Below are 57671 nucleotides of genomic sequence, written 5' to 3'. Positions count from 1 at the left end.
GGAATCAGCGTGGACAAGGGTGTGGATGCGCTGTGGATCACCTGTGGGCGGGGTGTGGACGGAATCCGCGTCGTCGCTGATGGGAGATCCGTTGGCACTGTGGGCAATCCGCCCACACCATGGGGAAAGGTCCTTGTGTACAAAGAATTTTCACGAGTTTGGCGAAGCACGCGTACGCGTGCTTCGCTGCTTCGCGCGCGTACGCGTCCAAAGACGACAAAGGGGCGTCCACATTGAGCGGACGCCCCGAAGTCGTTGGGAGGTAAGGGATGTGCTACTGGCGGGCGCGCTGCTTGATGCGCGACGTCAGCTCCTGCACCTGGTCGTAGATGCGCCGGCGCTCGGCCATCTCCTTGCGGATCTTCTTGTCCGCGTGCATGACGGTCGTGTGGTCGCGGCCGCCGAACGTCTGCCCGATCTTCGGCAGCGACATGTCGGTGAGCTCGCGGCAGAGGTACATCGCGATCTGGCGGGCGGTGGCGAGCGCCTTCGTCTTGCCGGGGCCGCACAGGTCGTCGAGCGTCACGTCGAAAAACTCGGCCGTGACGCCCATGATGGTCGGCGCGGTGATCTCCGGCGCGTGCGAGTCCGGGATCAGGTCCCGCAGGACGATCTCCGCGAGCCCGACGTCGACCGGCTGCTGGTTCAGGGACGCGAACGCCGTGACGCGGATGAGCGCGCCTTCGAGCTCCCGGATGTTCGCCTCGACGCGCGAGGCGATGAACTCCAGGACTTCGCCCGGCACCGCCAGCCTGTCCTGCGCGGCCTTCTTCCGGAGGATCGCGATGCGCGTCTCCAGTTCGGGCGGCTGGATGTCGGTGATCAGGCCCCACTCGAACCGCGTCCGCAGCCGGTCTTCCAGCGTCTCGAGGCGCTTCGGCGGGCGGTCGGAGCTGACGACGATCTGCTTGTTCGCGTTGTGGAGGGTGTTGAAGGTGTGGAAGAACTCTTCCTGCGTACCTTCTTTGCCTTCCAAGAACTGGATGTCGTCGACGAGCAGGATGTCGATGTCGCGGTAGCGGCGCTGGAACGCGACCTTGCGGTCGTCGCGCAGCGAGTTGATGAAGTCGTTCGTGAACTCTTCGGTCGAGACGTACCGGACGCGCATGCCGGGGAAGAGCCGTTGCGCGTAATGGCCGACCGCGTGCAGCAGGTGCGTCTTGCCGAGCCCGGACTCACCCCAGATGAAGAGCGGGTTGTACGCGCGGGCCGGCGCTTCGGCGACGGCGACCGCGGCCGCGTGCGCGAAGCGGTTGGACGCGCCGATGACGAACGTGTCGAAGGTGTACTTCTCGTTCAGCTTCGTCTTCGACGTCTGCGGCTGCGCCGGCGCGGTGTAGGGCTGGCCGGCGATCGGCTGCCCGGAGAACGTCGGCCAGATCTCGTGGACGGCGGCGAGCGCCTCGCCTTCCTCATCCACCTCTTCATCTGTGTCGTCGCCGTCGTCGGCCTTCGCCGCGACGGACGGGTGCGGCGGCATCGGGGGCGCGGGTTCGGGACGCGGCGGCGGCATCATCGGCGCGCCGTTGCCCGGCAGCGCGGGAGCGGGCTCGGGGCTCGCGCCGTTTTCCACCCGGCCGGGTGACGGCACGTACCGGGGCGCGGGCGACGGCGCGACGGTCTCGGCGCTGTCCACCTTCACCGCGAGCGAGATGGCGCGGCCGAGCCGCCGGGAGAGCGCGTCGGTGATCGCGCCGCGCAGACCGCGTTCGATCGCTTCCTTCGCGAAATCACTGGGGGCCGCCAGCAGGGCGGTGCCGTCGAGCAGACCGATCGGGCGGGTCACGCGCATCCAGGCGCGCTGCTGGGGGGACAGGGTCCCGTCGGACAGTTCGCGTACCACCTGTTCCCAGATGACGCCCAGATTGTGCTGGTGCTCCGACACCGGTCTGGCTCCCCTCCCCTCGTCGGCGTGGACGGCCGAACGCCCCTGGTCACGCGGTCCGGTACGCATCAGCGGACCCGCGTGTGCACCGGCACAGCGAATATCCACATAGTTGTCCACAGCTGTGCACTAATGTACGGCGACCCGCGGCGACGCCACCTGCGGGCTCGTCGTACGCCGGTGGGCACTCCACCACCCGGATACTCGTGCACCTCGACCGGTGACCCGAGAGAGGCACGCTAACAAGCCCCGCCCGCTGCCACAAGGCATCCTGGGCGGCAAGCATTTCACGGTGTACGGCGTGTTGCCATTCGGTGCCCCGGCGTTGACGATCTCGCGCTCGCGAGCCGGTCGCGCACCGTGGCCGAGGGGGTGCTTACCGGCCGCCCGACGGGGGTGCGTACCCTCGTAAGGTCTCCCGTATGCGACGGGTGCTATTCGCGTGCCCACGTTGTCGTCGCTCGTCGTGACGAGGCCACACGTTGGTAGGAGACACCAGAGACTGCCGTGCGCCCGCACGACACGCCAGACGACGGGGCGGAAACCCCGGCGTCCGACGCGACACACAGGAGAAGCAGTGAGCAAGGGTAAGCGCACCTTCCAGCCGAACAACCGCCGCCGCGCGAAGACGCACGGCTTCCGCCTGCGCATGCGGACGCGTGCCGGCCGGGCCATCCTGGCGGGCCGCCGTCGCAAGGGCCGCGCCGCGCTGTCCGCCTGATCCGGCACGTCGGGGCGCGCCGTGCTGCCGGCTGCCGCACGTCTGCGGCGGAGCGAGGATTTCCGCGTGGTTCTCCGTCGCGGGTCCCGGGCAGGCAAGCGCCGCCTCGTCGTCCACGCGCTGACCACGGACCCGTCCGGGGCTGCCGACGCTGTGCAGTTCGATGACACAGTGCCGTCGGTGGCCAGGGCGGGTTTTGTGGTGAGCAAGGCCGTCGGCAACTCGGTGGTCCGCCACCGCGTCACCCGGCGGCTGCGTCACCTCGTTTCGGCGCGGCTCGGAACCCTGCCGCCCGGCAGTGCGTTGGTCGTTAGGGCATTGCCGCCGTCCGCGACCGCGTCCAGCGCCGAGCTCGGAGCCGATCTCGACGCAGCGTTGCGTCGGCTTGGTCTTTCACCGTCGCGCCGTCCGGCCGGGGATGTCCCCCGCCCGACGCGTCCCGCGGACGCGACCCCCGACCACGGATCAGCGGTGTGACCGGCATGCGAGCCACCCCCGAGCACGACCACACGCACGACGTCGAAGCCGAGCCGCTGAAGCCCGGTCCCGTCGCCTGGGTCCTGTTGCTCCCCATCAAGCTCTACCGCAAGGCGATCTCGCCCTTCCTCCCACCGGCTTGCCGGTTCTACCCGAGCTGCAGCGCGTACGCAGTCGAAGCCCTCACCCGGCACGGTGCCGGCCGCGGCTCCTACCTCGCGCTGCGCCGGCTGTTGCGCTGCGGCCCGTGGACACCGCCCGGCCGCGATCCCGTGCCCGAGGAGTTCTCGTGGCGCCACCGACGACCTGAAACACCGATCGAGGAGTAGCAGCAGTGCTCGATTTCATCTACTACCCCGTGTCCTTCATCCTCTGGTGTTGGCACAAGGTCTTCGGGTTCGTCTTCGGGGAAGCCGCGGCGATCTCCTGGATCCTCGGCATCATCTTCCTGACGTTCACGGTCCGCGGCATCATGTTCAAGCCGTTCGTGAACCAGGTCCGGTCGATGAAGAAGATGCAGGACTTCGCGCCGGAGATGAAGAAGCTCCAGAAGAAGTACGCGAACGACAAGCAGCGCCAGGCGCAGGAGATGCAGAAGCTCCAGCGCGAGCACGGCGTCAACCCGCTGGGCAGCTGCCTGCCGATGCTGCTCCAGATCCCGGTCTTCATCGGCCTGAACCACGTCCTGCGCGCGTTCACGATGCCGCCGCCCGGTGGCGGCCCGAAGACCGAGAACTACTTCTTCACCCAGCACGACGTCGAGTCCTACGTCAACGCGAAGCTGTTCGGCGTCAACCTCGGTGAGGCCGTCTACAACGGCGTCGGGGTCGTCAGCGGTGGCGCCACGAACGTCGGCTTCCACTGGAACGTGCTCCCGGTCGCGCTGCCCCTGATGATCGTCGCGTCCATCGCCACGCACCTCACCGCGCGCCACTCGGTGGCCCGGCAGAACGCCGCGTCGGCCACCCCGCAGACCGCGATCATGAACAAGCTGACGATGTACATCTTCCCGCTCGGTGTCCTCGTCTTCGGTGCGCTGTTCCCGCTCGGCCTCCTCTTCTACTGGCTGGCGAACAACGGCTGGACCCTGATGCAGCAGCGGCTCGTCTACACGAAGATCGACAAGGAAGAGGCGGCCCGCAAGGCGGAGGCCGCGGAGAAGCGCGCGACGCTCGGCCCGAAGCCGGGCCAGAAGCCGACCGCGCCGAAGGTCGGTCAGAAGCCGGTTCAGCAGAAGAAGAACCAGCCGGCGCAGGGCGGCTCGCAGAAGAAGGTGACCAAGGCGGGCTCGGCGCACGGCTTCGCGCAGACCGCCTCGGGTGCGTCTGCTGCTTCGGCTGCCTCTGCCGACGGCGACCAGACCCCGGCCGACACGAACGGCCAGAACGGCTCGAAGGACAACGGCACCGGGGTGCCGGGCCTTCTCAAAGACTCGACCAGGAAGTCGGGCCGGAAGCGCCGCTGAGGCGCGACCGGTTCGGAGAGGAGACGAATGATGTCGGAGACGATCGAAACGATCGAAGCCGATGAGGACGACGTGACCCCGGCCGCGACAGCGGACGCGGCGGGCGAGGAGAAGGCGGGCGGTGACGACATCCTCGTCCAGGAGGGCGACATCGCCGGTGACTACCTCGAGCGCCTGCTCGACCTGCTCGACTACGACGGTGACATCGACCTCGACGTGGAAGCCGGCCGCGCGATCGTGAGCATCGACGGCGGCGAGGACCTCGAGAAGCTCGTCGGCCCGCGCGGCACCGTGCTCGAGGCGCTGCAGGAGCTGACCCGCCTGGCGGTCCAGCAGGAGACGGGCTCCCGCAGCCGCCTGATGCTGGACATCGCGGGCTGGCGCGCGGACCGCCGCGAGGAGCTCCGCGAGCTCGGCCGTTCGACGGCGGAGTCGGTCCTGCAGAGCGGCGAGCGGGTGCGGCTGCAGCCGATGAGCCCGTTCGAGCGCAAGGTCGTCCACGACGCCGTGGCGGCGGTCGCGGGCGTCACGAGCGAGAGCGAGGGCGAGGACCCGAAGCGCCGTGTGGTGATCTTCCCGGAGTCCTGAGACTCGGTTCCGCCGAAGCGGCCCCACTTGACTCGGTCAGGTGGGGCCGCTTCTTTTGTGCCATGCGCCCGGCACCCGGTGAGGTCGTCCACTTCTCGGAGGACCCGACGATCACGCGCTTCGAGCCACACGTCGCCGCGACGGCTCAGCAGCCGGAGGCGTACGTGTGGGCGGTCGGCCCGGAGCGGGCACCGGACTACTGGTTTCCTCGCCAGTGTCCCCGCGCGATGGCGTGGGTGACGCCGTCGACTTCCTCGGCGGACCGGACATGGCTCGGGTCGGCTCGGGTGCACGCGATCGAGTACGGGTGGCTCGAGGAGATGCGGACGGTCCGGTTGTACGCGTACCGGTTCGCGGCTTCTTCGTTCCGGCCGTTCGGCGAGCACGCGCATGCGATGGTGGCGTCGTCGGCAGTGTCGCCGCTGGGGCCGCCTTCGGTGGTTGGGGATCTCCTCGGGTTGCACGAGGATGCCGGGATCGAGCTTCGGGTTGTGTCGAACCTGTGGGTGTTCGTCGACGCCGCGGCGGGGAGTTCGCTCGGGTTCAGTGGGATCCGGCTGCGGAACGCGAAGCCGCGGCCGAGCGAATTACAGCGGTGATGTTTCACGTGGAACTCGCGGCTCGCTGGGGGACGGATCCTCTCGCCGGCGGCGACCGCTCCCGCGGCGAGGTAGAGGTGTCCCGTCGGCAATGTGGATGAGGATCACTGCCTCGGCCGGCGATGTCCGCCGAGCTTGGTCGCGTAGCCGGCCTCGGCCCGAGCAAGCCCGGCCCTGCGGCGGTGGCGTCGTCGCGGAACGCGAAGCGGCTGCTGAGCGAATTACAGCGGTGATGTTTCACGTGGAACCGCCTTCGCCGCGCCGCCGGGTGAGTGGAGTTGTCCACATCTGCGGCTCGTCGGCTCGTTTTCGGCTCGGCATCGGGGACAATCGAAGCAGCGCGGTTTCACGTGAAACCGGCGGACGAGGAGTAGACGGAGTGAGCTTGGATCAGGCCGCGGAGACGGTGCGGGCCGCGGCGGAGCGAGTGTTCGGTGCGCGGGTGGACCAAGCCGCTGGGTACGTCGAACTCCTCGAGCGTCACGGTGTCGAGCGTGGGCTGATCGGGCCGCGGGAGGTCGAGCGGCTGTGGGAGCGGCACGTCCTCAACTCCGCCGTCATCGGTGAGCAGATGCCCGAGGGCGCCCGCGTCGTCGATGTCGGGTCGGGCGCCGGCCTTCCGGGAGTACCGCTCGCGATCGCGCGACCGGACCTCGATATCGTCTTGCTCGAACCGATGGCCCGCCGGGTGGACTGGCTGGCCGAGGTGGCCGAGAAGTTGGAACTCCCGATCACCATCGTCCGTGGACGCGCGGAGGAGCGGCCTGTGCGTGAGCAGCTCGGTGGCGCCGACATCGTCACCGCTCGCGCGGTCGCCCCGCTCGCCCGGCTCGCGGACTGGTGCTTGCCGCTCGTTCGCTCCGACGGCTTCCTGGTCGCCCTCAAGGGCGCCAGCGCGGCGGACGAGATCGAGCGGGACGGTGCCGCCATCCGCAAGGCCGGCGGGGCCGCTCCACTGATCGTCGAATGCGGTGCCGCAGTACTAGAGGTCCCCAGCACGGTCGTGAAGATCCGTCGCCTCCCAGCAGCAAGCAAGCCGAAGGCACGGAGCAAGAAGCGTTAACGGGCCGCGATGTTCCACGTGAAACGACGCGACTCGACCACCGACCAGACGTCAACATGGAGGAGGTGTCGAGACCGGTGAATCCCCCGCCGTCCGACTCCACGGAGACCACCCCCGACGTGGGCTGGACCCCGATCGCCGAAGAAGCCGCCCGCGCCGCTCGCCTGCTGAACCCCGAGAGGACGCTTCCCCGCCCCGGCCGTCGTCGCGTGCTGACCGTCGCCAACCAGAAGGGCGGCGTCGGCAAGACCACGAGCACGGTCAACCTCGCCGCCGCGCTGGCCGTCCACGGGCTCAAGACGCTCGTCGTCGACCTCGACCCGCAGGGCAACGCGAGCACCGCGCTCGACGTCGACCACCGGTCCGGGACGCCGTCGATCTACGAGGTGCTCATCGGCGAGGTGACGCTCGCGGACGCCGCGCAGCCCACCGAACAGTCCCCCAACCTCTTCTGCGTCCCCGCGACGATCGACCTCGCCGGCGCCGAGATCGAGCTCGTCTCGATGGCGTCCCGCGAGTCGCGGCTCAAGGAGGCGATCTCCTCGGAGATCCTCGACGAGATCGGCGTCGACTACGTCTTCATCGACTGCCCGCCGTCGCTCGGCCTGCTGACGGTCAACGCGATGGTCGCCGCGCAGGAGGTGCTCATCCCGATCCAGTGCGAGTACTACGCACTCGAAGGGCTCGGGCAGCTGCTGAGCAACATCGAGCTCGTGCAGCAGCACCTCAACCGCGAGCTGCACGTCTCGACGATCCTCCTCACCATGTACGACGGCCGGACCAAGCTGGCCGACCAGGTGACGAACGAGGTGCGCAACCACTTCGGCGACACGGTCCTCAAGACCGTCATCCCGCGCAGCGTAAAGGTCTCGGAGGCGCCCGGGTACGGCCAGACCGTCCTCGCTTACGATCCTGGTTCGCGCGGTGCGATGAGCTACGTCGACGCGGCCAAGGAGATCGCCGAGCGCGGCGCACAGCTGGAGAAGGGTAGTTCGACATGACCGAGCGCCGAGGAGGGCTGGGGCGCGGCCTCGCCGCCCTGATCCCGACCGGACCCGCCACGGGCGGCCCCCTGCCCGCGGCCGGGGATACGGCCGCGGACAAGAAGGCGGCCGAGGACAAGGGCTGGTTCGCGGCCAACGGCCAGGCGAAGACGCACGGCGGCGAGGTCGCCGGCGCCGTCTACCGCGAGATCCCGGTCAGCTCGATCAAGCCGAACCCGAAGCAGCCGCGTCAGGTCTTCGACGAAGACGCGCTCGCCGAGCTCGAGCACTCGATCCGCGAGTTCGGGCTCATGCAGCCCATCGTCGTCCGCGAGCTCGGGAACGACGAGTACGAGCTCGTCATGGGCGAGCGCCGGCTGCGCGCGTCGCAGCAGGCGGAGCTCGAAGCGATCCCGGCGATCGTCCGGCAGACCGCCGACGAGTCCATGCTGCGCGACGCGCTCCTGGAGAACATCCACCGCGTCCAGCTGAACCCGCTCGAAGAGGCGGCGGCGTACCAGCAGCTGCTCGACGAGTTCGCGGTCACGCACGAGGAGCTGGCGAGCCGGATCGGCCGCAGCCGGCCGGTCATCACCAACACGATCCGGCTCCTGAAGCTCCCCCTGCCGGTGCAGCGCCGGGTGGCCGCGGGCGTCCTGTCCGCCGGCCACGCCCGCGCGCTGCTCTCGCTGGAGGACGCCGACAGTCAGGAAGAGCTCGCCGCGCGCATCATCGCGGAGGGCATGTCGGTCCGGGCGACCGAGGAAGCCGTCACGCTCAAGAAGAGTGAGAAGCCGGCCAAGCCGAAGCCCGCGCCGCGCAAGCCGATCCAGGCGCCGGGGCTGCAGGAGCTCGCGAACCGGCTTTCGGACCGGTTCGACACCCGCGTGAAGGTCGACCTCGGCCGCCGCAAGGGGCGGATCACACTCGAGTTCGGCTCGGTCGACGACCTCGAGCGGATCGTCGCGATCATCGATGCGAACGGGACGAATCAGACACCGAAAACCGATTAGGGATCACCCCGGGGTGTTTCGTCACGGTGATGATTGCGGAGGGATCACTCCGCCGCGACGCTGAGCAACGGGGGAAAACGTGTGGGATCCGACCGGTTCGATCGGCCGCGCGCTCTGGATCGGCGGTGCGCAGTGGGCGGGGAAGTCGACCGTCGCCCGGCTGCTCGCCGTCCGGCACGGGCTGACGGCGTACAACTACGACTATCACGACGCGCGCGGCCACAACGATCGGTTGCTCGCCACCGGCGCACCCGCGCGTGATCCCGAACGGACGTGGGTGCGCTCGACGCCGGAAGAGATGGCGGCCGCGTCGCGCGAGATCTTCGCGTTGCGGTTCGAGTGGGCGCTCGACGACTTGCGCGCACTCGTGTGCGGCCGGCCGTTGCTCGCCGAGGGGTGGGGGCTGCGCCCGGAGCTCGTCGCGCCGCTGCTCGACTCGTCCCGCCGGATGGTGGTGATGGTGCCGACCGAGGAGTTCCGGCAGCACCAGCTGAAGTCCCTGCCGCGGGCCGGTGCGGTCACGGCCAAGGTCAGCGATCCCGTACTCGCTCAGCGGAACCGGATCGCGCGGGACCGGCTGCTCGCCGAAGACGCCGTCCGCAGCGCACGCGAACACGGCGTCCGCGTGCTGGAGGTCGACGGCTCCCTGAACGCAGAAGAAGTGGCCGGCCAGGTGGCCGACCACTTCAGTCCGTACCTCTGAATCAGCGGGAGATCGCACGCCCGATCAGTTCACCGAACACCGTGCCGAGGGACTTGCCCGCGGCCTCGATCGCCATCGGGACCGTCGACGTCTCGGTGAGACCCGGCGACGGGTTCACTTCGAGGAAGTACACCGTGCCGTCGGACGCGACGACCGCGTCGGTGCGGGAGATGTCCCGGAGCCCGAGCACGCGGTGCGCGGCGACGGCCAGCTCGGCCACCGCCTTGGCCGCGGCGTCGTCGAGGCGGGCCGGGGTGAAGAAGTCCGTCAGGCCGGCCGTGTAGCGGGCCGTGTAGTCGTACACGCCGCTCTCCGGGACGATCTCGACCGCGGGCAGGGCCTCGGGGCCGTTCTCGCCCTCGATGACCGTCACGGCCACCTCGACGCCGTCCACGAACCGCTCCGCGAGCACCGTGTCGCCGTACGCGAAGCAGCCGACCATCGCCGCCGGCAGCTCCGCCGCCTCGCGGACCACCTGGGTGCCGAGCGCCGAGCCGCCCTGGTCGGGCTTGAGGATCAGCGGCAGGCCGAGGCGCTCCACCATGGCGTCGAGCACCGCTTGGGCGCCGAGCTCGCGGAACGTGCTGTGCGGCAGCACCACCCAGCCCGGCGTCGTGAAGCCGGCGTTCTCGATGAGCGCCTTCGCCGTCGGCTTGTCCCACGCGCGGCGGCAGCCCTGGGAGCCGGTGCCGACGAACGGCACGTCCAGCATCTCCAGCACCGTCTGCACCGAGCCGTTCTCGCCCTCACCGCCGTGCAGGGCGACGACCACCGCGTCCGGCCGCTGGGTGCGCAGGCGTTCCAGCAGGCCCGCGTCGGTGTCCCACTCCTCGATGCCGAGGCCCTCGGACTTGAGCGCCGCGGAGAGCCGTCGCCCGGACCTCAGCGAGACGTCGCGTTCGTGCGAAAGCCCGCCGGCGAGCACGGCAACGGTACGGTCGACCACCGTAGGAACTCCTTAGCTGAAAAGAACTAGACCGTGTCCGGGGACGGGTTCTGCGGTCCCTGGATCTGGCGCGCGCTCACGTTACCGAAGGTGCGGGCCAGGTCCATTTCGGACTCGAGCACCGCGGCCAGCCGCCGCACGCCCTCGCGGATCCGCTCCGGCGTCGGGTAGCAGTAGGACAGCCGCATCTGCCGGCTGCCGAACCCGTCGGCGTAGAAGCCGGTGCCGGACGCGTACGCCACCCGCGCGGTCACCGCGCGCGGCAGCATCGCCTTCGTGTCCACGCCTTCCGGCACCGTCACCCAGACGTAGAACCCGCCGTCCGGCTTGGTCCACGAGCAGCCCGGGGGCAGGTACTGGTCGAGCGCGGACAGGATCGCGTCGCGCCGCTCGCGGTAGTTCTCGCGGAACTTCTTGATCTGGCCCTTCCAGTCGTGCGTGGCCAGGTAGCGCGAGACGATCATCTGGTTGAACGTCGGCGGGCACAGCGTCGCCGACTCCGCGGCCAGCACGAGCTTCTCGCGCACGGCGTGCGGCGCGAGCACCCAGCCGACGCGCAGGCCGGAGGCGAACGTCTTGGAGAACGAGCCGAGGTACACGACGTTGTCGGGGTCGGTCGAGCGCAGCGCCGGGTACGTCTGACCGTCGAACCCGAGCAATCCGTACGGGTTGTCTTCGACGACGAGGACGTTGTGCTCACGGCAGATCTCCAGGATCTCCGCGCGCCGCTCGACGGCCAGCGTCACGCCGGCGGGGTTGTGGAAGTTCGGGATCGTGTAGAGGAACTTGACCCGGCGGCCGGCCTTCTCCGTCCGGTCGAGCGCCTCGCGCAGCAACGACGGCACCAGGCCCTGGTCGTCCATCGCGACGTGCACGACCTGCGCCTGGTACGCGGCGAACGAGCCCAGCGCGCCGACGTACGAGGGGCCTTCGGCGATGACGACGTCACCCGGGTCGCAGAACAGCCGCGTGACCATGTCCAGGCCCATCTGGGAGCCGACGGTCACCACGACGTCGTCCGGGTGGGCCTTGATGCCCTCCAGCGCCATGATTTCGCAGATCTGCTCACGCAGGACCGGGACGCCGTGCGCCGAGCCGTACTGCAGCGCGACGAGGCCGTCTTCGGCGATGATCTCCGCGACCTGCGCCGACAGCGTGTCGAGCGGGAGCGCCGCCAGGTTCGGCATGCCGCCGGCCAGCGAAACCACCTCGGGCCGGCTGGCGACCGCGAACAGCGCCCGGATCTCGGAGGCGGTCATCCCGGCGGTGCGCGCGGCGTACCGCTCGAGGTGCGGGTCGAGGTTCTGACGGCCGCTGTGCGGCTTGCTGGGGCGGTTCTCGGTCATCGACGATTCACCCGGGGCTCGATTGACAGATCCTGTCGAGTGTAACCGTGCACCCATCCGGGACCCCTGGCCTTTCGGCGCTCGTCACATCGGCCTATCCTCGACTGTGGCTCCTGTGTCGTGCCCGCGGTCGAACGCGGCTTGACGGCCGGGCGGCCGGTCGGGAGCAGCAGGTCAGGGGAGGTCGCGGGTGTCGCGTCGCGTCGTGGGCGTCACACTGGACAACCTGGAGCACCTGCCGAAGAGCTGCCGCAGGTGCGTGTACTGGGAGCTGGCCCCGCACCTGAAGAACCAGGCCGAGGAGTTCGGCGCCACCGAGGTCGAGAAGGAAGCCTGGGTCTCCAGCGTTCTGCTCGAGTGGGGTTCCTGCGGCCGCATCGTCTACAGCGACACGCTGCCGGTCGGGTTCGTGCTGTACGCCCCGCCGAACGCCGTCCCGCGCTCGCTGGCCTTCCCGACGTCCCCGCCGAGCGCGGACGCGGTCCTGCTGACGGCGTTCCAGGTCCTCCCCGAGTTCCGCGGCGGCGGCCTCGGCCGGATGCTGGTCCAGGCGGTCGCGAAGGACCTGACCAAACGCGGCGTCCGCGCGATCGAAGCGTTCGGCGACGCCCGCCCCGACGAGACCGACCCGGACGGCGGCCACAGCTGCGTGCTGCCGGCCGCGTTCCTGCAGAGCGTCGGCTTCAAGACGGTCCGCCCGCACCAGAAGTGGCCGCGGCTGCGCCTGGAGCTGCGGTCGGCGATCACCTGGAAGGAAGACGTCGAGGCGGCGCTGGAGCGGCTGCTCGGCCAGGTGACGATCACGACGGCCGAGCCGAGTCTCGGCCGCGCCTGACCCCCCCCCGCAAACGTTTGCGCCCGTGCTCGACCACGGGTCTGACCCGCGTGTGCACACATGTGGAAGAAGTGCCGAGTTATCCACAGAGCGCTGCTAGGCGCGGTGGAAAAGCTGTGGATGACTGCCCGGAAACCTGGGGACGCACCGCGTGCGTCCCCAGGGGTGGTGGGGCAGGTGAAGGTGAGCCGCTAGGGGTTGTGGTCGGCCCTATTCGGCCTTGGCGAGCTCGTGCGCCAGGACGTCGGCGAACGTGAACGTTCCCGTCGGCTGGTCGCCCTCGCCGAGCAGGTACAGGCGCTTGACGGCGATCAGGATGCCCTCCGCGACGATGTCGCGGAACGCCGGGTCGCCGAGCTTGCGGGCGTCGTCCGGGTTCGTCAGGTAGCCGATCTCGATCCGGACCGCCGGGCAGCGCGTGCGGGTGAAGATGTCCCACGACTTGTAGTGCGTGCGGTTGTCCTGCAGGCCGGTGCGGGCCGCGACCTCACGCTGGATGAAGCCGGCCAGCAGCTCGCCCACCGTGGACGTCGTGCCGTTGCCGTTGCCGAAGTGGAAGCTCGCGACACCCTGCGCGCGCGGCGACGAGTTCTTGTCGCTGTGCAGCGAGAGGAACAGGTCCGCGCCCGCGTCGTTGGCGAACTTGGCGCGTTCCAGCTCGGTCGGGCTGTGGTTCGGGCCGCGGGAGATCAGCGCCTCCATGCCCGTGGCCTTCATCCGGCCTTCGAGGCGGCGCGCGAGGTCCCAGGCGATGTCGGCTTCGCGCAGGCCGCCGGCGACCACGCCGAGGTCGTCGCCGCCGTGGCCCGGGTCGATCACGATGCGCTTGCCGCGCAGGCGCGGACCGGCCTGGCGCACCTGCTCCTGCTCGCGCAGGAACACCGGGCGCCCGCCCCTCGCCCGCGGCGAGGACAGGCGGTGCAGCTCGCGGATGGTCGCCGGGCCGCACATGCCGTCCGGCGTCAGGCGCATGTCGCGCTGGAACGTCTTGAGGGCGCGCTCGGTGGCCGGGCCGAAGTAGCCGTCGGGGCGGCCGGCGTCGAAGCCGAGCTCCGTGAGCCGCTCCTGGAGCGTGAAGACGTCATCGCCGTGCACGGGCGACGCGATCATGTAGGACAGCGGACGGCTGCCCAGGTGGTAGCTGGCGCCCTTGAGCGCCTGGAAGGTCGCCGGACCCACGATGCCGTCGGTCATCAGCCCACGGCGCTGCTGGAAGGCACGGACGGCGTGCTCGACGGCGACGTCGAACGTGTCGTAGGCGTCGGTACCGGTGACCGGCGGGAGCAGGTCCATCCCGGCCAGGATGGACCTGATCTCGGCGACGTCCGGACCGGCGTCACCGCGGCGGAGTACCCGCATGCACTCCTCGCTCTTTCCTAGGGCACCGACTCGGGGGCTCGGTGCGGGGTAAGAAAACCTTCGCTGGGACGGGCCCAGGTCCTCTATTGTGCCTTGCCAACTCTCGGTGACAGCGCAGGCCCGGTAGGTCCGTCAAGGGCCCGATCGTGGAGTACCCCCGGTGGCTCCGGTCACGCTCGATTCACCCACACCGGTCACATTCCCCCGAACGAAGACGGACCCGGGGTCCACGAGAGGGTTCTCGCAGGCCCCGGGTCCGCCGGGAGTACTGGAACTCAGAGAACGTCGGCGAGGTCCGACAGCAGCGCGGCCTTCGGCTTGGCGCCCACGATCTGCTTCACCGGCTTGCCGCCCTGGAACAGGATCAGCGTCGGGATCGACATCACCTGGTAGTCACGCGGCGTGTTCGGGTTCTCGTCGATGTCGATCTTGGCGATGGTCAGCTTCTCGCCGTTCTCGGCCGCGATCTCCTCGAGCACCGGGGCGACCATCTTGCACGGGCCGCACCAGGTGGCCCAGAAGTCGACCAGGACGGGCTTCTCGCTGGTCAGGACCTCGTCGACGAACGTCGCGTCGGTCACCTTGACGGTGTTGGCCATGGTTTCTCCTCCAAGGGGGTGGTGTTGCGCCGGAAAGTCAGTTGGTGCCCGCGCCGTAGCCGCCGCCGACGAGCTCGGGCGCCTCGTGCGCGTCCGATTCGCCGTGCTCCGCGAGCCATCGTTCCGCGTCGATCGCGGCGCTGCACCCGGAACCGGCGGCGGTGATCGCCTGCCGGTACGTGCGGTCCACCAGGTCGCCGGCCGCGAACACGCCGTCGAGGTTGGTGTAGGACGTCCGGCCCTGGGTGACGACGTAACCGTCCTCGTCCAGGTCGACCTGCCCGCGCACGAGCTCGCTGCGGGGGTCGTGACCGATCGCCACGAAGAAGCCGGACACGTCCAGCGTCGACTCCGAGCCGTCCTTGGTGTCCTTGAGCTGCAGGCCTTCGACCTTGCCGTCGCCGAGCACCCCGGTGATCTGCGAGTTCAGCTTCCACTTGATCTTCTCGTTCGCGCGGGCGCGCTCGAGCATGATCTTGGACGCGCGGAACTCGTCGCGCCGGTGCACGACCGTGACGGACTTCGCGAACTTCGTCAGGAAGGTCGCCTCCTCCATCGCCGAGTCGCCACCGCCGGCGACCACGATGTCGTGGTCGCGGAAGAAGAAGCCGTCACAGGTCGCACAGGCCGAGACACCGCGGCCGAGCAGCTCCTGCTCGCCCGGCACGTTCAGGTACCGCGCCGCGGCACCCATCGCGAGGATGACCGCGCGGGCGGCGTAGCGCTTGCCGTTCGCGACGACGTACTTGACGTCCCCGGTCAGCTCCAGCGACTCGACGTCCTCCGCGCGCAGCTCGGCGCCGAAGCGCTCGGCCTGCTTGCGCATCTCCTCCATCAGGTCCGGACCCATGATGCCGTCGCGGAACCCGGGGAAGTTCTCGACCTCGGTCGTCGTCATCAGCGCGCCGCCGAACTGCGTGCCCTCGAACACCAGCGGTTCCAGCTGGGCTCGTGCCGCGTAAACGGCAGCGGTGTATCCGGCAGGACCCGACCCGACGACGATCAGGTTCCTGATTTCTTCGGCAGCCACCCGTGACCTCCGCTCGTAGTGACCTGTACCAGGCTCAACACGATCGTAGGTGGCCATGTTCCCCGGGGTGACAGCCGCTACTTCTCCCCGACGACCTTGTCGAACAGGACGGCCGGATTGCCCGGTCCGCAGTCCGCGCCGAAGGCCACGAGCCGGAACTGGGCGAGCTTGCCGGTGGTCAGGATGATCATGACGCCGGCCTTGCCGCCGACGTTCACCGGGCGGATGCCCTCGGGGCGCACCTTCGGGTCGAGCCCGGCGGCCGCGATGCACGCGTCCAGGCGGTCTTCGTTCTGCAGCGGGCCGAAGTCGCGGACGCCGACCGCCTTGCCGATCAGGGCCTGCGCGCCGCTGCCGTCACTGCCGACCGAGGGGCCCGTCGGCGCCGGGGCCGCCACGTTCGGCGTGCCGCTCTGCTGCGGGGTGTTCGGGATCGCGATGGTCACGGCGACGACCGCCGCCGCGGCCGCGGTCAGGACGCCGGCGGCCCAGCCGAGCCGCTTGTTCCGCCGCCTCCGGGCCGCCGCGAGGTCCACCACCTGGGCACCCTGCGGTGCCGGAGCTGCCGGCCGGGCGTCGGGAAACTTGGCCGCTGCTTCGGCGGCCAGCGCCGCGTCCAGCCGGGCCGCGAACTCGGCGGGCATCGGCGGGGCGGGCGCGTCGGCGAGCGAAGCCAGATCGGCTTGCGTCGCGTCGAGGGCGGCCAGGATCTCCCGGGCCTCCGGATCGGCGTTGACCAGCGGCCACAGCTCGGCCGCCTGAGCGTCCTCCAGCACACCGGCGTGGAGGTCGGCGAGCACGTCGACAGACCAGGGCGGACCGATGGTCCCCCCGATCCCCCGGCTTTCGTCCGTCATCGTCCCTCCCCGCTACCCGGCTGACGCCCGGCCCGTTTGCTTTCGTGAGTTGGGACGTTCGCAATCGCATCGGGGTTCCGCAGGTGCCCGAGAACCTTCGCGAGTTTTCCGCGGCCCCGCGCGCATCGGCTCTTCACGGTGCCTTCGGCGATACCCAGCATCTTCGCCGTCTCGGCGACCGAGTAGCCCTCGACGTCGACGAGCACGATCGGCGCGCGCTGGTCCTCCGGCAGCTGGTCGAGGGCCTCGCGCACGAGCAGGCTCGTCTCGCGCTCGGCCATCGAGTCGCGCGGGGTGGCCGGCTCGTTGAAACCGGTCTCCGGCAGCGGCACGGTCGGGCGGGCCTGGCGGCGGCGGATCCGGTCGAGGCAGGCGTTCACCACGATCCGGTGCAGCCACGTCGTGACCTGCGACTCCGCGCGGAACTTGTCGGCGGCCCGGAACGCCGAGATGAACGCGTCCTGCAACGCGTCGGCGGCCTCTTCCGGATCGCGGACCGTGCGCAGGGCGACCGCCCACATGCGGTCGCGATGTCGCTGGACGAGTTCGCTGAACGCATGGGGGTCCCCCGCGGCGTGAGCCGCTATCAGATCCGCATCCGTGGGAGCTGCAGCTGTCACCCGCAAGAGCCTACTGACCCTGTCGGGTGCGTCACCCCGCAGGCAGGAACGCCAGGTCGGCGATCTCCGTCTGGAACTTCCCGTCCTCGCCACCCAGCTGGGTGATCCAGACGATGAAGTACTCGCCCTGCGTCGGCTGGGCCAGCGGGATCGTCGTTTCGCCGTCCTGCAGGTCGCCGTTGCCGACGACCTTCGTGTCGTCGAAGTCCGGGTTCTTCTCGGTCGCCGAGCGGATCTCGACCTTGGTGCCCGGGGTACCGCCTTCGACCTTCACCTGGCTGAGGTTGACCGGGTCCTTGAAGGTGACGACCAGCCCGACGCCCGGCTTGATGGCGGGGAACTGCTGCTTGTACTGCTCGGTCCGCCACTGGGTCTCGGGCTTGCCGTCGGTCGCGTACTTCGCCCGCGCGGTGTTGTCGCCCTTGCCGTCGGGGTTGTAGACCGCGACGGCCTGCGGCTTCACCTCGGCGCCCACGGCCGGTGACGGCGGCGGGGCCGGCGCCGACGACGACGCGGGCGGCTGCCCGGCGGGCTGGCTCGACGCCGGCGGCGCGGCGACGTTGATCGTCGGCCCGCTCGCCTTCGAGTCGCCCTGGAAGACGTTGATCAGCATCAGCCCGCCCCAGGCGAGGATGACGACCGTCGCGACCACCAGCACGGTGACGCCGAGCGCGAGCTTGCGGCGCCGGGCGACGTCCTTGACCGGCTTCTTCGTGGTCCAGACGGTGCCTTCGCCCTCGGCCGGGTCCCCGCCGACGGCCTTGATCAGCTGGGTGCGCTCTTCCTCCTCGGCCACCTGGTCGAGCATGCGGAGGATGGCCGCGCTGGTGCGGATGCCGCCGTTGCCGCCGTCCTCGATCGTGCGGACGGCCAGCGACGACAGGTCGGCCGGGACCGTCGGCACCAGCTGGCGCGGCGGGACGATCCGCCCCTGCGGCGACAGCGGGGCCGGCTGGATCGCGGGCGGGCCGCCGGGCAGCGCCCAGCGCCCGGTCAGGAGCAGGTAGAGGACCGCGCCGAGCGCCTTGACGTCGTCGCGCAGCGTCGCCTCCGGCAGCGGGCCGGGGAACGCGAGCTTCAGCGCGCCGTTCGGCGTCAGCCGCAGCCGCTGCGGGTGGTCGAGGCCGAGGACGAGCCCGTTCTGGTGGGCCTGCTCGACGGCTTCGGCGAGCGCCTGCACCATCCGCGCGGCCGCGGCGGGGGCCACCGGCCGCTGCGCGACGAGGTCGACCAGGTCGCTGCCCTTGGTCCACTCGGCGACGACGACGCCGAGCAGGCCTTCGCTGGAGGTGATGCCGCTGCCGAGCGCGAGCACGTCGAGCACGCGGGCGACGCCGCCGTGGCCGAACTTGGACGCGTGCGTGGCGCGTTCGAGGGTCCGCCGGGCCAGCCGGGCGGCTTCGGGATCGGCCGGGTCACCGACCAGCAGGGTCAGCGCGACGTCCCGCTTCAGCTGCCCGTCCCGGGCGCGCCAGAGGTGCGCGTCGCCCCGCTCGTCCACGCCGAACTGCGCGAGGAGGCGGTAGCGGCCGTCGCCGACCACACGCCCGGGGGCCAGCGATCCGACCTGGGCCTTGCCCACGTGGTTCGCACCCCCCGCCTGTTCGCTCCGCCTCGTGTCCACCCTCACTCGCTCCCGCTCGATCCCCGGTGTCGAGGGTACCCAGAATACGACGCACGAGTCGTCGCCTTCCGTACCGGAATCGTTACCCCCGCTTGATCAACCGGGTGAACCTCGACGTGGCCGGTTTCAGCTCCTCCACCTTCAGTGCCATCAGCACGCCGAACGACACGACGATGCCGACGATGCCCTGCAGGAAGAGTTTGACCCAGGCGCCCAGCTTGGGCCCGAAGGAGTCCGGCACGACCTGGCCCACCAGCCACGCCGCGCCGACGCCGAGGGCGCTCGCGACGACCGTGAAGAGGATCACGCCGATCACCCGCTTGCTGCGCAGGTTGCCCAGCGTCACCCACAGCCAGACCTGGCCGAGGATCGCGCCGACGACGAACGTCAGCGCGTTGACCATCATGACGCCGAGCACGACGTTGTCCGGCGACAGCAGCACCGGGCACAGGTACAGCAGCGGCACCTTGACCAGCGTCATCACGATCATGATGAGCGTCGGCGTGCGGGCGTCCTTCATCGCGTAGAAGACGCGCATCTGGAGCATGACCAGCGCGTACGGCAGCAGCGCGAACGCCGAGATGGCGAGCGCGTCGCCGAGCCGTTCGGCGGTGTCGATCGTGCCCTTGCCGAAGGTGAACAGCGCGATGCCGATCGAGCCGCCGACCACGGTCATCACGGCGGAGATCGGGACGAGCATCACCGTCGACATCCGGGACGCGTACGATAGGTCGCCGATCAGCTTCTTGTGGTCGCCGTCGGCGGCCGCGCGGCTCATCCGCGGCATGATCGCCGTCAGCAGCGAGACGCCGATGACGCCGTACGGCAGCTGGAAGAGCAGCCAGGCGTTGCTGTACGCGGTCACACCACCGGGTGAACCGGTGGTCAGCACGCGCGTGTTGATCGTGTACCCGATCTGGCTGACGGCGACGTAGCCGAGGATCCAGAGCGCGAGGCCGCCGAACTCCTTCATCTGCTTGTCGATGCCCCAGCGCCACTTGAACCGGAAGCCGGACCGCAGCAGCGGCGGCACCAGCAGCAGGGCCTGGGCGACGATGCCGCCGGTGACGCCGATGCCGAGCGTCAGCACCTTCGGGTCGGTGATCGAGACGTTCGCGGTGTCGATGTCGCCGGGCATGACCCAGACGACCAGGATCGTGAAGATGACGACCAGGTTGTTGATCACCGGCGCCCACGCGGTGGGGCCGAAGATCTGCTTGGCGTTCAGCACCGCCGAGAGCAGCGCGAAGACGCCGTAGAAGAAGATCTCGGGCAGCAGCAGGTAGGCGAACGCCGTGGTGAGGTCCGCGCTCGCCTTGCCGGAAGAGTCGACGTAGAGGCTGGTGAACGCCGGTGCCGCGAGCACCGCGACCACCGTGCCGACCAGCAGCAGCGAGAACGCCACCGTGATGAGCCGCTGGGTGTAGGCCGCGCCGCCGTCGGGGTCGTCCTGGGAGCGCACCAGCAGCGGCACGACGACGCTGGCGAGCACGCCACCCATCAGCAGCTCGAAGATGATGTTCGGCATCGTGTTGGCGACGTTGAACGAGTCGTTCGCGATGCCCTGCCCGATCGCGGCGACCAGCAGCAGCTTCCACAGGAAGCCGGTGATCCGGCTGATCAGCGACGCGATCGCCATCCGGCCGGACGCCTTCGCCAGCGACGGCGCCTTGGCCGGTGCCTCTTCGTCGGGCCTCGGCTTGACGAGCGGGCCCTTGAGCGCCGGCATGACCTGGGTGGCCAGCGCGTCGTACGGGCGCATGACGTCCGGGTCGGCGACCGGCCAGCGCGAGTTCATCGGGACGCCGGCGGTGCGCGGGATGAACCGCGTCGCCTCCGGGTCGGGTGGGCGCTGGGCCTCCTCCTGCCACGGCCGGACCGGCGCGGGCCGCCGGGAGCCGCGCCCGCGCGGGGGCACCGGGATGCCGGGCGGCGGGGTGCCGGGGGCCGGGGTGCCCGGCGGCGGGGTCACCGGCGGGGCGGGCTGCGGGAGCCGGCCCTGGGCCGACGGCGGGCCGGGCGGTCCTGGAGGCGGCGGCACGGGCTGGACGCGCGTGGGTGCCGGACCGCCGGCGCGGGGAGGCTGCCCGCCGCGCTGCGGCGGCGAGCCTTGCGGAGGCGGCCCTTGCGGGGGTGGGCCTTGCGGAGGCGGCGGGACGCGCCGGGCGGGGCGCTGCGGCTCGCGGGGCGGGGCCTCGTCGTGGACAGGCCAGGCGTCGTTCGGGGGCACGTCGTCGCGGACGGGCTGGCCGTCACGAGGCGGCCGCTGGTCGCGGACCACTGCCTCGTCGCGGACGGGTCGCCCGTCACGAGGGGGGCCGTCGCCGCGGACCGGCCGGCCGTCGCGCGGGGGTGCGTCGTCGCGGGCCGGGCGGCGGGGCGGCGGGCCGTCCTCACGAGACGGTCGCCGGGGTGGTGCCTCGTCGCGAGCGGGCCGCCGCGGGCCGCCGTCCTCGCGGGCGGGACGGGGAGGGCCGTCCTCGCGGACGGGGCGGCGGTCACGGACCGTCGCGTCGTCCGGTGGAGGCATCTGGCGCGTCTGCCCGTTGCGGGGCGGCTGCCTGCGGCCGCGCTCCGGTGGTGGCGGAGGCGGCTGCTGGCGGCGGACCGGACGCGGGGGGCCGTCACCCCGTTGCGGGGGCTGAGCGCCTTCGCGCCGAGGACGACCCGCACGCTCGGGTGGTAAGCCCGGCTCTCTCTCCAACGCGTGCCCAATCCTCGGTGCTGTTCTCCGGTGCCGCGGCCCGGTGCCGCGCACGTGCGGACCAAGGGTAATCGGGAACCGCCCGGAACACTCAAACGCCGACGGATCAGTCCACGACGTCGCGACCCGTCCGGGCGTCCTTGACCCGCCGGTAGATGCGCCGGGAGGCGAGCAGAAGCAGGGCCACACCTGCGGCGACGGTCGCGATGATGGTGATCGCGCCGTACTCCGTGGACGTCAGCTCGAACCGCGCGGATGACCCGAGCGGGGTACCGGTGGGCGTGCTCAACGACACATCGACGCTGAACCGGCCGGCCCGCAGCGCCTCCACGGGGAGGAAGTACTGCCGTCCGCCGCCCGCGGGGAACGACACCTCTTTGCGGTCGTCCGCACGCAGGCCGATGTTGTTGTCGAGGGTGAACCGGGCGTTGATCCCGACCGGCAGGTCGTTCACCACGTACACCGGCAGCGGGGAGTTGCCGGACGCGAGGGCGATCGTCTGCCGCGGCTGCTGGACGCTCACGCGGTCGCTGATGGCCCCGATCTCGGCCCGCGCGTTCGCGGTCGCCGCGTCGGCGGGCAGGCCCCGCCAGCCGGCGGAGGCGCCGCGCAGCTCGGCCAGCCGGACCGGCGCGACGACGTCTTCCGGTTTCACCCGTTTGGTGGGGTCCGGCTGCATCGCCGACGCCATCCCGGTGGCCTGCTCGTCGAGCTTCGACAGCGTCGAGACGAGCGCCGGGTCGGCGACCGAGCCGGGGTCCTGGCCGCCGTCGCCGACCGCGCCGGTGGTCTGCGGATCGGCGTCCAGCAGCGACGGGAGCGACGACGCCGTGACGACGCCCGCGTTGAGGAAGTCGCCGACCTGCTGCAGGTACGCCGTGAGCTCGGCGGCCGGGGCGTCCCACCGCCGCGGCGGGGCGACCAGCAGGTGGTCCGGGCGCTCCTGCCCGGACGGGACGCCGAGGCCCGCGCGGAAGGCGAGCGCCCCGAGCCCGTTCTGGCTCGAGATCGCGCGCTCGGTGTTCACGGCGACGGTGACCGAGCCGGGCACGCTCGGCACGCCGGACATGGCGGCGGAGATCAGCGAGTCGGTCGGCTGGGCGCGCACGGTGCTGCCCTGCACGGTGACGCCGCCGCCGGAGCCGGCCGGGGCCAGCTTCGCCGCGTCGGTCAGCACGGTCTTGACGCCGGCCTGGGTCAGCGCGGCGAGCACGGACTCGCTGAGCGTGCCGTCCGGCCAGAGCACGCCGGTCTGCGGCGTGACGCCCGCCACCTGCTGGATGGCCGACGCCGCCGCGGCCGCCTGCGCGACCAGGATCGGGTCGCCGGGGCGGATCCGGGAGACGGTGTTGAGGTCGGCGTCGGCGAAGGGCAGCGCCACCACGCACCGGCCGGTCAGCAGGGTGCGCAGCGAGGCGAGCCACGTCTTCGCCGTCTGGACGCCCTTGCCGTCGACGTTGCCGCCGTCGGTGTGCACCTGGTAGCCGCGGGTCATCGAATCGACCGTCGTCAGCAGGTCCGGGTCGAGCGCGAAGCACATCGACTTGGCGAGGTCCGCGTCGCCGTGCACGGCCGTCGACGCGGCGGTGACCAGCGCGTTCAGCCGGCCGTCGGGGCCGATCTCGTCGGCCAGCCGGTCGTCGCGCAGCACCAGCGGCTGGCCGTACGGCGCCGCGTAGACCTGCGGGACGCTGCTGGTCAGCGGCCACAGCAGGGTCATGCTCGGCGCGCCCGCCGACGAGTGGCCGGCCGCCTTGCCCGGCCGGCCCAGCACCGGCATCAGCATGCTGACCGCGCCCAGCCGGGCCGGCCCGCCGAACTCCGGGGTGCCGTTGACGTTCACCAGCAGCGGGTAGACGCCGGGGCTGCCGAACTGCGCGGCCTTCGTCCCGGTCAGGTTCACCGTGATGTTCAGCGGCGCGCTCTGTCCCGGCTCCAGGACGTCCGCGACCGAGGTGAACTCGGTCAGCGGGGTGTCCTTGATGACGGCGCCGGACAGCACGTCGTTGATCCCGCGCGACGACGTCGCCCGCTCCCCGACCTGCAGCCGGACCTGCGGCCGGGTGACCTTGCGGTCGCCGGTGTTGGTCACCGTCCCGGCGACGGTCAGGGTCGTCGACGAGGTCGTGATCACGCGCGGGTTCAGCTGCGTCAGGTCGACCCGCAGGCGGGCGCCCTCCTCCGCCTGGGCCACCGTGGCTCCGGTGAGGGCGGGGACGGCCAGGAAGAGGACGGAAAGGAAGGCTGCGGCGAACCGCTTCACTCGGGGGCTCCCTCAGGGGCGTGCTCGTCTCGTCCGTGGACGTCCGGGCGCGCGAAAAGTTCCTTGAGCATCGGACCGGCCTTCCGGACGAGCTTGCGCTCGTCGGAGTAGGCCAGCCTGGTCTCCAGCTCGGCCAGCGGGACCCAGGCCACCTCGGTGACCTCGACGTCCTCGTCGGACAGCTCGCCGCCGAGCGCTTCGAGCAGGAAGTGGTGGACGGTCTTGTGGATGCGCCGCCGCTCGGCCACGAACCAGTAGTCGATGGTGCCCAGTGGCCGCAGCACGCGCGCGGAGATGCCGGTTTCCTCCTTGACCTCGCGCACGGCCGTCTGTTCCACCGTCTCACCGTCCTCGATGTGGCCCTTGGGCAGCGACCACAGCAGTCTGCCGTGCCGGTCGAGCCGGCCGATCAGCACCGCCTGTTCGCGCTCGGCGTCCACCACGAGACCGCCGGCCGACGTCTCGTCGACCGTGGTCAGGCGCCTGCCGCGCTGACGCCTGCGCCGCCTCCGCGGCTTCGAGGCGCCGGGGCGGCCGGCTGATCCAGACATGCTGCGATGCTAGAGCAAACGGTTGCCCCGGTAGGCTGGCTCTCCGTGTCCTGTCCGGCGGTGCCTGTAGTAATCGCACCCGAACCCAGTGGGATTTTCGTGAACGACGTGGTCGCCAAGGAGAACGCGGTGGTGGAGCTGATGCGGCTCTCCCCCCTGGCGGACGAGCTGGCCGAGAGGTTCGCCCGGGCCGGGCACCGCCTGTACCTCGTCGGCGGGAGCGTGCGCGACGCGCTGCTCGGCCGGCGCTCCGGTGACCTCGACTTCACCACCGACGCCCGGCCGGACCGGGTGCTGAAGATCGTCAGCGACTGGGGCGACGCGGTCTGGGACGTCGGGATCGCGTTCGGCACGGTCGGCGTGACGAAGAAGGGCATGCAGCTCGAGATCACGACGTTCCGCGCCGACAGCTACGACCGCGTCGGCCGCAACCCCGAGGTCACCTTCGGCGACAGCATCGAGGGCGACCTGCTCCGGCGCGACTTCACGGTCAACGCGATGGCCGTCGAGCTGGCGTCCAAGACGTTCATCGACCCGCACGACGGGCTGAGTGCGCTGCGGGAGAAGGTGCTGGACACGCCGGCGACGCCGCAGGAGTCGTTCGCCGACGACCCGCTGCGGATGCTGCGCGCCGCCCGTTTTGCCGCGCAACTCGGCTTCACCGCCGCGCCGCGCGTGGTCGACGCGATGACGTCGATGGCGGGCGAGATCGACCGGATCACCGCCGAGCGCGTCCAGGCCGAGCTGTCGAAGCTGCTGCTCGCGGACGACCCGCGGCCGGGGCTGGAGCTGCTCGTGGACACCGGGCTGGCCGACCGGGTGCTGCCCGAAGTGCCCGGGATGCGGCTGGCGATCGACGAGCACCACCAGCACAAGGACGTCTACCAGCACTCGCTGACCGTGCTCGCCCAGGCGATCGAGCTGGAGAAGACGCACGAGCCGACGTCGGAGCCGGACCTGATCCTGCGGCTCGCGGCGCTGCTGCACGACGCCGGGAAGCCGGCGACGCGGGAGTTCCAGCCCGGCGGCGGGGTGAGCTTCCACCACCACGAGGTGGTCGGGGCCCGGATGGCCCGCAAGCGTTTGCGGGCGCTGAAGTTCTCCAAGGAGATCGTCGACGACGTCTCCCAGCTCGTGTTCCTCCACCTGCGGTTCCACGGCTACGGCAAGGGTGAGTGGACGGACTCGGCGGTCCGCCGGTACGTCACCGACGCCGGCCCCCTGCTGACCCGGCTGCACAAGCTGGTCCGCGCCGACTGCACCACGCGCAACCGCCGGAAGGCGGCCGCGCTGCAGGCGACCTACGACGACCTCGAGGCCCGCATCGCCGCGCTCAAGGCCAAGGAGGACCTCGACCGCGTGCGGCCGGACCTCAACGGCGAGCAGATCATGGAGCTGCTGGGCATCAAGCCGGGGCCGGACGTCGGCAAGGCGTGGAAGTTCCTCAAGGAGCTGCGCCTCGACCGCGGCCCGCTGGAGCACGACGACGCCGTGGCGGAGCTGAAGAAGTGGGCCGCCGAGCAGGGAATCGGAAATTCCTGACCGGTTTGCTGTGAATTCCGTGGATCGCTGGACCACACCCCCGCGGATCGGTGATACTCCCTAACCTCGGTTCACCGACGTGACCAGGGGGTTGTCCGGCCGATGTCCACGGAAGCGCCCGGCCCGCCCAAACCGGGCAGCTTCTTCGTGGCGCTCCTGCGGCAGGGCGCACCCGCGATCGCGACGGCCACCAGCGAGCTTTCGGACGAAATCGGCGACCCCACCCCGATCCACGCGCTGAAGCGGATCTCGAAGATGGCCGGGCCGATCGACCCGAGCCGGCGCGACGGCCTGCTGCTGCGCGCCACCCGGTACGTCGTGCTCATCCCGCTCGCCTTCCGGCTGCTCGCGGTGCCCGGCCAGTTCGGCGTCTACGCCTTCCGCCACGGCTCGACCGGCCTGCTGCCGGTCGGGCTGTTCACGCTGCTCTCGGTCGCGGTGAACCTGATCGGCTTCCGCTGGATGTTCCGCTCGGCGCCGTACCGCGGCCGGGACGCGGGGAAGCTGCTGGCCGCCGACCTCGTCTTCACCGTGCTTTCGCCGCTGGTCCTCGCGCTGACCGTGCCGGCCGAGGCGTACTTCGACGCGCTGGCGGTCAGCAGCATCCACCTCTTCGGCGAAGCCGGGCTGCTGACGCTCGCCCTCGGCGTGCCCAGCGGGCTGGTGTTCGGGCTGCTCAGCTTTCCGCTGCGGATGCTGGCCAACTGGCTCAACAGCGGCCAGTTCCACGTCGGTGCCGCGTTCTCGACGTACTCCGCGCTGCTCGCCGAGCTGTTCCTGGCCACCGCCGCGCTGGTGCTGACCGGCCTCGGCACCCGGCTGGCGCTGGCCTACGGCACCCGCAACGGCCGGCTCGCCGAGCGCGCCCAACAGCACCGGATGCTGCACGACACCGTGCTGCAGACCCTCGAAGCCATGGCGCTGTCCGACACGTCGAACCCCGAAGAACGGCTGGTCGAGATCCAGCGCCTCGCCCGCGCGCAGGCGATGGAGATCCGGCACATGATCGAGACGGCGAAGTCCGAGCAGGCCGAGGCCGGGGCCCGGCCACTGGGCGAGAAGCTCGCCGCGCTCGCCGCCGAGATGGCGCGGGACGGGCTGCGCGCCCAGCTCGTGGTAGCCGAACTCGATGACGACACGCTCTCGGAGGTCCGGCAGATCGCCATCCGCGACGCCGTGCGCGAGGCGATGCGGAACACGATGAAGCACTCCGGCACCGACCGGGTCGTGGTGCGCGTCGAGGAGCGTGACGGCGGGATCGCGGTGATCACCCGCGACCACGGCAGCGGCTTCAGCGCGGCCGACCACCCGGCGGGGTTCGGCATCAGCGAGTCGATCACCGCGCGGCTGGCCGAGGTCGGCGGGACCTCGCGGGTCGAGTCGGGACTCGCCGGGGGCGGCACGCGGGTGACGTTGTGGGTGCCGTTCTGATATCTCGTGGACATGACCTCGATCGAGCTGCTCGCCGACGCCCTCGCCGCCTATCGCTCCGGTGACCGCGACCGCGCCGCCGAACTCGCCCGCCGCGCCGGCTCCCCGCTGGCCGATGAACTACGGATCCACCTGGCCGGCGACGGCGGTGCGGCGGTGTACGACCAGCCCGAGGCGTTCACGGCGTTCATCCGCGGCGGCGGCAACGTCGAGCTCTACCGGCGGCTGAGCGAGGAGCTGGCCGCGCGCTACGACAGCGCGAAGCCGGAATCGCTGCTCGACCTGGGCTGCGGCGACGGCCTCGCAGTCGTTCCCGCCCTCGCGCAAGCCGCGCACGTGCCGAGCCGGATCGACCTCGTCGAACCGTCGGCCGCGCTGCTCGACGGCGTCCGCGAGCGGGTGCCGTCGGCGAGCTGCTGGCAGGCCACCGCGCAGGAGTTCCTGGCCCGCGACGACCTCGGCTGGGACTTCACGCAGTCGACGTTCGCGCTGCAGTCGATCGAGCCGGAACAACGCGCTGAGGTCCTGCGGGCGCTGCAGCCGCGTACCGGGACGCTGGTGCTCGCCGAGTTCGACGTCCCCGAGTACGTCGAAGGTTCGCCGGAGCACCTGCGCTCGCTCGTCGCGCGCTACGAGCGTGGCGTCGCCGAGTACGGCGCGGACGCGTCGCTGGTCGCACAGGGTTTCCTGCTGCCCGTCCTGCTCGGGATCGTCTCCGGGGACGAGCGGACGAACTGGGAGCACCCGGCCGCGGGCTGGGCCGAGCAGCTGAGGACGGCGGGCTTCACGGACGTCGACGTCGAACCGCTCGCCGACTACTGGTGGTCGCCCGCCGTCCTGATCACTGCCTGCTGAGCGCGCCCGTCTCGAGGTGCTGGGCGAGCGGCCGCGGCAGCAGGTAGGCGACCGCGCCTCCCGGCATCCCGCTCCACGGCGCCGTCACGCCGGTCAGCACCCGCAGCGAGCGCTGCACGCGGTAGAGCCGCTTCTCGCGTTCGCGTTCGAACGCCAGCGACGTCTCGACGAACCGCGAGCCGTCGGCGTGCACCAGGTTGCCGGTCTCGTTGCCGTACCGGACGATCGTCGTGCCCGGCGTGAGCACGATCAGGCGCTTGCCGCGGTAGAAGTTCAGCGGCGGCTCACCGCGCATCGGCAGGATCGGCCAGTCGGCGGGCTGGTCGGACTCCTCCGCCGGCCGCGGCGGCTGCATCAGCAGCACGCCGAGGAGGAACCGGGCCGCGTCGGCGAGCGAGCCGAACGCCACCGGCTCGTCGGCCGGCGGCCGGGAGACCTCCCAGCCGTTTTCCGCGCGCCGCAGCGTCCAGACGTCGTCGGCCGGGACCTCGTTGGCGCCGATCCGGTAGGCCGAGGACGGCACGCCGTGCTCGGCGAGCCGCTGCTGGAGCAGCTCCAGCGTCTCCGCGCCCTTCAGCGTCCGCACCTGCTCGCCGCGCGCGACGCGGGTGAGCGCGCGCTCGTCCGGCAGGTCCGCGTCCGTCTGCGGCGGCCGCGGCTGGCCGAGGACCTCCGCCTCCGCCGTCGCCCGGACCAGCTCGCCGACGAACGGCGGCCGGAAGCTCATCGCACGCGCGTGCTCGACCAGCTCCGGCTCGGGCGGCACGCCGTACTTGCGCAGGTAGTGCGGCACGGCGGCGGGCCAGATCCAGGTGCCGTCGGTGTGGAACGCGTTCGGCACGTCCGGCTTCGCGCCCGGCGCGCCGAAGATGTCCGGCAGCGGGGCCGGCCGGTGCAGCGCGACCGGCGCCCGGAACAGGTAGTCGAGCAGGCCGCGGACCTGGTCCGGTGGCACCGGCGGCCGGTTGACCACCGGGCGCTCGCCCTCGGCGTGCGAGTCGGCGGTCCGGGCCAGCCGGAACGTGACGTCCAGCGGCAGGCCGGCCTTCGCGGTCAGCCACGCCGGCACGTGCTTCGGCGTCCGCGGGAAGGTCGCCAGCTCCAGCTCGTAGGCCGCGGTCGACGGGCGGCCGCCGTCGTTGGGCGGCACCCGCCAGTCCGGCTCGCGGTCGGCGTCGAAGTCGAAGTCGAACTGCGATTCCGCGTCGAGCGTGAAGGTGCCCTGGAACCACGTGCCGGTCTCGGGCTGGAACATCGCCGCGCGCAGCCGCGCGAAGAGCCCGCCGAGCTTCGGCACCGCCGGCAGCGAGACCGACACCGGGCCGTCCTCGTCGCCGACCGCCCGGACCTCGATCTCCGAGTAGTCCCCGACCTGCCGGAACTGCGCGCCGACGCGGGCCCAGCCACCCGGCACCGTGTGCAGCAGCGTCCGGCCGATCGCCCGCAGCAGCGCGTTCTGGTCGCCGGTGCCCGGCTGCGGCCGCGCCTCCGGTGTCTCGGTGAAGTCCAGCCGCGTCTGCCACAGCGCGGTGACCTGCTTGGCGGGCACCGTGACCGAGAAGTCGGTCAGGCCCAGCTGCGCCGCGCGGGCGGCGTCGTCGCGGACCCAGCGCAGCGTCAGCTCCGGCCGCGCGCCCGGCGCGACCTCGAAGACCTCGTCGTCGTACGCGGCGAAGGTGCGCAGCGTGAACGTCGACGGCACCTCGCTTGCCGGGACGACCTTGGCCGGCCGGCCCTCGAACTCCTTGTCGAAGCCCTCCGGCGCCTCTTCCTCCGGCAGCACCGACAGCAGCACGGTGCCGTCGGTCGTCGAACGCTGCGCGCGGAACGTCCCCTCGCCCCACGTCGCGTACAGGCCGTCCGGGCGTTCGGCCACCTCTACCCGGTAACGCACGTTTCGTCCTCCCCTGACCCCAGTGACAACCGAAACTTAGTCGACCGGGTAGCGCGCGAACCACCGGTCGTCACCCGGGGCGTCCGGGCCGAACTCGGTGAGCGCGTCGTCCGCCAGGCCGACGATGACGTCGCGGAGCTCCAGCTGCTCCAGCCAGCTCCGCCGCAGGGCTTCTTCGCCGTACATCGCGCCGACGAGGTTGCCGCAGACCGAGCCGGTCGAGTCGCTGTCCCCGCTGTGGTTGACCGCCGCGAGCAACGCCGTGTCGGCGTCCGCGGTGGTCAGCGCGACGTACACGGACATCGACAGCGCGGTCTCGCCGACGTTGCCCTGCCCGAGCGTCTCGAGCTTCTCCGGCGTCGGCGGACCCTGCTCCGCCAGCGCCAAAGCCGCGTCGAGCGCCGCGCTCTGCTCCTCGTGCCCCGGGTGCTTGACGAGCTCGTCGCGCGCGGCCGCGAGGGCGTCGAGCAGTGGTTTCCCGTGCAACAGCCCGTGGACGAGCACCGCGAAGCAGCCCGAGGACAAATACCCGCTCGGGTGACCGTGGGTCAGCGCCGCGCTCTCGGCGCCCAGCCGGAACACCTCGGCGAGGTCGTCGGACCAGAGCGCGATCGGCGCCGCGCGCATCACGCCGCCGCAGCCCTTCGAGTTGTTCACCGGCCGTTCGATGCTGCCCCGGACGCCCGCGCGGCCGTACGCCTCAAGCTCGCCGAAGCAGGTCAGCCCCGGCGCGCGGCGGCTGAACAGCTCCTGGTGCGTGATCAGCCAGCCGTCCGGCGCCTCGACGGCCGACTGCGGCCCGCGCGCCCGGTCCCACGCGACGCCCTGCGTGTGCAGCCAGCGCTGGTAGGCCAGCTGCAGCGAGTGGACGACGTCCGCGGACCCGGTCCTGCGCTGCTGGGCGTGGGCCCGGATCAGCGCTTCGAGCGTGAAGAGCGTCATCTGCGTGTCGTCGGTGATCCGGCCGACGCCGCCGTACGCGGGGATGAAGTCGGTGATCCCGGCCGGCCCGGCGATCTCGCGGATGCGGTCGATCGAGTCGAACTCGGTCTTCGCGCCCAGCGCGTCGCCGATCGCCCCGGCCAGCAGGCTTCCGCGCAGTCGCGATCGCAAGTCGGGTCCCTTCGGTTTCGGGGTGAACCGGCCGCTCGGGTACCGGCGCTCCCAGCGTGCGTGTTCCGCGGTCTCCGTCTGGAGGCCGTTGCGGTTGAAGTACCAGAAGACGTCGCTGGCGACGTCCTCAAGGAGCCCGAGGTCGGGCAGCGCCGTGACCCAGGGCAGGCCCGGCACGCCGACCCGGGCCCCGACGAGCGCGCCCGCGATGGCACCGGCGACCGGGCCGGACCGCGCGGCGAGCGTGATAGCGACTTCGGGGTCGTGACCGCGCTTGGCCGCGGCGAACAGCGCGCGTCCGAGCACCGAGCGCACGCTCCGGCCGTCGCCGATGCTCTCCAGCTGCGTCACGTCATCGGCGTCGCGGTCCTCGCGCAACGCCAGCACCTGCCCCGCGAGGTCGCCGCCGATCTCCCGCAGCCGCAGGTGCACCGGCAGCGCGAACGCGTCCCGCGTCAGCAGGGCCTGGAACAGCGCGATGAGCAGGTCGACGCCCTCGGTGACGGCACCACCGGCCAGCTCGCGGGCCACGTCATTCGCGTACCGCTCGGCGTCGACGCCGTCGATGGCGACCGCGCCCGCCGCGGTGGCGGCCAGCGCGGTGGCGAGCAATGCCGAAGAGTCGTCGGGGGCGAACCCGGCGTGCCGCGTCGCGACCGCCAGCCAGCCGACCGGGTCGGGAAAAGGCAGCGGGGAAGGCACCTCGCCGGTCGGCACCGGTGGCAATCCGCGCAACACGATGTCGGTGTGGAACAGCAGGTGCCGGGTCAGCCCGCCCATCGGCAGCGGGCCGGTGGCGCCGCCGCCCAGCGCGTCTCCGATGGCGAATCCGACGTACGCGCCGACGATCCGGTGCCACGCGAAGCGCGCGGCCGGCGTGCCGAAGGCGGAGAACTTCCCGAACGTCCACGGCACCGGCCGTGGCTGCGCGTCCTCGCCGACGTGCGCGATCAGGCCGTTCGCACCCAGGTCGGCGGGCCATTCCGGGGCGTGGCCCGCGCGCCGCCGGACGCCGTTGCGGTACTGCCAGGCGAACCCGCGCAGGTACCGGACGCACTCCTCCGGCGTCAGCTCGAAGTGGTGGTCGCGGGCGTGGTCCACGGCGTACCGCAGGTGCCGTTCCAGCAGATCAGGGGGCTCGACGCCGAATTCCGCGACCAGCCCGGGCAGCGCCTCGGCGACTTCGGGACCGGCTTCCGGCGCGGGCTCGTCGGCCTTGGGCCGCCGCTCACCGGGACCGGCGGCCAGCTCGGCCGCGGTGAGGCTGCGGACCATGCCGGTGCCGGGGTCGAGCGTCAGGCCGGTCGACGGCAGGTCCGCCAGCAGCTCGCGGACGGTCACTCGCCACCGCTTCGGGTACCGGCCGGGCACCTTCGCCGACGAGCTGTAGGCGATGACCTCCCGGCCGTCGGGCACCGGGCGGACCAGCGGTTCGCCGTCCGGCACGGGCACCAGCACTTCGCAGTCCAGCAGCGCGCGGGCGAACTCGGCGCGGCTGATCCAGTTCGCGCCCAGGTAGTTCAGCAGCTTCCCGGCGTCGGTCGACGGCACCGGGAAGCCCCGCCAGACCGGGCCGGGCGTGTACTGCTCGTTGGCGCGGCGCGGACCGGTCGGCTCCCCGAACAGCGTGTACTGCGCCCAGCCGCGGATGGCGCGCACCGGGATGCCGAGATCCGGGAACGCCTTCTCGTCGAACTCCGGGTCGACGTCGGGCCGCCACTCGACGAAGCCGTCGTCGCTTTCTGCCATGCTCCCCATCCTCGGGCTAATGCCGCGGGTACCGCTCGATCCACTGGTCGCCGAGCGCGCTCAGCGCCGAGTGGCGGTCGAAGTGCCAGTAGGCGTCCGAAGCGACGTTCTCCACCACGTACCGCAGCTCCAGCTGGTCGACCCACTTCTGCGGCAGCCCCGGGATCCCGGTGCGCGCGCCGAGCAGGGCACCCGCGATCGCGCCGGTGAGCGCGCTGCGGCCGGAGTGGTTGACGGCGCGAAGCAGCGCCTGCTCCGGGTAGTTCTCGAAGCCCGACAAAGCCGCGAAGGCGCGTCCGAGCACCGAGAGCGTCGACTTGCCGTCGCCGATCAGCTCGGGCATCCGCAGGTCGGGCAGCCCGTGCTCGCCGAAGAACGGCACCGACTCGGCCACCATCTCCGCGATCGCCGTCCACTCCGGGCCCTGCTGGAACTGGTTGTCCGGGTTGAGCACCTCGCGGCTGGTGTTCCAGATCGGGAAGCTGAACGCGTCCTTGGTCAGCGCGTGCTCGAACAGCCAGGTCAGGTAGGTCGCGGCGGCCAGGTCGGGCTCGGTCGGGTGGGTGACGCCGGCCAGGTCGCGCACCGCCTGGCGCGCGCCCCCGGAGAGGCCGCTGCCGGGCCCGGCCATGGTCAACGCGGCGGGCAGCGCCGGGATCAGCGCGGCCGGACCCGTCATCGGTGGCGCGCCCTCGGCCTCGGTCGCGAGCTGGTGGTAGGCGTTTAGCTCGACGTCGTCGGCGTCGCGGCGGGCGTGCAGGTCCGCGACCTGCACGAGCCAGCCGTCGGCGTTCTCCATCGGCGCGCCCTGCGTGCGCAGCCAGCGCTGCAGCGCCCCGCGGACGACGCCGGGGAAGAGCTGCTCGGCCTCCCGCGACTCCGGCTGCTCGCGGTGCGGGCTGCGGATGGCGGCCTCGGTGTAGAAGAGCAGCCGCTGTGTCAGCGAGCCGATCCGGCCCGGCTGGTCGAACGCCGGCACCAGGTCGGTGACGCCTTCGATGCCGTACTTGGCGTGGATGTCGTGCAGCATCATCCGGTCGACGGCCGCGCCGAGGGCCTCCCCGAGCGCGAAGCCGACGTACGCGCCCGTGACGCGCTGCCAGCCGTAGCGGAAACCGTCGAGGTCACGCTCGAAGTACTTGCCGAACGTGTCCAGCCGCGGAGTCGCGCGGCCGGCGTTGTCGTACGTCGGGGCCAGGCCGTTCGCGCGCAGGTCGTTCGGCTTGCTGCGCGGCGGCTCCGGCATCTGCAGCCGCTTCAGCCACGACTCCCCGAGCACGGTCTTCGCGCACTCCTCGGCGGTCAGCTCGAAGCCGCGTCGCCGCGCCTTCTCGGCCGCGAGCAGCGGCGGCTTGACCGGGTCCGGCAGGCCCATCCGCGCCGCGGTGTCGGCGGCGACGCGGATCAGGTCCTCCTCGGCCTCCGGGCAGCGGCCGTGGACGTCGATGCGCGGCTCGTGCCGCGGGAACCGCTGGACGATCTCGGCGAGCTCGCCGCTGGAGACGTCCTCGATGGTCGTCGGGCCGCCGTTGATCACCAGGTTCGGCGGGTGCTCGAACTCGGCGAGCGTCGCGACGTCGACCTTCCACCAGCCGTGCTCGCGCGAGGGCAGGTGCCGGGTCGAGCTGAACACCTTGAGCTCGTTGCGCTCCTCGGCGAAGTAGAACCGGTCGGTCTTGCCGGTCTCCAGGTCGAGCGGGACGTACACCTCGCACCGGATCAGCCCGATGAGCAGCAGCTCCCGGGTCAGCCAGCCGACGCTGCCGAACGACAGCAGCGTCTCCAGGGTGTTGTCCGGCTTCGGGTAGCCGCGGCGGATCGGGCCCGCCTTGTACTCGGGGTTCTCGCGCTCTTCGCCGGTCTGGTTGCCCTCGGCGTCGACCTTCACCCAGCCCGCGACCGCCTGCAGCGGCACGCCCAGCTCACCGAGCCCGGCCTTCACGTACTCGGGGTCGACGACCTCGCGCCAGTTCTCCTGGCCGGGGAACGCCACCGGCACCGACAGCCCGCCGGGGTGCGGGTGCGCCTGGCGCAGCTCGCCGTCCGGCTCGCGGACGACGACCGACGGCGGCGGGAAGATCTCCCTCTCCGGCCGTCCCTCGTCGAGGAACGCGATGGTGTTGTAGGGCACCGACCAGCCCTCGGGGATGCGCAGCACCTTCTCGGTGTCCACCCGGAGCCCGGCGGGACCGGAGACGTCCGGGCCGTGCACCGCGCGCAGCCACTGGCCGACCTTGGCAATCGCTTCCGCCGCTTCCACCTACTCGATCCTCTCCAGGCTTCCGTCGGACTCGTGCTCGGCGATCGTCTTCGGCAGCACGAAGGCCACCGCGCCACCCGGCAGGTTCGCCCACGGAACCGTGATGCCGGTGATCACGTGCAGAGGGCGTCTGAGCCGGTAGCTCCGCCGCACCCGCTCCCGTTCGAGCGGCAGCGACGTCGTGGCGAACCGTACCTCCCCGTGGTGGACGAGGTTGCCGGGTTCCTCGCCGAAGCGCAGGACGACCGTACCCGCCACCAGCCGCGTGATGCGCTTGTTGCGGAGCAGGGTGAGGGGAGGCTCACCCGGCGCCGGGTGGACCGGCCAGTCGTCGAGCTCCTTGGCCGTCTCCAGCGGGGTTTCGTGGCCGGCGGTCATCCGGGCGGGGTGCAGCAGCAACGCGCCGAGCAGCTGCTGGGCGGCGTCTTCGAGCCGGTCGAAGTACTTCGGTGCGCGCGGCTTCCCGCCGGCGTACGCGGCGACTTCCCAGCCGTCGGCGGTGAAGTTGAGGCACCACGTGCCGTCGGCCCGCTCGCCGACGCGGTACGCCTCCGGCCAGACACCGTGCTCACCGAGCCGCTGCACCAGCACGATCAGCAGTTCTTCGTCGGCGAGCTTCGGGTTGGGCGCCGTCTCCAGCTCCGCGGCGACGTCCCCGCTCGTCGTCTTGACGTCGGCACGGCTCGGCTTCGGCCGCGGCTCGCCGAGCAGGTCGGCCGCGGCGGTCCGGCGCACCAGCGGCTCGACGTACGGCGGCTGGAAGTGGTGGCGCCGGATGTGGGCGACGAGGTCCGGTTCCGGCGGAATGCCGTCTTCGGCCAGCGCGTCGGCCACCGACGACGGCCAGATCCAGGCGCCGTCGGTGTGGAAGCGGACGTCGCCGTCTTCGTGCACGACGGCTTCCCGCTCGAGGTACTGCAGCACGAGCGGCACCTCGGTGTCGGTCAGCGGCGGGCGCTCGACGTCCTCTTCGGTCTTGGCGTGCCGGAACACCACCCCGAGCGGCAGCTGCGCGCGCAGCCGCCACCAGTCCGGGATGTGCTCGTCGGCGCGCGGGAACGCCACCAGCTCTTCGGGGTAGGCAGCCGCGGGCGGCGGGTCCGTCCACACCGGATCGTCGTCGAGCGCGAAGTCGAAGTCGAACGTGCCGTCCGGGTTGAGCGTGAACCGCGCCTGCAGCCACGTGCCGCGGCCGTCGGCGGCCATCCCCGTGCGCAGCTCGGAGAACAGCTCGGCGACGGCGTCGGACGTCGTCGCGTTGTGGCCCTGGAGTTCGCGGTGCGTCCCGACCTGCCGGAAGTCGACGGCGGCCGGTCCCGCGGCGTCGATCCGGAGCTCGCGGACGAGCTTTCCCAGCTGCACCAAGAGGGTGCGCTGGTCTTCGGGCGAAAGCCGATGTTCCACGTGAATCATCGCTCGAACACCGACGTGAAGGTGAAGGTCGGGGCTTCGCCGGCGTCGCGGCGGGCGAACTCGTCCTCCCACATCTTGAAGGTGCGCCGGTACAGCGATTCGATCAAGGCGCGTTCCTCCTTGGTGATCTTGCGGTGCTCCTCTTCCGCGCCGGCCCAGATCGCGTCGATGGTCTGGTAGAGCGCGAAGATCGGCCCGTCGCCGCGGAGGTAGCGCTGCCGTTGCTCTTCGGTCCGGCGGATGAACCGCTCGCGGTCGAGGCTCCGGATGTCCGGGCTGTGGTCGAAGAGCACGTCGAGGACGTGGTCCGGGTTTTCCTCGAACGCTCCCGTCTTCCAGTTCAGGATGCGACCGGTCAGCCCGCCGTCAGGCGTGCTGTCCACCACGTAGCTGTGGGCGAAGTACTCGAAGTACGACGGCGTCTGGACCATTAGAGACTCCCCTGCAGCGCGTTCCAGAACAGCTCGCGTTCGCGCTTGACCAGCCCGTCGATCAAAGCCTGTTCTTCGTCGGTGTGGTTCCGGCCTTCGGCCTTCTTGAGCGCCTTGAGGTCACGTCTCACCTCGTAGAGGGAGTGCTCGTAGGCCGAGACGTCGTCCAGCGCCTTGAGGTGGAGGCGCAGCTCGGCGACGTGCCCGTCGATGCGCACACTCATCTGCAAGTCGCGGTACCCCGCCGGCGCCGGGTTCGCGAACCGGTCGTCGAAGTCGACGATCTCCAGGTCCGGGTGCTCGGCGATCCGCGCCAACGCGGCGTACGCGTCCTGCACGCGCTCGAACTGGATCATCGCGCCCGCGAGGTCGACCAGGAGCGAAGCGTCGCCGTTGTAGTTCGTGTTGATCTTGTCCATCGCCCGGCCTTCGGACTTCGGTCCCGGCCGGAACCCCGCGTGGCCGCCGGTTTCCTCCGCGAGGGGCGGCAGGATTTCCTTCAGCTTGAGATCGGCTCGAGCCGCTTCCCGGTAGCGCTCGGCGAGGTACTCCCGCGTGTAGGCCTCGTCGCCGAGCTTGCGCGGGTCGAAGGGTGCTTGCGTGCGGTGTGCGTCCGGGTGGTCCTTGGCCTCGTCGAGGACTTCCCGCGACGTCTCGGCCTGCTCCGGCGTGAGCGGCGTCGGGTCGGGGTGCGGTGCCACCGGCTCGGCGTCGGGGGCGGGGTGGTGCACCTCGTGCACGGCGTCGGCCAGGATCGGGATGGCCTCGTCGTGCACCAGGAGGCTGGCGATCGTCTCCGGTTTGCGCAGCAGCGATCGCGTGAGGAACTCGTTGGCCGGGTCGTGGAGGAGTTCGACCAGCTCCGGGTGCTCGGCCAGCCGCGTCCGGACGAACTCGCCGACCGGCCCGAGGTTCTGCGGGTTCCCCTCGTGGTCCTTGACGACGAGGTCGGTGGTGGCGCCGTCGAGCGCTTCGGCGACCCGGGGCTGGGCGAGGAGCTCGTCGAGCCGGCTTTGCGGGGCGTGGCCGTAGCCGCCGTGGTCGCCTTGAACGTGCTCGGTCTGGACGTGTTCGGTGCCCGGGGTGCCGACGTGCAGCAGCTTGATGTCCTTCGGCGGCTGCGGCAGGTGCATGAGGTCGCCGGACTGCGGGTCGATGAACGCGACGCCCTCGCGGGTGTGCACGACCATCGCGACGTGCCCGTACTCGGCGCCGTTCGGGCCCTCGTACTTGACCGCGACGACGGCGTGGTGGTCGACCGGCATGCCGCGCATCTCGCGGATGACGTCGTCGTAGCTGCCGCGCGCGGAGAACGTCTCGCCGAACCGGCCCTCGATGTGCTCGAGCGTGCCCCGCGTGCCCATCTCGTGGAAGGGGATCGGCTCGGCCGTCGCGGTGCCGCCGTGCAGCCGGTCCCAGTACGCGCCGGGCCCGCGGGTGCAGTTGGACAGGTAGCCGTTCTCGAGCGCGCCCGGCTCGTGGAAGCCCGGGTTGACCTCGCGCAGGTGCGGGTGCCGGTCCTGGACGTAGGCCGCGCGCTCGCTCGGCGTCGTCCCGACGGCGTGGATGGCCGGCTCGGCGGGCGGGTTCGTCGAGCGCGCCAGCCGTGAATAGTCCGGCCCCGGCTCGGGGACGGGCAGTGGTTCGGCCGGGGTGTCGACGGCGTCGTGCACCGTCGGGTGCTCGGGCGGCGGTGCGACGTGGTCGGGCTCGTTGAGGCCGCCGAGGCGTTCCATCAGCGCGGCCTGCCGGCGCCGTTCGAACTCGGCGGCGTTGTGGTCGTTCTCGGCGCGCCGCTCGGCCATCTTCTGCTGCGCGGCCTCGGGGTCGAGGTAGCGCGGGTGGCCGGGGCCGATCTCCTCGGCCTCGATGACCCACTTGCGGCGGCCCTCGGGCGTGATCTCGAGCCGCCGTTCGTGCACCAGCAGCTGCGTACCGGGCGGCGACAGCGACTCGCGCTCGGACGGGTTTTCGGCGAGCTTCGAGATGTCGCGGAGGTTGTCCGACCGGACGTGCAGCTCGACGTCGTCGCCGAACTTGCTGGTCGAGAACTCGTCGGTCTTGATCGACGCGCTGGAGAACGCGGGCTCGACGACCACGTCCCCCGGGTTGTAGGGCCCGGCGACGAGCTCGGCGAGCCGCGGGTCGCCGCCGACGTCGTAGGCGCGGATGGTCTCGCCGGAGGTGCGCGGGACCTGGTTGAGGCCGTCGGTGATGGCGCGGGCGTTCGCCTGCGCGAGGTCGAAGCCGGGGTGGCCGGGCCCGCGGCGGAGGGCCTCGTTGACGTCGTAGGCGTACTCGCCGCGGGTGTAGCCGTGCACCGCGACGGCGGCGTCGTCGGTCAGCGGCAGCCCGGCGGCGTCCCGGCGGGCCAGCGCGCGGTCGTGGATGTCCTGGTAGATGCCCTCGTCGCCGACCGCACGGCGGATGCTCTCGTGGTCGGCCGGGGTCCCGCGGTGCTCGCCGTCGAAGAGGTAACCCTCGTCGTGCGGCAGGCGTTCCGTCGCCGGGCCGAGGCGGTCGGCGATGCTTTCCTGGTGGCCGAGTGGTAGTTCGCGGATGCCGATGGCATCGTGTGGCAGCTCGGCGAGCCGTCCGGTGACGGGATCGGCGAAGACGATGCCGTGCTCGGTGTGCACGGCGGCGACCAGCTGTTCGTGCCCACCGTGTTCGAAGGCGACGGCGGACCGCGCGCCGACGGGACGTTCTCGGAGGTCGCCGGCGACGTCGTCGAAGCTGTTTCGAGTGCTCCACGGCCCATCGAGGGGTGCGCCGCGAGCCGGCCCGGCGACGACGTCCTCACCGTTCATCCGCCGGTCGAAGGCGGTCATCGACTCGGCGGCATTGGTCCGGAAGCCGTGTTCGCCTGGGCTGTAGTGGTTCCGGGTGTTGACGGCGGCGAGCTCGGGAACGGCGTCGCGGATCAGGCGTGCGTGCTGCTGCGGCGTCTCGACGGACCCGGCGTGCAGCACGGGCGTCCCACCCGGCGTGAGCGGTTCGGCGAGCTGTGCCCAGCCGCCCTCAGGTGCGTTGGTGGCCGGCGGGGGCTTCACGGCGGGTGGAGGCGGCGCGTCTTCGTCCCCGCCGAGCAGCTTGAAGAGGTCGTTGGCCGGCTTGAGGTGCGGGTGTTCGGCGTAGAACTGCTCGAGCTCGGCGTCGGCTTCGCGCTGGAACCGTTCCTCGTCGGCGCGTTCCTGGGCCCGCCGGTGCTCGATGGCGTCTTTCTGGTCGTTCCGGTACCGCGGATCGCCAGGCGCAACCTCTTCGGCGTGCACGATCCAGTGCGGCTTGTCCCGCGCCCCGGGCTCGTTCTTGAAGTCGGGGTGCTCGGGATGCCCCGGCCCCATCTCGACGCGGGTGATCTCGAACTGCGATCCGGCCTTGAAGAGGACCTCGCGCTCGCGTCCGATGCTGGCCATGGACTCGACGTCCCGCCCGGTCTTGGACTCGATCCGCATCTCGACCTCACCGGCGAAGGTGCTGCGCGGATGCTCCGCGTCGACCTTCGACGAGCTGAGGAAGGAGGGCTCGGTGATGTGCGCGCCTTCGTGGAAGCGCCCGAGGAAGGCCTGAAGCCGCGAGGGATCCCCGTGGAAGTCGACGCGCCTGGATACGGTCCCGACGTGCGGCGGAAGCTCGTTGAGCCCGGAGACGAGCGCGCCGGCTTGAGGAGCGAGATCGATCAGTTCGGGGCCGCCGAGCCTCAGGGCGCGATTGAGCGGCCCGACCATTTCGTGCCGGGTGTAGGCGTGCACGGCGAAGGCGCCGTCGTCGGACATGCCGGGGTGGAATTCGTCCCGCTTGGCGAGCGCCTCGCGCCGGACCTGCTCGTGGCGCCACTCGCCGGTTTCCGGGCTTTGCCGCCCGGAGTCCAGGAAGGTGTCCTCGATCCGCCTGACCCCGGCGGGGTCGTCGGTGTGGAAGGCGGGGTCGTCGAGGTAGGGCTCGTCGGGGGTTTGGCCGGGTTGGCCGTACTGGTCGTCGTGAGCTTCGTGCTCGGCCGCGGGCTGCTCGTCGGCGTGGTGCTCGGCGGTTTGCTCGGCCGCGGGTGGCTGAGCGGTTTGCTCGGTGCCTGGTTGCTGTTCCGCGTGTCGTTCGGGGTGTTGCTCGTCGCCGTGGTGCTGAGCGGCCGGCTCGGCCTCGGACTGCGGTTTCGCGGATCGCTCGTGCTCAGCGGTTTGTTCGGTGCCGTGCGGCCGTTCGCCAGGCCGCCCGTGAGCCGGTTCAGCGGACGGCTCACCCGTGGCAGGGCGATCCGGCGTGGGCCGCCCCGGCGCAGGCGCTTGCCCACCAGCGCCCGGCTCGGCAAGCGACCGGTCGCGCGCACCGGTTTGCGGCTCAGCCGGCTGATCGTGAACACCGGCGTGCTCGCCGGCCGGCGCGACCGTCCGCGGCGGATCAAAGGGACTCTGCGGCCCCCGACCCGAGTGCTCAGAGGGCGGCCCGAACCGCGGAGGCGGAACCTGAGACGGCCGCGCGAACCCCAACCGCGGATCAACAGGCGGCCGCCCACCCGGCGGCAGGGGCGGACGCCCACCAGGATGCGGACCCGGTCCCCGAGTCTGGTTCGGATACCCGGCCGGCCGCTGCCCACCGTTCATCCCAGCCTGCTGAGGCCCCCCAACAGCCGGCCGCTGCGACGGCATCCGCCGCGGATCCGGAGGCCCCCCACCCTGAGCGGGCGGCCCCCCATGCGCCGAATACCCACCAGGCCCCGACGGCCTCTGCCCACCCTGCCCCGGCTGCCCGCCTGGCGCAGGCCGCCCAGCTGGCGCTTGCCCGGCCTGGGGAGCTTGCCCACCGTGCGGAGCTTGGCCATCCTGTGGCTGCCCGCCTGGCGCAGGCCGCCCGCCTGGCGCTTGCCCGGCTGGGGGAGCTTGGCCACCGTGCGGAGCTTGGCCATCCTGCGGCTGCCCGCCGGGCGCAGGTCGCCCACTTGGCGCTTGCCCGGCTGGGGGAGCTTGGCCACCGTGCGGAGCTTGGCCACCCTGCGGCTGCCCGCCGTGCGATGGCAGGCCACCCTGGGGCTGCCCACCTCGCGGCGCTTGTCCTCCGTGTGGCAGCCCGCCGACCGGTGCTTGACCCCCCTGAGAAAGCCCGCCATGAGGAGGCTGACCACCCGGCACTTGCCCGCCATCCAGCGGCCGGCCACCCCGCGCGGGCGCGCCATGCAATGGCTGGCTGCCCTGAGCTGGCGCGCCTTGCAGTGGCTGGCTGCCCTGCGGCAGCCCACCGTGCGGCGGGTGGCCGACCTGCGCTTGAGCGCCGTGCGGCACGTTCCCACTCTGCGGCTGCCCACTCTGCGACTGCGCGCTGTGCAGGAGGCCATTGTTCGGTGGCTGGCCACCGTGCGCTTGTCCGCCCGGAGGAGTTCCGCCGTGCGGCGCCTGGCCGCCCTGGGGTAGCCCGCTGTGCGGGAGGCTGGTGTGCGGGGGCTGGCCGACGTGCGCTTGTCCGCTCGGGGGCATTCCGCCATGTGGCGCTGGGCCACTCTGGGGTAGCCCGGTGTGCGGTTGCCCGCTGTGCGGGAGGCTGGTGTGCGGGGGCTGGCTGACCTGCGCTTGTCCGCCCGGGGGCGGTCCCCCGTGCGGTGCTTGGCCACCCTGAGGGAGACCGCTCTGCGGCAGCCCGCCGTGCGATCGCCCACCGTTCGGCTGCTCACCAACCCGCGCTTGCCCGCCATGCGGCGGCTGCCCACCCGTGGCCGGGCCGCCATGCGGTGACTGCCCACTCGTAGCCGGGCCGCCATGCGGTGACTGCCCACCCGTGGCCGGGCCGCCATGCGGGGGCTGGCCACCGGTAGTCGGGCCGCTATGCGGCGGCTGCCCACCCGTGACCGGGCCACCATGCGGTGACTGCCCACTCGTGGCCGGGCCGCCATGCGGGGGCTGGCCAGCCTGCGGTGCCAACCCGCCGTGCGGCTGGCCGCCGCGGAACGGTTGCCCGCCCTGCTGCTGGCCACCCTGCTGCTGGCCGGGCGGCATTCGGCGCGGGTTTTGCGGGGGCACCCGTCGCTGCTGCTCGAGCGGTGGCTGCCCGCTACGCGTCGGGTTCTGGGAAGCCGGGCCACCACCGGCGGCGGGCATTCCAGCTGGTGGGGGCGACGCGAATCCGCCGGGCGGCGGGGCCTGCTGCCCCGACGGTCCGTTTTGGAACGGCGTCGGCCCTCCGTCCGCCGCGAACGGCTGGCTCGTACCCCCGGTGAAGCCCGCCGCTCCGACATTGTCCGCGGAGCGGCCGCCCATCTGGCGGCCTGCTTCCGGGCCGGAGCCCGGCGGCGCCATGCCGTAGCCGCCGTTCGAGGGTGCGGGCGACGGACCGCCGCCTGACGAGCTGCCCATCGACCCGCCCATCGGAGGCGCGGATCCGCCCACCGGCTGGCTCGGTGCCGGCGCCTGGGCCTGTTGCTGAGCTGCCGGAGCTTCGCCGAACCTTGTCTCGGGCTGCTGCGATGGCGCCGGACTGTCGCCCGCCGCTCGTACCTCGGGCTGCTGCTGGACGTGGTCGGCACTCGGGCGCGGCCCGTCGGACTCGGCCGCCGGGGACCGCGGCTCGACCGCCTGACGCTCCGGCGCGCTCTCCGCCCGTGGCACGGAGGCCTCGCCCCGGGATTCCGACGACGGCTCTCGCCGGGGATCTTCCCCACGCGACTCAGGCTCAGCCGACGACTCCCGCCGCGGCCCCTCGCCCCACGAATCCGGTTCCGAAGATGCTTCCCGCCGCGGTTGCTCGCCGCGCGACTCGGGCTCGGAAGACGGCTCGCGCCTCGACTCCGGTTCGGAAGAAGCTTCGCCCCGCGGCTCTTCCCCGCGAGATTCCGGCTCGGAGGACGGCTCCCGCCTCGACTCCGGTTCAGAAGACGACTCGCTCCGCGCCTCGGGTTCGGAGGGCGGCTCGCGCCGTGACTCGGGTCCAGAGGACGGCTCGCTCCGTGACTCGGGTTCGGACGACGACTCCCGCCGTGACTCGGGCTCGGAGGACGGCTCGCTCCGTGACTCGGGTTCGGACGACGACTCCCGCCGCGCCTCGGGCTCGGAGGACGGCTCGCTCCGTGACTCGGGTTCGGACGACGACTCCCGCCGTGACTCAGGTTCGGAAGAAGCCTCGCCCCGTGGCTCAGGCTCGGACGACGACGACTCCCGCCGTGACTCGGGCTCAGAAGCCCCCTCACCCCGCGACTCGGATTCCGAAGACGAACCCCCCTCATCCCCCGACCCACCAGCATCCCGCGGAACGTTCGCCTCATGAACGGCATGCATCTGCTCCTTGGCGCCCCCAACAGCCCCACCCACAGCCCCACTGGAAGCCCCGGTCAGCAACTGCTCCGCCGTCAAAGACCCCAAATCCCCGGTAACCGCCGCCTGCCCGACGGTCTGCGCAACCCCCTCCACCGCCCCCCGAGCCCCCGCCCGCAAAGCCGCGTCCGCCACCTGCCCCCCGGCAGAATGCGAAAGTCCCTCAGTAGCCCCCCGCCCGATCGACCCGGACGCCGCCCCGACCACCCCACCGACAGCGCCCGAAATCGCCGCGTCCGACGTCTTCGACCAGTCCCAGCTCTGGCGATCCCCCTTCGCCTTCTGCAAACCCTGGATCCCCGCGTCCATCCCCAGGTTGATGGCCTCGTTCTTGAGAACCTCCATGCCGATCTTCTTGAGACCCTGCTTGAGCAGCTTCTCCAGCAGCTCCTTCGCGACCTGCTTGAACCCCTGCTGCGCCAGCTTCTCGAGCAGCTGCCGGAACAGCATCTGCACGGTCATCCGCGTCGCGATCTGGGCCGGCGCGATGCCCGCCGTCGAGCCGCCGAACGTCACCGCTGCCGCCGCGATCATCGCCGCGATCTGGGCCGCCAGCACGATCAGCGAAATGATGATCATGTACTTCGTGTACTCGACGTCCAACGCCGTCTGATCACACGAATCGCCCAGTGCCTTGGCCGCGTCCGCCAGTTGCTTGAAGTACGCCTCGTCGCCCTCGACGAACTTCTTCCACTGCTCGACGAACGCGTCCGCGCCGTCGCCGGTCCAGTTGTCGCGGACTCCCGATGCCGCCTGGTTACCCGTCTCCGAGACCGGCGCGACCGCCGCCGACGCCGTGTGCCACGCGTCGCGCAACGCACGAAGCTTGGTCTCGTCGCCCTCCGGCCAGCTCTCGCCGACGACGATCGGCAGCAGCCACTTGACCGCGTCGGGCATCTCCATACCCACGGGTCATTGCCCCTTGCCGAGCTGCGAAGTCACGTCTTCGTCGGCGCCCGACAGCGCCTTCATCGACTTGGCGACGTTCTGCTGCATCCCCCGCAGCCCCTGCACGAGGTTCGTGAACCCCTCGACGGCCCCCTGCGAACCCGGCACGTAGTCCTTCGCGAACTCCTTGCCCGAGTCGTCGCCGCCCCAGCACTCGCCCTGCGCGTCGAGGGCACCCTGCAACGTCTTCAGCGCGCTCTCCAGCGCGTCCGCCGCCGTGGTGAAACCGTTCGACGCACGCAGGACGGCGTCGGGTTCCGCCGTGAACCCGGAGCCCCCTTCGGGCATCAGTCGCCCCTCGTCATCCAGGACGACGGCGGCTCCTCGTCCTCGTCACGCGGCGGGCGGACGCGCTTCGGGGCCGGCTTGGGTGCGGGCACGGGCGGTGGCACGGCCTCGTTGCGGAGGATCGAGCCACCCTCTTCGAAAGGCGCGGGCTGCGGCGCCGGCGTCTCGACGAACTCGGGGATCTGCGGCACCAGCCCGGCCAGCGACGGCGCGCCCTCGACGAGGTCCGCGAGGTCGGGCAGGCCTTCGGTGATCGGTGCCATCAGGTCGGCGATCTTCTGCTTGACCTGCAGCGTTCCCTGGCTCACCACCGTCTGGACGGTGTTCGCGAGCTGGGCGGGCGTCGTGCGGTCGAACGCGTTCGGCGCGATCTCGAGCTTCGCGAGGTTGCCGCCGGCGTCGATCGTGGCGCGGACCAGGCCGTCGGGGGAACTCACTTGCGCGGTGGTCTGGGCCGCCGCGGACTGGGCGTCACGCAGCTGCGCCGTCTGCCGCTCGAAGTTCTCCAGGAGGGTGTCCACCTGGTCCTTCATCGCGGCATTGCGTGCTTCGAGCCGTGCACGGTCGTCGCCCGCGGTGGTCACAGGTGCCCCCGGTGTCCCTCGAACCTACTAATGACTTGCCGTCACCCTAATGCCAATGGAGCAGTCACCGTGACCGGTTCGGGTGTTTGCCTCAGCGAATCGCGCGGCGCCGCGCCAGCACGTAGCCGGTTCCGCCGACCAGGTAGCAGACGGTCGCCGCGATCAACAGGCCCGGTGAACGGCCGTCGTCCGGCACGACGAGCGCGCCCAGCGATACCGCCGCCACCTGGGTGATGTTGAACAGCGTGTCGTACAGCGCGAAGACGCGGCCGCGGGCTTCGTCGGCGACGTCGAGCTGGATCGACGAATCGACGCAGAGCTTCAGCACCTGCCCCGCACCGGTGATGACGAACGACGCGAGCAGCGCCAGCGGCAGCAGCATCGGCAGGCCCAGCGCCGACTGCGCGATCGCGGCGAGCAGCAGCGATCCGAGCACCGCGCGTAGCCGGCCGAACTTCCGCAGCAGCCGCGCGGTCAGCAGCCCGGCGATCAGGATGCCGGCGCCGGCGAGCGCGGCCATCTGCCCGAGCCCGGGCAGGCCGGCGCGGAACACGCCGTGGTCGGTGAAGTAGTTCCGCATCAGCAGCACGGTGACCAGCAGCGACGCCCCGAACGACGCCCGGTGCGCGAAGAGCGCGATGAACCCGGCCGTGACGCTGGGGGCGCGCCACGCGTGCCGTGCGCCGTCCGCCAGTCCGCGCGCGACGGCCAGCACGGGGTTCGGCGGCTCGTCGACCACCGACGGCCCGAGCACGCCACGCGCGAAACCCCGCGCGATGAAGGCCGACACCAGCGTGCCGAGCACGGCGAACACCGTGGTCTCGGCCGATCCGAGGTCGTTGCTGCCGAAGAGCGCGCGAAGGCCGATTGCGCAGCCGCCACCGACGACGGCGACCGCCGACCCGAGCGTCGTCGCGAACGCGTTCGCCGTCACGACGCTCTCTTCTTCGACGACGTGCGGCAGCGACGCCGAAAGCCCGGAGCCGATGAAGCGCGAAATCCCCTCCGCGGCCAGGGCCAGCGTGAACAGGCCGAGCCCGCCCAGCCCGAAGCCGACGGCGGCCGCCGCGGCGACGATCGCCAGCCCGCGCAGGAGGTTCGCGAAGATCAGCACGCGACGCCGGTCCCAGCGGTCCAGCAGGGCACCGGCGAACGGCCCGACGATGGAGTACGGCAAGAGCAGCGCGGCGAACCCACCCGCGATGGCCAGCGGATCGGCGGCGCGCTCGGGGTTGAACAGGACGGCTCCGGCGAGGCCGGCGCGGAAGACGCCGTCGCCCCAGCTCGCCGCGAAGCGGGTGAAGAGCAGACGGCGGAAGTCGGGGTCCTTGAGCAGCTCGCGCGGCCCTCTTCGCGGTGTCGCCGTCCGAGCGCTGATCGTCACGAAGCCCAGGGTAAAGGGTGGCCGACGCACTCGAGGGGGGTCCGGGGGGCTTGCCCCCTGGTCAAACACCCTTAGGGCGAGCGCGCGAAGGTGGCAGAGCCACCGAGTAGAAGGTGGCCGACGCACTAAGGTCGCCTCTCGGCGGCTATGCGCAGTGTGGCTCCAGCCGGACGGTATTCCACAAAGGCGGTTCTTCAGTGAGCCCGGGGGACACGGAGTGCGCCGGCCACATGTTTCAAACGAGGCTGCTGGGGCGATTGTTCCCGAGCCGAAGTAATTCGCCGGGTCGGGGGTGGGATCATGGGTCGCGTGCCAGCGGACGCCGAGGTTGAACCGGGAACGCTCCTGGTCGCCGCCCCCACGATGGTCGACCCCAACTTCAAGCGGACCGTCGTGTTCGTCATCGATCACCGCGACGAGGGCACCCTCGGCGTCGTCCTGAACCGCCCGAGCGACGTCGCCGTGCACGACGTCCTGCCGAACTGGGGCGGGCACGTCGCCGAGCCGCAGGCGGTGTTCGTCGGCGGGCCGGTCGAGAAGAAAACGGCGCTGTGCCTGGCCGCGCTGCGCACCGGCGAGACGGCGGCGAGCGTCCCGGGCGTGATCGCGGTCCGCGGGCCGGTCGCCCTGGTCGACCTGGACACCGACCCCGAAGTGCTGGTGCCGAAGGTCCGCGGCGTGCGCGTCTTCGCCGGGTACGCGGGCTGGGACTCCGGTCAGCTGGCCGGCGAGATCGAACGCGAAGACTGGGTCATCGTGCCCGCGCTGCCGAGCGACATCCTGGCTTCGCCGGGCGGCGACCTGTGGAGCCAGGTGCTGCGCCGCCAGGGCATCCCGCTCGCGTTACTGGCCACCCACCCGGGCGACCTCCAGCGGAATTAGGCTTCTTCCTTCTTGAAGACGCCGCAGCCGCCGGCGCCGCACGCGCAGCCGCTGCAGGCTGCTTGTTGCTGCGCCGGAGCCGGCGCGGGCACGGTCAGCGCGGCGCGGTTGCCGAGCACCCCGCCGCCCATGACCAGCACCAGCATCGCGAGCACGCCCGCGAGCGCGGCCGAGACGAGACCACCGGTCGTCGGCATGGCCAGCCCGGCGAGCCCGGTGAGCACGGCGATCGCGCCCCCGGCCATGGTCGGCAGGCCCGCGACGCGGTTGGCCAGCTTGAAGGCTTCCTCGCTGCGCAACGCCGCTTCCGTGCGCACCCCGGTGCCGCCCTCGCGCGTCAAGCGCTCGCGGAACCCGAGGAACCCACCAAAACCGACGAGCAGACCCAGCACGACCGGAACCAGCGCGATAGCGAACACGGGTCAAGGATAAGCGTGACGTCCCGGCAACCTGCCGGATACCCTGATCGACTGTGCTACAGGCCATGTCACCGCGTGTACTGCCCACCGTCCTGACCGCTGCCCTGATCGGGGGAATCCTCGCCGCGACACCGGCGAGTGCCACCGAGAGTCACCAGCGGCCCGTCCGGCTGCTCGGCGAGCAGATCGTCCCGAACTCCCTGCAGTTCCAGGGCACGACGGTCGGCGGCCTGTCCAGCATCGACTACGACCCCCGGACCGGCGGCTACGCGCTGATCTGCGACGACCGGTCGGCGATCAACCCGGCCCGCTTCTACACGGCGACCTTCCCGGTCTCCGTGAACGGCGTCGGTCCGGTCACCCTCACCGGCACGAAGCCGCTCCTGCGCCCCGACGGCACGCCGTACCCGCCGCTGGCGCAGAACGACCCGGCGAAGCCGCAGAACGAGCAGACGATCGACCCCGAAGAGCTGCGCGTCGACCCGTGGACCGGCGGCTACTACTGGTCGCAGGAGGGCGAGCGGACGGCGACGACGTTGATCGACCCGTCGATCCGCGAGGCGCGCCGCGACGGCGAATACGTCCGCGACCTGCCGATTCCCGCGAACGAGAAGATGACGCCGACGGCCGGGCCGCGGCAGAACCTCGTCCTCGAGGGCCTCACGTTCGCCGGCTTCGGCGCGCTGATCGCCAGTGACGTCGAGGGCCCGCTGCTGCAGGACGGCCCGGAGTCGACCCGCACGACCGGCGGCGTCTCCCGGATCACGCTGCAGGGCCGCTACGGCCCGGTGCTGGCGCAGTACGCCTACCCGCAGGAGCCGATTTTCGCGTCACCGGTGCCCGCCGGCGCGTTCGCGACCACCGGCGTCTCCTCGATGCTGGCCGTCGACCAGGCCGACCCGACGAAGTTCCTGATGATGGAGCGCTCGTTCGTGACCGGCGTCGGCAACAAGGTGCGCGTCTACGAGATCGACACGAAGGGCGCGACGAACGTCCTGAATGTCAAATCCCTGGCCGACGCCAAGAACGTGAAGCCGGTGAAGAAGCGGTTCCTCTTCGACGCGGCCGACCTCGGCTTGTCCACAGTGGACAACCTCGAGGGCATGACGTGGGGGCCGAAGCTGCCGAACGGCGAGCGCAGCTTGATCTTGGTCAGCGACAACAACTTCTCCGCGACCCAGGTCACCCAGTTCGTCGCACTGGCGGTCCCCTCGGAACGGCTTTGACCAGCAAGTTACGATGAAGGTATGAACACGGCTCGGCTGCTCCTTAGCCTGCCGCGCTGACCGGGCCCGGCCCGGCCGGCGCGGCGACCCCTCATGCCCTGGTGGCTGAGGGGTCGAGTTGTTTCTGGAGTAGGTCGAAACGCGAAGGATGACGGCGATGACTGAGGCGACAGGGACCGACGTCCCGGCGCACCGCTACACGGCCGCGCTGGCGGGTCAGATCGAGCAGCGCTGGCAGGACCACTGGGCCGACCAGGGGACCTTCCACGCGCCGAACCCCGTCGGGCCGCTCGCCGTCGAGGGGCAGCCGGTGCCCAGCGACAAGCTGTTCGTCCAGGACATGTTCCCGTACCCGTCGGGCTCCGGCCTGCACGTCGGGCACCCGCTGGGCTTCATCAGCACCGACGTCTTCGCCCGGTACCACCGGATGATCGGGCGCAACGTGCTACACACGATGGGCTTCGACGCGTTCGGCCTGCCGGCCGAGCAGTACGCGGTCCAGACCGGGCAGCACCCGCGCAAGACGACCGAGGAGAACATCCGGACCTACCTGCGCCAGATCCGGCGCCTGGGCCTGGGCCACGACGAACGCCGGCGCATCTCCACGATCGACCCCGAGTACTACCGCTGGACGCAGTGGATCTTCCTGCAGATCTTCAACAGCTGGTACGACACGGAGGCGGGCAAGGCCCGCCCGATCGCCGAGCTGGAGGCCGCCTTCGCGGACGGCTCCCGGCCGACGCCGGACGGCCGTGACTGGGCGTCGCTGAGCGCGTCCGAGCGGAAGAAGGTGATCGACGACCACCGGCTGGTGTACATCTCCGAAGCGCCGGTCAACTGGTGCCCGGGCCTGGGCACGGTCCTGTCGAACGAAGAGGTCACCGCCGACGGCCGCAGCGAGCGCGGCAACTTCCCCGTCTTCCGCCGCAACCTGCGGCAGTGGATGATGCGGATCACCGCGTACGCCGATCGCCTGGTCGACGACCTGGACCTGCTGGACTGGCCGGAGAAGGTCAAGTCCATGCAGCGGAACTGGATCGGCCGCTCGCACGGCGCCCGCGTCACGTTCAAGACCGGCGAAGACGCGATCGAGGTCTTCACGACCCGGCCGGACACGCTGTTCGGCGCGACCTACATGGTGCTGGCGCCGGAGCACCCGCTGGTCGACAAGCTGGTCACTTCGGCCTGGCCCGAGGACGTCGACTCTCGCTGGACCGGTGGCGCGGCGACGCCCGCCGAGGCCATCAAGGAGTACCGCGTCGCCGCGTCGCGGAAGTCCGAGCTGGACCGGCAGGAGAACAAGGAGAAGACCGGCGTCTTCACCGGCGCGTACGCGACGAACCCGGTCAACGACCAGCAGATCCCGATCTTCGTCGCCGACTACGTGCTGATGGGCTACGGCACCGGCGCGATCATGGCCGTCCCCGGCCAGGACGTCCGCGACTGGGAGTTCGCCGAGAAGTTCGGGCTGGACATCGTCCGGACCGTGCAGCCGTCGGAGGGCTTCGACGGCAAGGCGTTCACCGGTGACGGCCCGGCGATCAACTCGGGCTTCCTGGACGGCATGGACGTCGCCGAAGCCAAGAAGACGATCATCGACTGGCTGTCGGAGAAGGGCGCCGGCACCGGGACCGTGCAGTACAAGCTGCGCGACTGGCTGTTCTCGCGCCAGCGCTACTGGGGCGAGCCGTTCCCGGTGGTCTACGACGAGGACGGCGAAGTCCACGCCGTGCCCGAGTCGATGCTGCCCATCGAGCTGCCCGAGGTCGCCGACTACTCGCCGGTGACGTTCGACCCCGAGGACCGCGACTCGATGCCGTCGTCGCCGCTGGCGCGCGCGACGGACTGGGTCGAGGTCGAGCTGGACCTGGGCGACGGCGTCAAGAAGTACCGCCGCGACATCAACACGATGCCGAACTGGGCGGGTTCCTGCTGGTACCAGCTGCGCTACCTGGACCCGACGAACAGCGAGACGTTCTGCGCGCCGGAGAACGAGCAGTACTGGATGGGCCCGCGGCCGGGCGAGTACGGCGCGGACGACACCGGCGGCGTGGACCTGTACGTCGGCGGCGTCGAGCACGCGGTGCTGCACCTGCTGTACTCGCGGTTCTGGCACAAGGTGCTGTTCGACCTGGGGCACGTCACTTCGAAGGAGCCGTACCGGAAGCTGTTCAACCAGGGCTACATCGAGGCGTACGCGTACACCGACTCGCGCGGCGTCTACGTCCCGGCCGAGCAGGTCGAGGAGCGCGACGGGAAGTACTTCTTCAACGGCGAAGAGGTCACCCAGGAGTACGGCAAGATGGGCAAGAGCCTGAAGAACGTCGTCACGCCGGACGAGATGGCCGAGAACTACGGCGCCGACACGTTCCGGTTCTACGAGATGGCGATGGGCCCGCTGGCCATGTCGCGCCCGTGGGCGACGAAGGACGTCGTCGGTGCGCACCGGTTCCTGCAGCGGCTGTGGCGCCTGGTCGTCGACGAGGCGACCGGCGAGCTGCGAGTGTCCACTGAGGACGCTTCGGAGGCGGATCGCAAGGCGCTGCACCGCACGATTTCCGGCGTCCGCGAGGACTACGCGGAGATGCGGTTCAACACGGCCGGCGCGAAGCTGATCGAGCTGAACAACCACGTCACCAAGGTGTACGGCGCGGCCGCGTCGACGCCGCGTGAGCTGGCCGAGCCGCTGGTGCTGATGCTGGCGCCGCTGGCCCCGCACCTGGCGGAGGAGCTGTGGCACCGGCTGGGCCACGCGGATTCGCTGGTGCAGGGCCCGTTCCCGGTGGTGGACGAGAAGTACCTGGTCGAGGACTCCGTCGAGTACCCGATCCAGGTCAACGGCAAGGTCCGGTCCCGGGTGACGGTCGCGGCTTCCGCGTCACAGGACGAGGTCCAGGCGGCGGCGCTGGCGGACGAGAAGGTCGCGGCCATGGTCGGCGACGGCTCGCCGCGCAAGGTGATCGTGGTGCCGGGGCGGCTGGTCAACATCGTCCTGTAGCGCGCTGTCGGAAAGCCGCCGGTGCTTGTCTTGTGTTCTCGATTTGATTGAGCAGTCAACGAAAACGGCTCGATCAAAGGAGAACCGGGGATGACCCTCGACGGCAAGGTGGCGCTGGTGACGGGCGGCAGCCGGGGCATCGGCGCGGCCACGGCACTGCGGCTCGCCGAGGACGGCGCGGACGTCGCGCTGACGTACGTGCACAACGCCGCGCGGGCGGCCGAGGTGGTCGAGCAGATCAAGAACCTCGGCCGCCGCGCGCTGGCGGTCCAGGCCGATTCGGCGGACGCCGCGGCGGTTTCGGCCGCCGTTTCGGCCGCGGTGGCGGAGTTCGGCCGGCTGGACGTGCTGGTGAACAACGCGGGCGTCGGGTTCGTGGGCGCGTTCGACGAGACTTCGCTGGAGGACGTCGACCGCGTGCTGGCGGTGAACGTCCGTGGCGTGTTCGCGGCGACCCAGGCCGCGGCCGGCGTGCTGGGCGACGGCGGCCGCGTCATCACGATCGGCAGCTGCGTCACGGACCGCGTGCCCGGCCCGGGCATGGCGCTGTACGCGACGAGCAAGGCGGCGATGGTGGGTCTGACCAAGGCGCTGGCGCGCGAACTGGGGCCGCGCGGCATCACGGTCAACCTGGTCCACCCGGGCCCGACGGACACGGACATGAACCCGGCCGACGGCCCTTACGCGGCCGACCAGCGCGCGCTGACGGCGTTCGACCGCTACGGGGCGCCGTCGGAGGTGGCCGCGGCGGTCGCCTACCTGGCTTCACCTGGCGCTGAGTACGTGACGGCGGCGGTGCTGTCGGTGGACGGCGGCCACGCGGCCTAGCCGGAGTAGAGCCCGATCTCCCGGGCGAGGTCGATGAGCATGGCCTCGAACAGGACGTCCGGCTTGGACATCGGGATCGGGTAGTTGCCGAAGACCTCGAGCGTGACGTGCCCGTAGAGCCGGGCCCAGAACTGGATCATCAGGTACGTCACGCCGAGGTCGAGCTTCTCCACCGGAACGTCGTGATCGGCCTCGGCGAGCACGGCGCTCAGCGACTCCTGGAAGGTCTTGAAGTCGTCCCGCAGCTCGTCGGGCACCCCGCTGGCGGACGGCAGCACGATGTCGGTCCGCGCGAGCACCCGCCCGGCGGCGGCGAGGAAGATCCGCCCGAACGGCTCGTCGACCCGGCTCAGCGCACTCCCGGCCGCCGAGCCCACACCGCCGGTCGGGGACGCGAAGACGAGCGTGAATTCCTTCGTGTGGGTGAGCGCCCAGCGCCGGAAGCCCTTGCAGATGGCGAACAGCTGCAGCATGCCGTCATCGGGCAGCTCGGCGATCTCTTCGGCGAGCTCGTCGGCCAGGTCGGCGCAGACGTCCAGCCGCAGGTTCTCGACGAGGTCATCCCGCGATTCGTAGTACCGGTAGAGCGCGGGCGCGGTGATCCCCAGCTCCCGCGCGATGGCGCGCAGCGTGACCGCCTCCGGCCCCTGCTCGACGAGCAGCTTCCGGGCGGTCCGCCGGATGTCCTGTTCGGTAGCCGCACGCGCGCGACCCCTGCGGGTGGGGTGGCTCATCCGAACAGTCTAGGTGCTTACTACGACAAGTCTTGCATTAACGCGATGTCGGCCGTAACGAAAAGGCCCAGCTCAGGCGCGCGCCTTGAGGTTGGTCAGCACGGTGTCGGCCACCCCGCGCCCGAGCTGGCAGGCGTCCTTGCCGGCCTGGACCGCCGAGTCGCCGATGCTGAGCGAGACGGAGTACGACAGGTCATCCGCGATGCCGACGACGATCACACACGTTCGGTCGTCGGTGGTTCCGACACCGACATAACCCACGGCCGGGTAGCCCTGCACCGGATCCAGGTTGTCGACCCACCGCTTTGCCTTGGGCTTCACGTTCTTGTAAGCGAGACTGATTCCCTGGCCGGGCTTGGTGTCGTAGCCGACCAGGATTCCGGCGGCCGATCCCGATGCGCTGGTCCAGTCGCAGGTCGGACCCAATTCCGTGTCCTGCGAATCGGGTGCGTTCGTCTGCCCGAGATAGCCCTGGACCTGTTCGGCGGTCAGTGCCGAATCGCACGGACTGCCGTCCAGCACCTTGGCGGGTAGCGGGTTGTCGACCTTGGGAGCACCGCTGTTGGGCAGGTTCGAGCTGCTCGTCGGTGCGGGCGTCGGCGTGCCGGCCACCGTGTCCTTGCCTGTGCAGGCGGTCAGCACAGTCACTCCAGCCGTGACCAGCGCGACGGTGGTGAGAATCCGATGCCTCATTCGAGTGACCCCTTGATCGTCTTGGTCGAGTCTGCAGCCTGCTGGTCCGCTGCCTCGGTAATGCCAAGGGCTTGCTGCAATCTCCGGATCAACTCCGTCAGGTAGTTGAACTGGTACTGCAGGTGTCCTTTGTAGTACGAGCCGGACTCATTGATTCCATTCGGCCCGTTCACCGCGGCTTGGCTGACCGGTTCCTCCGCTGGCGGCATCGCCAGGAACAAGTGATCGGCTGCTCGTATCTGCTGAACGAGGGTTTCGCGTTGGTCCTTGGCCTTCTTGAGCATCGCGCGCATCTCGTCCGAGCTCATCGCGAACCCCTGCCCACCAGCAGGTGGCGCCCCCGCGCTCGGCATGTCCGTCGCCCAGAAGCCGATCCCGCTGAAGAAGTCCGTCATCGCCCTCCCCCTAACCCGTTCAGGGTCGCGTACAGCGCATCGGTCAGCGCAACCCGGGTCCCCGGCTGGAAGCTGACCATCCGCTCGCGCCCCGGATACACGTACGTCAGCACCCGCCCGGTCCCAGCGACATCCACGGCCGTGATCGGCGCACTCCGAGAACCCCGGTTAACGGCGTAGCACTGGTGCAGCCCCGTCCGCCGAGCAGCCATCAGCCGACGAGCCCACGGCAACGGATCCCGCCCCCGGTCAACAGTCGGGTCGTCGAGGTCGTACGACTCCTCCACCGCCCGGCCCGAGAACCGCGCCTCCGGAATCGACACCGCCGAAATCCGCGCCGGCGGGACCGGCGGCAGCACGTCCACCAGCGACTCCGCCAGCCGCGACGGTTCCACGACGTCGATCCGGACCGTCTCGTCCTTCCGGATCAGCCGCAGCGCGTCCGGCCCGGACGCGGACACGAGCACCGCGCCCGACTCGTCCGCTTCGATGTCGCCCAGCCACGCCGTGAACTGGTGGGCGCCCTTCGCCAGGACACGCAGGACGTCGCGGAACTCGCGCGTCAACGTGCCGCCCGCGGCGAGGCGGAGCGAGGCCAGGACGTCGAGGACCTGCTCCTCGAGCCGCTTGCGGGTCTCCTCGCCGAGCCAGAGGTTGTCGGCGCCGAGGACCGCCGGTGGTGGGCCGTGGCGTTCCCACTCCCACGCCGTGAGCAGGGCGGCCTTGGGCAGGAAGATCACAGCCCGATCACCGGCGGGACCGTCCGCTCGTCGGAGCCGCCGAAGATGCTCTCCGGGTCCGCCTCCACCAGGTACGACGCGCGCTGGTGCTCCGCGTCCTCCTCGCCCTTGCCGCCCTTGGCGCCTTGGCCCATGCCGCCCATCCCCGGCGAGCCCGGCTTGCCCGCCGCGCCGCCGCGGACCCCGCCGGCCGCGCCGGGACGTCCTTCGCCGGGGACGCCGGCTCCGGTCGCCGCGCCTGGACCGCGGGTTCCCGCGCCGGTGCCGCCTGCCCCGGAGGATGAGCCCGGCCCGAAGCCGCCGCCAGGGCCGAAACCAGGCCCGAAGCCGGGACCGGACCCACCTCCAGGACCCGAGCCGGGGCCGAACCCCGTCCCCGGTGGCTGGTAGCCCGGCGGGTACTGCGTCGACGGCGGCACGTAACTCTGCGCGCGAACGCTGTCATCCACACCGGACGGGTGAGAGCCCGGCGGTGGCGTCACCTGCCCGGGCGGCGTGACGTGACCCGGCGGCGGTGGCTGGACGACCGGTGGGTGGACCGCCGGCGGCGGCTGCACCTGGGCGCCGATCGACCGGTCGTCGTCGCCACCGGTCGGCGTCCGCTTCCGAGGCGGCGGCGGCTCGACGGGCTTCTTCGGGTCCTGCACCGTGAAGTCGCCGCCGGTGTACTCGCGGAGCTGGCCGTAGTCGATCGTCCGGGCCGCGGTGTTCGAGCTGGACTGCTGCGAGTACGCGTTGTACCGCTCGACGTTCTCCTGGGCCTTCTGGTTGTACTGGTTGATCTTGTCTTCGGTGTCGGTGTCCCACGGCGTCGCGACGTCCCAGGCGCTGCGCGTCGGTGGCTGGTCGGTGACGTCCGGGTGCAGCGAGTTCTTCATCTGGTGGAACTGGTCGATCTGCGTCTGGGCCAGCGTCGAGTTGCGGTCCAGCGTCGTGGACGCCGAGGTCGCCGACGCCGTCAACGGCTGGAGCCGCTCCCGGGCCGCGTCGGACGCGCCACCCGTCCACGCGGATTCGAGACCGGAAGTCAGCTCGCGCGTGCCCTGCTCGAGCTGACGCTGGTAAGCCGACTGGTCGACGCCCGCCTGGTGCACCTTCTGCAGCGACTCGGTGCCGGGACCGGTCATCACGGCCTGGACCAGCTGGCCGGGTGACAGCCCGGAAGCCTGCGGGTTCGCCGCCCCGGTACCGGTCTGCGAGCCGACGTACGCCCCCGCGACCGCGCCGGGAATCCCGCCTGCGAGCAGGCCGACGCCCGCGCCGGTCAAGACGTTGCCGAGCCGCTCACCACCCGACTGGACGGCGTGCGCGATCTCCGACCCGACGTGCTTGGCAGCG

The 57671-nt window shown here is 71.2% G+C and carries 46 protein-coding genes and 1 pseudogene (1 of these 47 cut by a window edge); 19 read left to right on the top strand and 28 right to left on the bottom strand.

What is annotated here, in order from left to right; all coding sequences use genetic code 11:
• Positions 1 to 274: 274 nt before the first annotated feature.
• Positions 275 to 1885 (bottom strand): chromosomal replication initiator protein DnaA, encoded by a 1611-nt coding sequence (dnaA, locus tag ACERZO_RS27020; protein WP_372667562.1) that lies wholly within the window; start codon positions 1883 to 1885, stop codon positions 275 to 277.
• Between the two features lie 577 nt (positions 1886 to 2462).
• Here dnaA and rpmH point away from each other — a divergent pair.
• The 10 genes from rpmH (at position 2463) to ACERZO_RS26970 (ending at position 9497) form a co-directional block, all read left to right on the top strand.
• Entirely contained in the window at positions 2463 to 2606 is a 144-nt protein-coding gene (rpmH, locus tag ACERZO_RS27015) for a 50S ribosomal protein L34 (protein WP_003082934.1), read from the top strand.
• Positions 2607 to 2627: 21 nt separating this feature from the next.
• Positions 2628 to 3083 (top strand): ribonuclease P protein component, encoded by a 456-nt coding sequence (gene rnpA / locus ACERZO_RS27010; protein WP_372667561.1) that lies wholly within the window; start codon positions 2628 to 2630, stop codon positions 3081 to 3083.
• A gap of 5 nt (positions 3084 to 3088) precedes the next feature.
• Entirely contained in the window at positions 3089 to 3412 is a 324-nt protein-coding gene (gene yidD / locus ACERZO_RS27005; RefSeq protein ID WP_372667560.1) for a membrane protein insertion efficiency factor YidD, read from the top strand.
• 5 nt (positions 3413 to 3417) lie between these two features.
• The gene (gene yidC, locus ACERZO_RS27000) at positions 3418 to 4548 is read left to right on the top strand and encodes a membrane protein insertase YidC (RefSeq protein ID WP_372667559.1); all 1131 of its coding nucleotides are present in this window, start codon (positions 3418 to 3420) and stop codon (positions 4546 to 4548) included.
• 30 nt (positions 4549 to 4578) lie between these two features.
• Positions 4579 to 5136, top strand: a complete 558-nt coding sequence (locus tag ACERZO_RS26995; RefSeq protein ID WP_372667558.1) for a Jag family protein — start codon at positions 4579 to 4581, stop codon at positions 5134 to 5136.
• A 62-nt stretch (positions 5137 to 5198) separates the two neighbouring features.
• On the top strand, positions 5199 to 5735 hold the full coding sequence (locus ACERZO_RS26990) for a DUF6886 family protein (RefSeq protein ID WP_372667557.1): 537 nt from the start codon (positions 5199 to 5201) through the stop codon (positions 5733 to 5735).
• A gap of 379 nt (positions 5736 to 6114) precedes the next feature.
• Positions 6115 to 6798, top strand: coding sequence for a 16S rRNA (guanine(527)-N(7))-methyltransferase RsmG (gene rsmG, locus ACERZO_RS26985; RefSeq protein WP_372667556.1), 684 nt, complete (start codon positions 6115 to 6117; stop codon positions 6796 to 6798).
• Positions 6799 to 6875: 77 nt separating this feature from the next.
• Entirely contained in the window at positions 6876 to 7799 is a 924-nt protein-coding gene (locus tag ACERZO_RS26980) for a ParA family protein (protein WP_372667896.1), read from the top strand.
• Positions 7796 to 8794, top strand: a complete 999-nt coding sequence (locus ACERZO_RS26975) for a ParB/RepB/Spo0J family partition protein (RefSeq protein WP_372667555.1) — start codon at positions 7796 to 7798, stop codon at positions 8792 to 8794. Before ACERZO_RS26980 ends, ACERZO_RS26975 begins: the two co-directional genes overlap by 4 nt.
• A 79-nt stretch (positions 8795 to 8873) precedes the next feature.
• Positions 8874 to 9497, top strand: coding sequence for a hypothetical protein (locus ACERZO_RS26970; protein WP_372667554.1), 624 nt, complete (start codon positions 8874 to 8876; stop codon positions 9495 to 9497).
• A 1-nt stretch (position 9498) separates the two neighbouring features.
• Here ACERZO_RS26970 and ACERZO_RS26965 read toward each other — a convergent pair whose 3' ends face one another.
• Positions 9499 to 10443: a D-alanine--D-alanine ligase family protein gene (locus ACERZO_RS26965; RefSeq protein WP_372667553.1), complete on the bottom strand. Its 945-nt coding sequence runs from the start codon at positions 10441 to 10443 to the stop codon at positions 9499 to 9501.
• Between the two features lie 26 nt (positions 10444 to 10469).
• Positions 10470 to 11789 carry an aminotransferase-like domain-containing protein gene (locus ACERZO_RS26960; protein WP_372667552.1) on the bottom strand — a complete coding sequence of 440 codons (1320 nt, stop codon included), beginning with the start codon at positions 11787 to 11789 and terminating at the stop codon, positions 10470 to 10472.
• A gap of 190 nt (positions 11790 to 11979) precedes the next feature.
• On the opposite strand from ACERZO_RS26960, the gene ACERZO_RS26955 reads away from it, so the two are divergent.
• Positions 11980 to 12624 carry a GNAT family N-acetyltransferase gene (locus tag ACERZO_RS26955; protein ID WP_285477676.1) on the top strand — a complete coding sequence of 215 codons (645 nt, stop codon included), beginning with the start codon at positions 11980 to 11982 and terminating at the stop codon, positions 12622 to 12624.
• Positions 12625 to 12834: 210 nt separating this feature from the next.
• On the opposite strand, the gene ACERZO_RS26950 is transcribed toward ACERZO_RS26955, so the two are convergent.
• From ACERZO_RS26950 to ACERZO_RS26910, 9 genes are all read right to left on the bottom strand, one after another.
• Entirely contained in the window at positions 12835 to 13983 is a 1149-nt protein-coding gene (locus tag ACERZO_RS26950) for an N-acetylmuramoyl-L-alanine amidase (RefSeq protein ID WP_372667551.1), read from the bottom strand.
• Between the two features lie 275 nt (positions 13984 to 14258).
• A complete protein-coding gene (gene trxA / locus ACERZO_RS26945) occupies positions 14259 to 14582 on the bottom strand; it encodes a thioredoxin (protein ID WP_003082899.1) in 324 nt (107 codons plus the stop codon).
• A 37-nt stretch (positions 14583 to 14619) separates the two neighbouring features.
• The gene (gene trxB, locus ACERZO_RS26940; RefSeq protein WP_372667550.1) at positions 14620 to 15612 is read right to left on the bottom strand and encodes a thioredoxin-disulfide reductase; all 993 of its coding nucleotides are present in this window, start codon (positions 15610 to 15612) and stop codon (positions 14620 to 14622) included.
• 77 nt (positions 15613 to 15689) lie between these two features.
• On the bottom strand, positions 15690 to 16469 hold the full coding sequence (locus ACERZO_RS26935) for a hypothetical protein (RefSeq protein WP_372667549.1): 780 nt from the start codon (positions 16467 to 16469) through the stop codon (positions 15690 to 15692).
• Positions 16466 to 17089 carry an RNA polymerase sigma factor SigM gene (gene sigM, locus ACERZO_RS26930; protein ID WP_086679039.1) on the bottom strand — a complete coding sequence of 208 codons (624 nt, stop codon included), beginning with the start codon at positions 17087 to 17089 and terminating at the stop codon, positions 16466 to 16468. Before sigM ends, ACERZO_RS26935 begins: the two co-directional genes overlap by 4 nt.
• A gap of 31 nt (positions 17090 to 17120) precedes the next feature.
• Positions 17121 to 18713, bottom strand: a complete 1593-nt coding sequence (locus ACERZO_RS26925; RefSeq protein WP_372667548.1) for a hypothetical protein — start codon at positions 18711 to 18713, stop codon at positions 17121 to 17123.
• 82 nt (positions 18714 to 18795) lie between these two features.
• Entirely contained in the window at positions 18796 to 20511 is a 1716-nt protein-coding gene (gene murJ, locus ACERZO_RS26920; protein ID WP_372667895.1) for a murein biosynthesis integral membrane protein MurJ, read from the bottom strand.
• 1012 nt (positions 20512 to 21523) lie between these two features.
• Positions 21524 to 23680, bottom strand: coding sequence for a DUF6049 family protein (locus tag ACERZO_RS26915; RefSeq protein ID WP_372667547.1), 2157 nt, complete (start codon positions 23678 to 23680; stop codon positions 21524 to 21526).
• Entirely contained in the window at positions 23677 to 24231 is a 555-nt protein-coding gene (locus tag ACERZO_RS26910) for an NUDIX hydrolase (RefSeq protein WP_372667546.1), read from the bottom strand. Before ACERZO_RS26910 ends, ACERZO_RS26915 begins: the two co-directional genes overlap by 4 nt.
• Before the next feature lie 99 nt (positions 24232 to 24330).
• On the opposite strand from ACERZO_RS26910, the gene ACERZO_RS26905 reads away from it, so the two are divergent.
• From ACERZO_RS26905 to ACERZO_RS26895, 3 genes are all read left to right on the top strand, one after another.
• A complete protein-coding gene (locus tag ACERZO_RS26905; protein WP_372667545.1) occupies positions 24331 to 25773 on the top strand; it encodes a CCA tRNA nucleotidyltransferase in 1443 nt (480 codons plus the stop codon).
• A gap of 102 nt (positions 25774 to 25875) precedes the next feature.
• A complete protein-coding gene (locus ACERZO_RS26900) occupies positions 25876 to 27204 on the top strand; it encodes a sensor histidine kinase (RefSeq protein ID WP_372667544.1) in 1329 nt (442 codons plus the stop codon).
• A gap of 12 nt (positions 27205 to 27216) precedes the next feature.
• Positions 27217 to 28059: a class I SAM-dependent methyltransferase gene (locus tag ACERZO_RS26895; protein ID WP_372667543.1), complete on the top strand. Its 843-nt coding sequence runs from the start codon at positions 27217 to 27219 to the stop codon at positions 28057 to 28059.
• On the opposite strand, the gene ACERZO_RS26890 is transcribed toward ACERZO_RS26895, so the two are convergent.
• The 6 genes from ACERZO_RS26890 to ACERZO_RS26865 are packed head-to-tail and all read right to left on the bottom strand — an operon-like array spanning position 28046 to position 40698.
• Positions 28046 to 29953, bottom strand: coding sequence for a TNT domain-containing protein (locus ACERZO_RS26890; RefSeq protein WP_372667542.1), 1908 nt, complete (start codon positions 29951 to 29953; stop codon positions 28046 to 28048). The two genes, ACERZO_RS26895 and ACERZO_RS26890, sit on opposite strands and share 14 nt — an antisense overlap.
• A 36-nt stretch (positions 29954 to 29989) precedes the next feature.
• Positions 29990 to 32815: an ADP-ribosylglycohydrolase family protein gene (locus tag ACERZO_RS26885; protein ID WP_372667541.1), complete on the bottom strand. Its 2826-nt coding sequence runs from the start codon at positions 32813 to 32815 to the stop codon at positions 29990 to 29992.
• Between the two features lie 16 nt (positions 32816 to 32831).
• Positions 32832 to 35075, bottom strand: coding sequence for an ADP-ribosylglycohydrolase family protein (locus tag ACERZO_RS26880; protein WP_372667540.1), 2244 nt, complete (start codon positions 35073 to 35075; stop codon positions 32832 to 32834).
• Positions 35076 to 36488, bottom strand: a complete 1413-nt coding sequence (locus tag ACERZO_RS26875; protein WP_372667539.1) for a TNT domain-containing protein — start codon at positions 36486 to 36488, stop codon at positions 35076 to 35078. It lies immediately after the preceding gene.
• Positions 36485 to 36919, bottom strand: a complete 435-nt coding sequence (locus ACERZO_RS26870) for a hypothetical protein (RefSeq protein WP_372667538.1) — start codon at positions 36917 to 36919, stop codon at positions 36485 to 36487. The genes ACERZO_RS26875 and ACERZO_RS26870 overlap by 4 nt, the downstream gene beginning before the upstream one ends.
• Positions 36919 to 40698, bottom strand: coding sequence for a toxin glutamine deamidase domain-containing protein (locus ACERZO_RS26865; protein WP_372667537.1), 3780 nt, complete (start codon positions 40696 to 40698; stop codon positions 36919 to 36921). Before ACERZO_RS26865 ends, ACERZO_RS26870 begins: the two co-directional genes overlap by 1 nt.
• A 3883-nt stretch (positions 40699 to 44581) precedes the next feature.
• Here ACERZO_RS26865 and ACERZO_RS26860 point away from each other — a divergent pair.
• Complete coding sequence (locus tag ACERZO_RS26860; protein WP_372667536.1) at positions 44582 to 44827, top strand: hypothetical protein; 246 nt, start codon at positions 44582 to 44584, stop codon at positions 44825 to 44827.
• Here the strand turns inward: ACERZO_RS26860 and ACERZO_RS50370 are convergent.
• From ACERZO_RS50370 to ACERZO_RS26845, 4 genes and pseudogenes are all read right to left on the bottom strand, one after another.
• Positions 44734 to 45111: pseudogene (locus ACERZO_RS50370) on the bottom strand (WXG100 family type VII secretion target); the annotation flags it as partial. The gene ACERZO_RS26860 and the pseudogene ACERZO_RS50370 overlap by 94 nt on opposite strands.
• Positions 45112 to 45126: 15 nt before the next feature.
• Positions 45127 to 45450 (bottom strand): WXG100 family type VII secretion target, encoded by a 324-nt coding sequence (locus tag ACERZO_RS26855; RefSeq protein WP_364448479.1) that lies wholly within the window; start codon positions 45448 to 45450, stop codon positions 45127 to 45129.
• Positions 45450 to 45983: a YbaB/EbfC family nucleoid-associated protein gene (locus tag ACERZO_RS26850; RefSeq protein WP_372667535.1), complete on the bottom strand. Its 534-nt coding sequence runs from the start codon at positions 45981 to 45983 to the stop codon at positions 45450 to 45452. Before ACERZO_RS26850 ends, ACERZO_RS26855 begins: the two co-directional genes overlap by 1 nt.
• Before the next feature lie 142 nt (positions 45984 to 46125).
• Entirely contained in the window at positions 46126 to 47418 is a 1293-nt protein-coding gene (locus ACERZO_RS26845; RefSeq protein ID WP_372667534.1) for an MFS transporter, read from the bottom strand.
• A gap of 300 nt (positions 47419 to 47718) precedes the next feature.
• Here ACERZO_RS26845 and ACERZO_RS26840 point away from each other — a divergent pair, with 300 nt between their 5' ends.
• Positions 47719 to 48300 carry a YqgE/AlgH family protein gene (locus tag ACERZO_RS26840; RefSeq protein ID WP_372667533.1) on the top strand — a complete coding sequence of 194 codons (582 nt, stop codon included), beginning with the start codon at positions 47719 to 47721 and terminating at the stop codon, positions 48298 to 48300.
• Here ACERZO_RS26840 and ACERZO_RS26835 read toward each other — a convergent pair.
• Positions 48297 to 48719, bottom strand: coding sequence for an SdpI family protein (locus ACERZO_RS26835; protein WP_372667532.1), 423 nt, complete (start codon positions 48717 to 48719; stop codon positions 48297 to 48299). The two genes, ACERZO_RS26840 and ACERZO_RS26835, sit on opposite strands and share 4 nt — an antisense overlap.
• A gap of 65 nt (positions 48720 to 48784) precedes the next feature.
• Between ACERZO_RS26835 and ACERZO_RS26830 the strand changes: the two genes are divergently transcribed.
• The 3 genes from ACERZO_RS26830 to ACERZO_RS26820 all read left to right on the top strand — a co-directional run bounded on the left by ACERZO_RS26830 (position 48785) and on the right by ACERZO_RS26820 (position 53771).
• Positions 48785 to 49945, top strand: coding sequence for an esterase-like activity of phytase family protein (locus ACERZO_RS26830; RefSeq protein ID WP_372667531.1), 1161 nt, complete (start codon positions 48785 to 48787; stop codon positions 49943 to 49945).
• A gap of 157 nt (positions 49946 to 50102) precedes the next feature.
• Entirely contained in the window at positions 50103 to 52943 is a 2841-nt protein-coding gene (gene leuS / locus ACERZO_RS26825) for a leucine--tRNA ligase (RefSeq protein ID WP_372667530.1), read from the top strand.
• Positions 52944 to 53033: 90 nt separating this feature from the next.
• Complete coding sequence (locus ACERZO_RS26820; protein ID WP_372667529.1) at positions 53034 to 53771, top strand: SDR family oxidoreductase; 738 nt, start codon at positions 53034 to 53036, stop codon at positions 53769 to 53771.
• Here ACERZO_RS26820 and ACERZO_RS26815 read toward each other — a convergent pair.
• From ACERZO_RS26815 to ACERZO_RS26795, 5 genes are all read right to left on the bottom strand, one after another.
• Complete coding sequence (locus ACERZO_RS26815; protein ID WP_372667528.1) at positions 53768 to 54505, bottom strand: TetR/AcrR family transcriptional regulator; 738 nt, start codon at positions 54503 to 54505, stop codon at positions 53768 to 53770. The two genes, ACERZO_RS26820 and ACERZO_RS26815, sit on opposite strands and share 4 nt — an antisense overlap.
• A gap of 72 nt (positions 54506 to 54577) precedes the next feature.
• Positions 54578 to 55198 carry a DUF3558 domain-containing protein gene (locus ACERZO_RS26810; RefSeq protein WP_372667527.1) on the bottom strand — a complete coding sequence of 207 codons (621 nt, stop codon included), beginning with the start codon at positions 55196 to 55198 and terminating at the stop codon, positions 54578 to 54580.
• Positions 55195 to 55593, bottom strand: a complete 399-nt coding sequence (locus ACERZO_RS26805) for a hypothetical protein (protein WP_372667526.1) — start codon at positions 55591 to 55593, stop codon at positions 55195 to 55197. Before ACERZO_RS26805 ends, ACERZO_RS26810 begins: the two co-directional genes overlap by 4 nt.
• Entirely contained in the window at positions 55590 to 56333 is a 744-nt protein-coding gene (locus ACERZO_RS26800; RefSeq protein WP_372667525.1) for an ESX secretion-associated protein EspG, read from the bottom strand. Before ACERZO_RS26800 ends, ACERZO_RS26805 begins: the two co-directional genes overlap by 4 nt.
• Positions 56330 to 57671, bottom strand: partial view of a hypothetical protein gene (locus ACERZO_RS26795; RefSeq protein ID WP_372667524.1) — the 3' portion only. 26 nt of this gene lie beyond the right edge of the window; 1342 of the gene's 1368 nt are visible here — the last part of the coding sequence; its start codon lies beyond the right edge, outside the window; it ends in the stop codon at positions 56330 to 56332. Before ACERZO_RS26795 ends, ACERZO_RS26800 begins: the two co-directional genes overlap by 4 nt.

Origin of the sequence: Amycolatopsis kentuckyensis (assembly GCF_041679295.1) — a bacterium.
Classification (GTDB): domain Bacteria; phylum Actinomycetota; class Actinomycetes; order Mycobacteriales; family Pseudonocardiaceae; genus Amycolatopsis; species Amycolatopsis kentuckyensis_A.
Note: the sequence above shows the minus strand (reverse complement) of the source record. Positions and strands in the feature narration are given on the sequence as shown.

Bases quoted from the DNA above. Each gene is read 5' to 3' on its own strand.
- yidD (WP_372667560.1), top strand. From the start codon at position 3,089: ATGCGAGCCACCCCCGAGCACGACCACACGCACGACGTCGAAGCCGAG.
- ACERZO_RS26995 (WP_372667558.1), top strand. From the start codon at position 4,579: ATGTCGGAGACGATCGAAACGATCGAAGCCGATGAGGACGACGTGACC.
- ACERZO_RS26990 (WP_372667557.1), top strand. From the start codon at position 5,199: ATGCGCCCGGCACCCGGTGAGGTCGTCCACTTCTCGGAGGACCCGACG.
- ACERZO_RS26975 (WP_372667555.1), top strand. From the start codon at position 7,796: ATGACCGAGCGCCGAGGAGGGCTGGGGCGCGGCCTCGCCGCCCTGATC.
- ACERZO_RS26960 (WP_372667552.1), bottom strand. From the start codon at position 11,789: ATGACCGAGAACCGCCCCAGCAAGCCGCACAGCGGCCGTCAGAACCTC.
- ACERZO_RS26950 (WP_372667551.1), bottom strand. From the start codon at position 13,983: ATGCGGGTACTCCGCCGCGGTGACGCCGGTCCGGACGTCGCCGAGATC.
- trxA (WP_003082899.1), bottom strand. From the start codon at position 14,582: ATGGCCAACACCGTCAAGGTGACCGACGCGACGTTCGTCGACGAGGTC.
- ACERZO_RS26935 (WP_372667549.1), bottom strand. From the start codon at position 16,469: ATGACGGACGAAAGCCGGGGGATCGGGGGGACCATCGGTCCGCCCTGG.
- murJ (WP_372667895.1), bottom strand. From the start codon at position 20,511: ATGAACTCGCGCTGGCCGGTCGCCGACCCGGACGTCATGCGCCCGTAC.
- ACERZO_RS26910 (WP_372667546.1), bottom strand. From the start codon at position 24,231: ATGTCTGGATCAGCCGGCCGCCCCGGCGCCTCGAAGCCGCGGAGGCGG.
- ACERZO_RS26900 (WP_372667544.1), top strand. From the start codon at position 25,876: ATGTCCACGGAAGCGCCCGGCCCGCCCAAACCGGGCAGCTTCTTCGTG.
- ACERZO_RS26895 (WP_372667543.1), top strand. From the start codon at position 27,217: ATGACCTCGATCGAGCTGCTCGCCGACGCCCTCGCCGCCTATCGCTCC.
- ACERZO_RS26885 (WP_372667541.1), bottom strand. From the start codon at position 32,815: ATGGCAGAAAGCGACGACGGCTTCGTCGAGTGGCGGCCCGACGTCGAC.
- ACERZO_RS26875 (WP_372667539.1), bottom strand. From the start codon at position 36,488: ATGATTCACGTGGAACATCGGCTTTCGCCCGAAGACCAGCGCACCCTC.
- ACERZO_RS26870 (WP_372667538.1), bottom strand. From the start codon at position 36,919: ATGGTCCAGACGCCGTCGTACTTCGAGTACTTCGCCCACAGCTACGTG.
- ACERZO_RS26865 (WP_372667537.1), bottom strand. From the start codon at position 40,698: ATGTCCGACGACGGCGCCTTCGCCGTGCACGCCTACACCCGGCACGAA.
- ACERZO_RS26855 (WP_364448479.1), bottom strand. From the start codon at position 45,450: ATGCCCGAAGGGGGCTCCGGGTTCACGGCGGAACCCGACGCCGTCCTG.
- ACERZO_RS26850 (WP_372667535.1), bottom strand. From the start codon at position 45,983: ATGAAGGACCAGGTGGACACCCTCCTGGAGAACTTCGAGCGGCAGACG.
- ACERZO_RS26840 (WP_372667533.1), top strand. From the start codon at position 47,719: ATGGGTCGCGTGCCAGCGGACGCCGAGGTTGAACCGGGAACGCTCCTG.
- ACERZO_RS26830 (WP_372667531.1), top strand. From the start codon at position 48,785: ATGTCACCGCGTGTACTGCCCACCGTCCTGACCGCTGCCCTGATCGGG.
- leuS (WP_372667530.1), top strand. From the start codon at position 50,103: ATGACTGAGGCGACAGGGACCGACGTCCCGGCGCACCGCTACACGGCC.
- ACERZO_RS26820 (WP_372667529.1), top strand. From the start codon at position 53,034: ATGACCCTCGACGGCAAGGTGGCGCTGGTGACGGGCGGCAGCCGGGGC.
- ACERZO_RS26815 (WP_372667528.1), bottom strand. From the start codon at position 54,505: ATGAGCCACCCCACCCGCAGGGGTCGCGCGCGTGCGGCTACCGAACAG.
- ACERZO_RS26810 (WP_372667527.1), bottom strand. From the start codon at position 55,198: ATGAGGCATCGGATTCTCACCACCGTCGCGCTGGTCACGGCTGGAGTG.
- ACERZO_RS26805 (WP_372667526.1), bottom strand. From the start codon at position 55,593: ATGACGGACTTCTTCAGCGGGATCGGCTTCTGGGCGACGGACATGCCG.